Annotated in this window: 58 protein-coding genes and 1 riboswitch (2 of these 59 only partly in view); of the genes, 49 read left to right on the top strand and 9 right to left on the bottom strand. The window is 47.7% G+C overall.

The genetic code is table 11. The features are described 5' to 3' along the window. The 9 genes from HP567_RS28415 to HP567_RS28375 form a co-directional block, all read left to right on the top strand. Window positions 1-1,208 carry the 3' portion of an HTH domain-containing protein gene (locus HP567_RS28415; protein ID WP_173611140.1) on the top strand. Its footprint begins 106 nt before the window's first position, so the window shows 1,208 of its 1,314 coding nt (coding positions 107-1,314); its start codon lies beyond the left edge, outside the window; its stop codon occupies window positions 1,206-1,208. Window positions 1,209-1,362: 154 nt separating this feature from the next. Then, complete coding sequence (locus HP567_RS28410) at window positions 1,363-3,003, top strand: ABC transporter substrate-binding protein (protein WP_173611141.1); 1,641 nt, start codon at window positions 1,363-1,365, stop codon at window positions 3,001-3,003. An 8-nt stretch (window positions 3,004-3,011) separates the two neighbouring features. Further along, window positions 3,012-4,511, top strand: coding sequence for a serine hydrolase domain-containing protein (locus tag HP567_RS28405; protein ID WP_229088172.1), 1,500 nt, complete (start codon window positions 3,012-3,014; stop codon window positions 4,509-4,511). Then, window positions 4,508-5,638, top strand: a complete 1,131-nt coding sequence (locus HP567_RS28400; RefSeq protein ID WP_173611142.1) for a mandelate racemase/muconate lactonizing enzyme family protein — start codon at window positions 4,508-4,510, stop codon at window positions 5,636-5,638. Before HP567_RS28405 ends, HP567_RS28400 begins: the two co-directional genes overlap by 4 nt. Before the next feature lie 12 nt (window positions 5,639-5,650). Continuing rightward, window positions 5,651-6,115 carry a GNAT family N-acetyltransferase gene (locus HP567_RS28395; protein WP_173611143.1) on the top strand — a complete coding sequence of 155 codons (465 nt, stop codon included), beginning with the start codon at window positions 5,651-5,653 and terminating at the stop codon, window positions 6,113-6,115. 229 nt (window positions 6,116-6,344) lie between these two features. Beyond that, window positions 6,345-6,704 (top strand): GIY-YIG nuclease family protein, encoded by a 360-nt coding sequence (locus tag HP567_RS28390; protein ID WP_173611144.1) that lies wholly within the window; start codon window positions 6,345-6,347, stop codon window positions 6,702-6,704. Between the two features lie 23 nt (window positions 6,705-6,727). After that, window positions 6,728-7,207, top strand: a complete 480-nt coding sequence (locus HP567_RS28385; protein WP_173611145.1) for a DUF6530 family protein — start codon at window positions 6,728-6,730, stop codon at window positions 7,205-7,207. A gap of 1 nt (window position 7,208) precedes the next feature. Further along, a complete protein-coding gene (locus HP567_RS28380; RefSeq protein ID WP_173611146.1) occupies window positions 7,209-8,417 on the top strand; it encodes an MFS transporter in 1,209 nt (402 codons plus the stop codon). 13 nt (window positions 8,418-8,430) lie between these two features. Further along, a complete protein-coding gene (locus HP567_RS28375; RefSeq protein WP_173611147.1) occupies window positions 8,431-10,644 on the top strand; it encodes an AAA family ATPase in 2,214 nt (737 codons plus the stop codon). A gap of 55 nt (window positions 10,645-10,699) precedes the next feature. On the opposite strand, the gene HP567_RS28370 is transcribed toward HP567_RS28375, so the two are convergent. Further along, the gene (locus tag HP567_RS28370) at window positions 10,700-12,331 is read right to left on the bottom strand and encodes a peptide ABC transporter substrate-binding protein (protein ID WP_173611148.1); all 1,632 of its coding nucleotides are present in this window, start codon (window positions 12,329-12,331) and stop codon (window positions 10,700-10,702) included. Window positions 12,332-12,564: 233 nt separating this feature from the next. Continuing rightward, window positions 12,565-13,134, bottom strand: coding sequence for a DoxX family protein (locus tag HP567_RS28365; protein ID WP_173611149.1), 570 nt, complete (start codon window positions 13,132-13,134; stop codon window positions 12,565-12,567). 754 nt (window positions 13,135-13,888) lie between these two features. Here HP567_RS28365 and HP567_RS28360 point away from each other — a divergent pair. From HP567_RS28360 to HP567_RS28325, 8 genes are all read left to right on the top strand, one after another. Next, window positions 13,889-15,211, top strand: coding sequence for a glycoside hydrolase family 68 protein (locus HP567_RS28360; protein ID WP_173611150.1), 1,323 nt, complete (start codon window positions 13,889-13,891; stop codon window positions 15,209-15,211). Between the two features lie 33 nt (window positions 15,212-15,244). Further along, complete coding sequence (locus tag HP567_RS28355) at window positions 15,245-16,585, top strand: glycoside hydrolase family 68 protein (RefSeq protein WP_173611151.1); 1,341 nt, start codon at window positions 15,245-15,247, stop codon at window positions 16,583-16,585. Window positions 16,586-16,665: 80 nt separating this feature from the next. After that, entirely contained in the window at window positions 16,666-17,967 is a 1,302-nt protein-coding gene (locus HP567_RS28350) for a glycoside hydrolase family 68 protein (RefSeq protein WP_173611152.1), read from the top strand. A 169-nt stretch (window positions 17,968-18,136) separates the two neighbouring features. Continuing rightward, a complete protein-coding gene (locus HP567_RS28345) occupies window positions 18,137-19,516 on the top strand; it encodes a sucrose-specific PTS transporter subunit IIBC (RefSeq protein WP_173611213.1) in 1,380 nt (459 codons plus the stop codon). Window positions 19,517-19,687: 171 nt separating this feature from the next. Continuing rightward, entirely contained in the window at window positions 19,688-20,530 is an 843-nt protein-coding gene (locus tag HP567_RS28340) for a PRD domain-containing protein (RefSeq protein ID WP_173611153.1), read from the top strand. A gap of 763 nt (window positions 20,531-21,293) precedes the next feature. Then, the gene (locus tag HP567_RS28335) at window positions 21,294-21,440 is read left to right on the top strand and encodes a hypothetical protein (protein ID WP_173611009.1); all 147 of its coding nucleotides are present in this window, start codon (window positions 21,294-21,296) and stop codon (window positions 21,438-21,440) included. Between the two features lie 101 nt (window positions 21,441-21,541). Next, on the top strand, window positions 21,542-22,114 hold the full coding sequence (locus HP567_RS28330; RefSeq protein WP_173611154.1) for a histidine phosphatase family protein: 573 nt from the start codon (window positions 21,542-21,544) through the stop codon (window positions 22,112-22,114). A 30-nt stretch (window positions 22,115-22,144) separates the two neighbouring features. After that, window positions 22,145-22,711: an SMI1/KNR4 family protein gene (locus HP567_RS28325; RefSeq protein WP_173611155.1), complete on the top strand. Its 567-nt coding sequence runs from the start codon at window positions 22,145-22,147 to the stop codon at window positions 22,709-22,711. A gap of 65 nt (window positions 22,712-22,776) precedes the next feature. Here the strand turns inward: HP567_RS28325 and HP567_RS28320 are convergent, their stop codons facing one another. Next, a complete protein-coding gene (locus tag HP567_RS28320) occupies window positions 22,777-23,643 on the bottom strand; it encodes an RNA polymerase sigma-70 factor (protein ID WP_173611214.1) in 867 nt (288 codons plus the stop codon). A gap of 46 nt (window positions 23,644-23,689) precedes the next feature. After that, on the bottom strand, window positions 23,690-24,862 hold the full coding sequence (locus tag HP567_RS28315) for an NAD(P)/FAD-dependent oxidoreductase (RefSeq protein WP_173611156.1): 1,173 nt from the start codon (window positions 24,860-24,862) through the stop codon (window positions 23,690-23,692). A gap of 143 nt (window positions 24,863-25,005) precedes the next feature. Between HP567_RS28315 and HP567_RS28310 the strand changes: the two genes are divergently transcribed. The 3 genes from HP567_RS28310 (at window position 25,006) to HP567_RS28300 (ending at window position 27,800) form a co-directional block, all read left to right on the top strand. Beyond that, window positions 25,006-25,746 carry a GNAT family N-acetyltransferase gene (locus tag HP567_RS28310; protein ID WP_173611157.1) on the top strand — a complete coding sequence of 247 codons (741 nt, stop codon included), beginning with the start codon at window positions 25,006-25,008 and terminating at the stop codon, window positions 25,744-25,746. Window positions 25,747-25,857: 111 nt separating this feature from the next. Further along, window positions 25,858-26,424, top strand: coding sequence for a sigma-70 family RNA polymerase sigma factor (locus HP567_RS28305; protein ID WP_370646716.1), 567 nt, complete (start codon window positions 25,858-25,860; stop codon window positions 26,422-26,424). Then, window positions 26,421-27,800, top strand: coding sequence for a hypothetical protein (locus tag HP567_RS28300; protein ID WP_173611159.1), 1,380 nt, complete (start codon window positions 26,421-26,423; stop codon window positions 27,798-27,800). Before HP567_RS28305 ends, HP567_RS28300 begins: the two co-directional genes overlap by 4 nt. 84 nt (window positions 27,801-27,884) lie before the next feature. Here HP567_RS28300 and HP567_RS28295 read toward each other — a convergent pair whose 3' ends face one another. From HP567_RS28295 to HP567_RS28280, 4 genes are all read right to left on the bottom strand, one after another. Next, window positions 27,885-29,291, bottom strand: a complete 1,407-nt coding sequence (locus HP567_RS28295) for a ferrous iron transporter B (RefSeq protein WP_173611160.1) — start codon at window positions 29,289-29,291, stop codon at window positions 27,885-27,887. Further along, on the bottom strand, window positions 29,269-30,000 hold the full coding sequence (locus tag HP567_RS28290) for a FeoB small GTPase domain-containing protein (protein WP_173611161.1): 732 nt from the start codon (window positions 29,998-30,000) through the stop codon (window positions 29,269-29,271). Before HP567_RS28290 ends, HP567_RS28295 begins: the two co-directional genes overlap by 23 nt. Then, a complete protein-coding gene (locus HP567_RS28285) occupies window positions 29,997-30,251 on the bottom strand; it encodes a FeoA family protein (protein WP_173611162.1) in 255 nt (84 codons plus the stop codon). The genes HP567_RS28290 and HP567_RS28285 overlap by 4 nt, the downstream gene beginning before the upstream one ends. A 223-nt stretch (window positions 30,252-30,474) precedes the next feature. Continuing rightward, on the bottom strand, window positions 30,475-31,350 hold the full coding sequence (locus tag HP567_RS28280) for a dimethylarginine dimethylaminohydrolase family protein (protein WP_173611163.1): 876 nt from the start codon (window positions 31,348-31,350) through the stop codon (window positions 30,475-30,477). A 187-nt stretch (window positions 31,351-31,537) separates the two neighbouring features. Between HP567_RS28280 and HP567_RS28275 the strand changes: the two genes are divergently transcribed. The 4 genes from HP567_RS28275 (at window position 31,538) to HP567_RS28260 (ending at window position 36,170) form a co-directional block, all read left to right on the top strand. Then, window positions 31,538-32,281, top strand: coding sequence for an IclR family transcriptional regulator (locus HP567_RS28275; protein ID WP_173611164.1), 744 nt, complete (start codon window positions 31,538-31,540; stop codon window positions 32,279-32,281). 99 nt (window positions 32,282-32,380) lie between these two features. Next, complete coding sequence (locus HP567_RS28270) at window positions 32,381-33,910, top strand: hypothetical protein (RefSeq protein WP_173611165.1); 1,530 nt, start codon at window positions 32,381-32,383, stop codon at window positions 33,908-33,910. A gap of 21 nt (window positions 33,911-33,931) precedes the next feature. Beyond that, window positions 33,932-34,477: an RNA polymerase sigma factor gene (locus HP567_RS28265; RefSeq protein ID WP_069851796.1), complete on the top strand. Its 546-nt coding sequence runs from the start codon at window positions 33,932-33,934 to the stop codon at window positions 34,475-34,477. Then, the gene (locus HP567_RS28260; protein WP_173611166.1) at window positions 34,461-36,170 is read left to right on the top strand and encodes a hypothetical protein; all 1,710 of its coding nucleotides are present in this window, start codon (window positions 34,461-34,463) and stop codon (window positions 36,168-36,170) included. Before HP567_RS28265 ends, HP567_RS28260 begins: the two co-directional genes overlap by 17 nt. 158 nt (window positions 36,171-36,328) lie before the next feature. Here HP567_RS28260 and HP567_RS28255 read toward each other — a convergent pair whose 3' ends face one another. Further along, window positions 36,329-37,582: an ATP-binding protein gene (locus HP567_RS28255; RefSeq protein ID WP_173611167.1), complete on the bottom strand. Its 1,254-nt coding sequence runs from the start codon at window positions 37,580-37,582 to the stop codon at window positions 36,329-36,331. 201 nt (window positions 37,583-37,783) lie between these two features. Beyond that, window positions 37,784-37,903, top strand: a riboswitch (SAM riboswitch). 370 nt (window positions 37,904-38,273) lie between these two features. On the opposite strand from HP567_RS28255, the gene HP567_RS28250 reads away from it, so the two are divergent. The 25 genes from HP567_RS28250 to HP567_RS28130 form a co-directional block, all read left to right on the top strand. After that, the gene (locus HP567_RS28250; protein WP_173611168.1) at window positions 38,274-39,296 is read left to right on the top strand and encodes a sugar ABC transporter substrate-binding protein; all 1,023 of its coding nucleotides are present in this window, start codon (window positions 38,274-38,276) and stop codon (window positions 39,294-39,296) included. Between the two features lie 93 nt (window positions 39,297-39,389). Continuing rightward, complete coding sequence (locus tag HP567_RS28245; RefSeq protein ID WP_173611169.1) at window positions 39,390-40,880, top strand: sugar ABC transporter ATP-binding protein; 1,491 nt, start codon at window positions 39,390-39,392, stop codon at window positions 40,878-40,880. Between the two features lies 1 nt (window position 40,881). Then, window positions 40,882-41,880, top strand: a complete 999-nt coding sequence (locus tag HP567_RS28240) for an ABC transporter permease (RefSeq protein ID WP_173611170.1) — start codon at window positions 40,882-40,884, stop codon at window positions 41,878-41,880. 144 nt (window positions 41,881-42,024) lie between these two features. After that, window positions 42,025-43,209: a glycerate kinase family protein gene (locus tag HP567_RS28235; RefSeq protein ID WP_173611171.1), complete on the top strand. Its 1,185-nt coding sequence runs from the start codon at window positions 42,025-42,027 to the stop codon at window positions 43,207-43,209. 56 nt (window positions 43,210-43,265) lie between these two features. Next, window positions 43,266-44,606 carry an SLC13 family permease gene (locus tag HP567_RS28230; protein ID WP_217367241.1) on the top strand — a complete coding sequence of 447 codons (1,341 nt, stop codon included), beginning with the start codon at window positions 43,266-43,268 and terminating at the stop codon, window positions 44,604-44,606. A gap of 96 nt (window positions 44,607-44,702) precedes the next feature. Next, a complete protein-coding gene (locus tag HP567_RS28225; protein ID WP_173611173.1) occupies window positions 44,703-45,389 on the top strand; it encodes a response regulator transcription factor in 687 nt (228 codons plus the stop codon). A 3-nt stretch (window positions 45,390-45,392) separates the two neighbouring features. After that, window positions 45,393-46,757: a HAMP domain-containing sensor histidine kinase gene (locus HP567_RS28220; RefSeq protein WP_173611215.1), complete on the top strand. Its 1,365-nt coding sequence runs from the start codon at window positions 45,393-45,395 to the stop codon at window positions 46,755-46,757. A gap of 12 nt (window positions 46,758-46,769) precedes the next feature. Continuing rightward, window positions 46,770-47,603 carry a PepSY domain-containing protein gene (locus tag HP567_RS28215; protein ID WP_173611174.1) on the top strand — a complete coding sequence of 278 codons (834 nt, stop codon included), beginning with the start codon at window positions 46,770-46,772 and terminating at the stop codon, window positions 47,601-47,603. A gap of 294 nt (window positions 47,604-47,897) precedes the next feature. Then, on the top strand, window positions 47,898-48,113 hold the full coding sequence (locus HP567_RS28210; protein ID WP_217367232.1) for a hypothetical protein: 216 nt from the start codon (window positions 47,898-47,900) through the stop codon (window positions 48,111-48,113). A 5-nt stretch (window positions 48,114-48,118) separates the two neighbouring features. Then, window positions 48,119-48,448 carry a DUF2085 domain-containing protein gene (locus HP567_RS28205; protein WP_173611175.1) on the top strand — a complete coding sequence of 110 codons (330 nt, stop codon included), beginning with the start codon at window positions 48,119-48,121 and terminating at the stop codon, window positions 48,446-48,448. 94 nt (window positions 48,449-48,542) lie between these two features. Further along, the gene (locus tag HP567_RS28200) at window positions 48,543-49,358 is read left to right on the top strand and encodes an alpha/beta fold hydrolase (protein WP_173611176.1); all 816 of its coding nucleotides are present in this window, start codon (window positions 48,543-48,545) and stop codon (window positions 49,356-49,358) included. Between the two features lie 136 nt (window positions 49,359-49,494). Then, entirely contained in the window at window positions 49,495-50,238 is a 744-nt protein-coding gene (gene map, locus HP567_RS28195; protein WP_173611177.1) for a type I methionyl aminopeptidase, read from the top strand. Window positions 50,239-50,361: 123 nt separating this feature from the next. Further along, on the top strand, window positions 50,362-50,919 hold the full coding sequence (locus tag HP567_RS28190) for a DNA-3-methyladenine glycosylase I (RefSeq protein WP_015893337.1): 558 nt from the start codon (window positions 50,362-50,364) through the stop codon (window positions 50,917-50,919). A gap of 28 nt (window positions 50,920-50,947) precedes the next feature. Then, a complete protein-coding gene (locus HP567_RS28185) occupies window positions 50,948-51,424 on the top strand; it encodes a DinB family protein (protein WP_173611178.1) in 477 nt (158 codons plus the stop codon). A gap of 375 nt (window positions 51,425-51,799) precedes the next feature. Continuing rightward, window positions 51,800-52,138 (top strand): RNA polymerase sigma factor, encoded by a 339-nt coding sequence (locus HP567_RS28180; RefSeq protein WP_173611179.1) that lies wholly within the window; start codon window positions 51,800-51,802, stop codon window positions 52,136-52,138. Next, entirely contained in the window at window positions 52,084-52,311 is a 228-nt protein-coding gene (locus HP567_RS28175; RefSeq protein WP_017251813.1) for a hypothetical protein, read from the top strand. The genes HP567_RS28180 and HP567_RS28175 overlap by 55 nt, the downstream gene beginning before the upstream one ends. Beyond that, window positions 52,308-52,505 carry a hypothetical protein gene (locus HP567_RS28170; RefSeq protein ID WP_173611180.1) on the top strand — a complete coding sequence of 66 codons (198 nt, stop codon included), beginning with the start codon at window positions 52,308-52,310 and terminating at the stop codon, window positions 52,503-52,505. The genes HP567_RS28175 and HP567_RS28170 overlap by 4 nt, the downstream gene beginning before the upstream one ends. 250 nt (window positions 52,506-52,755) lie before the next feature. Next, window positions 52,756-53,409: a hypothetical protein gene (locus HP567_RS28165; protein WP_173611181.1), complete on the top strand. Its 654-nt coding sequence runs from the start codon at window positions 52,756-52,758 to the stop codon at window positions 53,407-53,409. Between the two features lie 200 nt (window positions 53,410-53,609). Next, window positions 53,610-53,747 (top strand): hypothetical protein, encoded by a 138-nt coding sequence (locus tag HP567_RS28160; protein ID WP_173611182.1) that lies wholly within the window; start codon window positions 53,610-53,612, stop codon window positions 53,745-53,747. 21 nt (window positions 53,748-53,768) lie between these two features. After that, entirely contained in the window at window positions 53,769-54,266 is a 498-nt protein-coding gene (locus HP567_RS28155; protein ID WP_229088171.1) for a hypothetical protein, read from the top strand. Beyond that, complete coding sequence (locus tag HP567_RS28150; RefSeq protein ID WP_173611183.1) at window positions 54,266-54,457, top strand: hypothetical protein; 192 nt, start codon at window positions 54,266-54,268, stop codon at window positions 54,455-54,457. Before HP567_RS28155 ends, HP567_RS28150 begins: the two co-directional genes overlap by 1 nt. 2 nt (window positions 54,458-54,459) lie before the next feature. Next, window positions 54,460-55,797, top strand: coding sequence for a phage tail sheath subtilisin-like domain-containing protein (locus tag HP567_RS28145; RefSeq protein ID WP_173611184.1), 1,338 nt, complete (start codon window positions 54,460-54,462; stop codon window positions 55,795-55,797). Beyond that, window positions 55,798-56,250: a hypothetical protein gene (locus tag HP567_RS28140; protein WP_007723453.1), complete on the top strand. Its 453-nt coding sequence runs from the start codon at window positions 55,798-55,800 to the stop codon at window positions 56,248-56,250. A 15-nt stretch (window positions 56,251-56,265) separates the two neighbouring features. Next, entirely contained in the window at window positions 56,266-56,652 is a 387-nt protein-coding gene (locus HP567_RS28135) for a phage tail assembly chaperone (RefSeq protein WP_047069578.1), read from the top strand. Window positions 56,653-56,879: 227 nt separating this feature from the next. After that, on the top strand, window positions 56,880-57,671 hold the beginning of the coding sequence (locus HP567_RS28130) for a hypothetical protein (RefSeq protein ID WP_173611185.1). 1,581 nt of this gene lie beyond the right edge of the window; the window shows 792 of its 2,373 coding nt (coding positions 1-792); it begins with the start codon at window positions 56,880-56,882; its stop codon lies off the right edge, out of view.

Genomic DNA, 57,671 nt, shown 5'->3' with positions numbered 1-57,671 from the left:
ATCCAAAAGAGAGCGTTGCGTTGCTTGATCAAATCCATGACTGCGACGTGCTGCTTTTTGCTGGCCCACTTCCTTATTTTTTTGCCAAGGAAAAGGTAGAGCAAAAGAAGCTGCCTGCTGTGTACATCCCGATCGATGAATATACCATTTCCCTCTCTTTGTTTCATACCTTGCTGAACGTACCAGGAGGACTGGACCGCATCTCGATAGATTTGCCAAAAGCGGAGTATATTGAGAAGGTCGCTGATGAATTGGGCATTATTTTTACGCCTTGGTATGTAAAAGACTACAGTGAGATTATCGAAGAAGGCGGGACGAAATTTGACGTAGAGGAGATTATTCAGTTCCACAAGGAGCTTTGGGAACAGAAACAGAGTCATTTTGCTTTAACTGGCGTTGATTACGTATATCGTCAATTGCGTGAGATGAACATTCCTTCCGCATCGCTCGTCAGTCCCGATAAAAATATTCGCGATGCCGTCAATCAAGCCATTGCTTATGGTCAATTGAAAATTAGCAAAAACTCGCAAATCGCCGTGGGAATTGCAGCGATCCAGCAAAATGATGGCCCGCCAGTAGAAACACAATGGCAGGATGCGACGATTATTTTGCTGCAAGAGCTGCTGGAGCTAGTCAAAGAGACGGACGCTTCCATTCAAAAATTGGGACTGGATCAATTCATCATCTATGGTACGAGAGGCAGCATCGAGCAAATGATTGAATTCGGGAAGATCATGCAAGTAGTGGGCAATGTCGACCTGCTTGCCAAAGTGACGGTTGCTATCGGGTTTGGTTTTGGCCTAACCGCGAAAGAGGCTGAGGCCAACGCGCGCATTGCGATTTATCATGCCCAGAAAACAAAGGAAAGCAGTGCGTATCTGGTGACGGATGAAAAAGAAGTGATTGGGCCGTTGAACACCGAATCGAAGAGCTTCCAATTAAAAAGCGAGAACAAGGAAGTGCTGGAGATCGCGGAGAAGACTGGCGCAAGTGTCGCTACTATCACGAAAATCATGCAGTATGTCAAGCTTCGCCGCGATAACCGCTTCACCGCTTCCGATTTAGCCGAGTACCTCCAGATCAGTCGCCGCAGCTCAGAAAGAACCTTGAAAAAGCTGATCGAGCATCAGGTCGTAGAGATCGTCGGAGAAGAACAGCCGTATCAGCAAGGACGCCCGCGGGCTGTGTATCGCCTTAATCATCCATGATTCTCCTCATGTAACATCAACCTGTCCCGGATTTCCGTTTGCGAAGGCAATCCGGGCCCCCCCTCATGTAAGAAGCAATCCGACCTAATTAGCGACTATATACCGACGTAAGTAGGCTTCGAATGGAAAAGACTCGAAAAATGGAGGTCGCGACATGCTATCAGAACAGTTAAAGAGCCAAATTCGCATCGTTTTACTCATGGGAGTACTCGTCTTTTCCATCGTTGGCTGTAGCTCTGCTCCCACTCCGGCTACAGATGAGAAGCAAGCAAATCAACCAGCAAAAGTCTCCCAGCCCAAAAAGGGTGGGACGATCACCATGGGCTACCAGATGGAGCCAGATACGCTGGACCCACAAAAGACGTCGTTGCCAGCGGGAAATTTTGTTGGGGGCATGTTGGGGGGAGCTTTGCTGATCCTCGATCCTTTTACGCTGGAGTTGAAGCCGCATCTGGCTGAATCGTATACAATCTCGGACGACGGCAAGACCGTGACGTTCAAGTTGCGTCCTGGCGTGAAGTTCCATGATGGAACACCGCTCACTGCGGAAGTTTTTAAGCAAAGCTATGAACGTGCTCTCGATCCGAAAACAGCCTCGCCGGTTACGGGACCGGATGTATCTTCGATCAAATCTATTTCAGCTCCTGATGACTCCACATTGATCTTTCATTTAGATAAGCCCTCTGCTTCATTACTTTCTAACTTGTCATATGGCGGCTACCAGCAACCCATTTCCATAGAGGCACGGAATAAATACGGAAATGAGCTGGGGCGCAATCCTGTCGGGGTAGGTCCGTGGAAATTCGAGAGCTGGAAAACAGGCGAATCAATCACACTGGTACGAAACGACGAGTATAAGTGGGCAGCTCCTTTTGCTCTGAATCAAGGACCTGTGAGACCCGACAAGTTCGTTCTGAAATTTATTCAAGACGACCAGACCATGATGGCTGCTCTCGACAGTGGGACGATTGATATTGCCACTGTACCCCCGAAAAATGCGAAGAAATACAAGGATCACAAAGATTTTACGGTGTTGGAAGGAATGCAGCCTACAGAGTACTTTATTGGGATGAATTTGGAAAATAAAGCGTTGCAAGATGTCCGCGTGAGAAAGGCACTGAACCTGGCGATCAACAAAGACGCATTGATCATAGCGGATTTGCAAGGAGAGGGGGTGCCTGTCTACGGACCGATCCCGCCAACGATGATCGGATACGATGCGGCAGTAGAGCAGTACGGCTACAAGTACAATGCTGATCAAGCCAGACAACTGCTGGAAGAGGCAGGATGGAAGCCAAACGCGCAAGGGATAAGGGAAAAGAATGGGGAAACGCTCAGCCTGACGATGCTCATCGAAGATTCAAATCCTGGGCATCAGCTGGTGCAAAGCATGTTCAAAGACATTGGCGTCGAATTGCATATCCAAAAGTATGAATCTGCGACAGCTCTTGAACAGGCACTGAAGGGCGAGTTCGATTTGTTCTCAACGAGTCATGGCAGCGTCGATCCAGATATTTTGCACTTGCTACTGCATTCGAGTCAGATCGGGGGCTTAAATTTCTTTCGCCTCAGTGATCAACAGCTCGATAGCCTGCTAAATAAAGGACGAACGACAACAGATCAAGTACTGCGACAGCAGGTTTTTGCGGACATTCAAAAAAGAATCGTGGAACAGGCCTATTGGATTCCGCTCTATTCTGCAAAAACATTCGTGGTCGTCAGTAACCGGATTCAAGGCGTCAAGCCAAATCCATTAGCATCTTTGATTATTCAGGACATGTGGGTGAACGAGTAGGGCATGGCATGACAAGACAACATTCGAAAGAGGTGGAAGAAATGAGACAGCCAGGCTGGTTAGCAGAGTGGGGAGAACTGGTTGAAAAAGAAATGAAGGAAGGCAGAGTTCCGGGCTTCGTCATGGGTGTGAATTTGAATGGACAGAGCCTGTTTCGCAAGAGCTTTGGCTATCGTGATCGTGAAAAGGAACTCGAAATCACTCCTGATACCGTGATGGGTTTGGCCTCCGTTACGAAGTCCTTTACATGCATGGCGATCATGCAGCTACAGGAAGCGAAGAAGCTCTCTGTTCATGATCCGGTGATCAAATACCTACCCGAATTTCGTACCCCGGATCGTCAAAAAACGGAGCAGATGACGATCCACCATTTTATGACGCACACGACGGGCATACCGCCTCTGCCGATTGATAATCTGGCAATTCGCAACTCCATGCTCGATGACATGCCTGACGAGGATAACCCGATTCACCGGTACTTGAAAAAGGAGTACCAGAAACCGATCTACACATTCGAAGAGCTAATGGAAGCTCTTGCCCTGGCGGAATATGAGCTGGTAGGCTCTCCAGGGGAATTGTTCAGCTATTCGAATGATTGCTACTCTCTCTTGGGAGCGGTCATAGCCAGAGTGAGTGGGAAGTCGTATGACGAGTATGTCAAAGAGCATATTTTGGAACCAGCAACCATGAAGAGCAGCACCTTTCTTCTGAGCGATCTGCCACACCTGCCGGATGTAACGACCATCTATCATTTCAAAGAGAACAATGGCGTGTCTGAGATTTACCCTGATCCCAATTGGGAGGATGGGCTACTCGTAGCGGCATCGGGGCATTTGAATTCAACCGTGCATGACATGTTGAACTACGCTGAAATTTTCCGTACAGGCGGATGTGTGGGCAAGGAACGGATTTTATCGGAGGAGAGCGTCAAACAAATGATTTATCCGCATGTCCAGAACAGCTACAGCAGGTACTACGGGTATGGCTTATCCATTCAACCCGACTACTATGGGGGTACCTTGATCAAGCACGGCGGAGCAATCAAAGGTGTCGCCGCCCATCTAGCGATTGTTCCGGAGCGGGGTATTACATCCATGGCTTTGGCCAATTTGGTCGGAAGCCCCGTCGAAAAAGCCACTCTGACTGCACTGCATGCCTTAGAAGGGCGTCCATTGAATACGCCGCAGTACCAATTCGAGACATACAGCGTCCCTCTTGCCCAGTTAGGAGAGTATGTCGGTCGATACGTCAGTGGGGAAGGAATGGATATCATCGTATATGTGGTAGAGGGTGTCCTGATGATGATAGATAAGACATCGGATGCGTTTGGTGGAAAACAACTGAACTATCCATTGCGACCAATTGGAGAGCATCAATTTATTACCGATAGAGAGGGAAGCGAGCTGACAGTTGGCTTTGTAAAAGGCGAAGACGGCTCTGTAAAAGCCATGTCCCTTTATTATCGAATTATTCCACGAGTAGCAGCTACGGAGGGTAGTCGAATATGAAAATAACATCTGTAAGCGTTCATGCCATCAGGTTGCCGCTAAAACGCCCATTTATTATCGCGTACGCCTCATATGAGGATATGCCGTCCATTATTGTAAAAGTGGAGACAGACAATGGTTTGGTCGGATTAGGCGAGGCGGTACCGGATCAAAATGTCACCGGAGAGACGTGGGAGTCTACCTATACGATGCTCGTTCAAAACCTGGCGACTGTTGTGATCGGTGAGAATCCATTTGATATCGAGAGAATCCACGAGAAGATGAACCAGGCTGTCTGGGGAGCCCCAGCAGCAAAAGCCGCCATCGATATCGCTTGCTACGATCTGATGGGCAAGGCTGCTGGTCAACCTGTTTATCATTTCTTGGGCGGAAAATATCACACGACTCTTTCCTTCCCCTATGTGTTAAGCATATTAGAGCCAGAGGTCATGGCAGCTGAAGCTAGGCAAGCAGTGGCAGATGGGTATGACACGATCAAAATAAAGGTGGGAGCTGATCTTCGGACAGATATCCAGCGAATCCGGGCTGTTCGGCAGGCAGTTGGCCCTGATGTAGGACTGCGGGTGGACGCCAACCAAGGTTGGGAGAACCGTGCGAACACCTTGCTTGTTATGAAACAGATTGAGGATTGTCACATTGATTGGATGGAGCAGCCTGTCTTGGCAGATGATCTCGATGCGCTGGCGGATATTCGCAGGCAAACGACCATTCCCATTATGGTAGACGAAGGATTGCACGGGACGAAGGAAATGCGGGAAGTCATCGCGAAGAAAGCTGCAGATAAAGTAAACATCAAACTGATGAAAAGTGGAGGGATTTATCCTGCTCTCAAATTGGTGAATCAGGCGGAAATGGCCGGGATGGAGTGTCAAATCGGTTCGATGCTGGAGTCCTCGATTGGCAGTGCAGCTGGTGCACATTTGTCACTGGCGAAAAAAAACATCATTTCCAACGAGTTGGCAGGACCTACGATCATTTCGCGGGATGTAGCTCAGCTTGCGATTCACGGAAGTCAAATAGTCGTGACAGATCAGCCGGGCTTAGGATTAGTGCTAGACGAAGCGGTGCTTGCCGGTATAACGGATAAGTCAGAGCAGGTCATCGGAGCGAAGCGGCAACCCGTATAGGGAGAGGACTGAATGCAAAATACGCGCATAGAAATTGTCGAGTCATTGACAGATAGCCAGCTTCAGATGATCAAGGCAATGGAGCAGGAGGCCTTTGGCCCATATGGAGCGATTGATGAATGGGTGCTCGTACCACTGGCGAGACATGGCTGCGTTGCACTTTTCATGGAAGCAGAGGAGGCACGTCCTGTTGGGGTGTGCCAGCTCTTGAGGGATTTTCGTCAGCCGGACAAGTGCTACATGTATGGGTATTACATCCGAGCAGATCGGAAAGGAATGGGTTATGGGTTCTCTTTCTTGAACCGATTGCTGGAGAAATTGCGTGAGGATGGGTTTCGTCAGATTTGCCTGACGGTAAGCCCAGATAATACTGGAGCAGTCGGACTCTATCAAAAAGCAGGCTTTGCGGTTATCGAGACACGGATAGCGGAATATGGAAGTGGAAACGATCGCTATTATATGGTGAAAACGCTATAGAAGGGGAGTCGCTACAAACATAAGCGTAGACATTTTTCTCTTTTGTTTGTAGGAGATTTATTGGCCCTGTACTCGTTGTAACCCAACAGAAATTAGGCACCGGACATGTTCCGGTGTTTTTTTGTGTGCTTGACAATTACAAAACAATGATTCATTATGTTTATTAAATAATAAACAAAAACGGATTTTGTCTATTTAATATCAGTTATTGAAAAGTGAGGGGAACACAATGAATCGCGAAGAACTGAAACAACAGTATAAAGAGTCGGAAACGCAGGCAGGGGTGTATCAGATCAAAAACACCCAAAACCAAAAAGTATGGATCAGCGCCACCCGCAACCTCAAGACGATGAACGGAAAGCTGTTCACTCTCAAAATGGGTTCGCACATAAACAAACAGCTTCAACAGGAATGGAATGAATACGGAGAAGAGGCATTCGTCTTTGAAGTGTTGGAGGTTTTGAAAAAGAAGGAAGACGGATTCTTTGATGAAAAGGATGCCCTGAAGAAACTGGAACAAAAATGGCTCGACCAGCTCCAGCCATACGGAGAGCGCGGATACCACCAGGAAAAAAAGAAAGAACAATAATCAAACGAAAAGAGGGAAAGAAAATGAAAATACCTACTACCTTGAACCATAAGCCTGTTGTGGTGTCGGATAACTATGAGCGCGTGGATGGCAGATTAGCCAGGAATACAGATGCGAAAGCACTTTCTCTGGGAGTGGCAGAGGGCAACTCCAGAAGGAAGGTCGATCTATTGGCCAAAGTATGGAGACACACGGGAGAAGAATGGTCAAAACAATCGGAGGAACTGCCTCTCCATCGCGTTCTGGACATGTCCATATTGATTTGTCGGTCTTTGGCCCATTTTCGCGACGCATACAGATATGAGCATTATTATGATCCGCAGGAGCCCGTCATTGACCGGGTTGCCCTGCAAGGGGATGCAATGAACGTAGCGATATGTACGGACAATGAGAGTCTTCATGAAGACATTAAGCTGTTCAGCCAAGCGCTGAGCAACGACGGTGAGATGATCGGCGAACGTCTGCGCACATTATCAAGACTATTAAAGGATATGGGGTATTGAAATGTTTTCCAATGTTTATGTTCGAACGATTGTCCTCTCCCGCGTGCTGCTGCATTTGGGGATTTGGATCCGGAATTATGCCGTTCTTCTTTTCGTTAGCGAAATGACGAATAATAATCCGGTTTATGTATCACTGATTTCGGTCGCGGAATTCGCACCCATTTTTTTATTCGGCCTGATTGGCGGAACTTTTGCTGACCGATGGCGACCGAAGCGGACAATGGTTTGGAGCGATCTGCTGTCTGCCGTGTCCGTCGGGGCTGTGCTGCTTGCACTTATGAATGGAGGATGGATAGCACTGCTCATCGGAACCTTTATTTCCGCCAGCTTGTCTCAATTTTCTCAGCCCTCGGCCATGAAACTGTACAAGCGTCATGTGCCAGCTGAACAACTGCAGGGCGCGATGGCCATGTCCCAAACGCTTGTTGCTGTCTTTACGGTTTTAGGTCCGGTCATCGGCACGTTTATTTTCATCCAGTTTGGAATTACAGTCTCTCTGATTTTGACAGCCGTTTTGTTCCTGGGTTCTTCCCTGATATTAGCGACGCTTCCCCGTGACGCGGAGGAACCGAAGTCTGAGGATGCTGGCGGCTTCATCAAGGAATTGAAGGCCGGACTGCGCTACATCGGGTCCAATCAATCCTTGCGAATTCTCTGTTTGACTTTCTTCGTTGTCGGATTGGCGTCAGGTCTGACACAGCCGCTTCAAATCTTCCTTGTCATCGAGAATTTGGGACAGGACAAACAATTTTTGCAGTGGTTGGTTATGACCAACGGGTTAGCCATGTTGGCAGGAGGAGCAATCATTATCGGGATAGCCAAAAAGGTAAGGCCACAGATGCTGCTCATGGTAGGCTTGCTTGTCTCTGCGGTTTGCACGATGGTAGTAGGGGCTACCACAACGATTTGGTTGATGATTGTTCTATTAGTGATCAGTGGTTTCTTTTTCCCTTGTATTCAAAGCGGAATCCAGACGCTGATTGTACGGAACACAGAAGGGGCATTTATGGGCCGGGTATCTGGTGCGATCACCCCTGTTTTTATGGGGATGATGGTGATTGGCATGTTTATCTCCGGCTATTTAAAGGAGACGTTCTCGCTGGTTGCGGTATATGTGGTGAGCGGGGTTTTGATTATGATCGGTGCGGCTTTGCTGTTGCCTCTTCTTGTTGAGAAAAGGAGCAAAGATGTGAAGGAATCCGCACTATGAGGGGAGGAGAAATATGATGACCGAAAATGAAAACGATCATTTGTCACCCGAAAGACAGCTGACAGATGCAGAAAAAAAGCTCGTTTGGAAAAAGCCAATCACGCATAGGGTCAGTGAAGAAGAACGGCGCATTAGTAAAGAAATCAAACGCAACTGGAATCGCGGGGAAATGAAGATCGCCAATATATTGTTAGAAGGTGACGCCGGTTCTGGGAAAACACAACTAGCCAAAGCATTATCGGCTAATTTCGGGCTGCCGTATACGAAAGTGACTTGTTTTGCTGATATGGATAAATCGGATATTATTGGCGCTATATTGCCTGTCATTTCTTCTGAACGTCTCGAGAAAATGGAGCCTGCCGAGCAAGCGGTATGGAAAGCTTTATATGAAAGCGATGGGCTCCAAAGCATATCTGAAATTTTAATGGATGCACTGGGGATTACACAGGAACGGGCTGCCTTAAAGATGAAGCAATTACTGAAGCGTGCAGCAGCGGAAAACACCGATGGTGAAGCGATTGAGTACCGATTTTACCCTTCGGAGATCGTCAGAGCCTATCAAAAGGGTTACCTGCTGGAAATCCAGGAACCAAACGTTATTCGCGATGCTGCGGTGTTAATGGCATTAAACTCTGCCTTGGAGCTGGATGGCAGCATCAATCTTCCTACTGAGATCATACGCAGGCACCCAGACTTCATCGCGGTTATCACAACAAACCGCAGTTATGCGGGAACCAGACCGTTAAACGAAGCGCTGCGCGACAGGGTTCAGCATACGGAAAAGATGGACCTGCCGACTAAAGAAATCATGATCGAACGTGTAATGGCCAAAACCGGTTTTCAAGATGGCAAGATGTTGGGTATTTTAGCGGATGTGATTATGGTTTTAGACAGAACAGCGCGGGCCAATGCGATCAAGGGCGTGGCTGGAATGCGTTCCTTTTTCTACTGGGCAGATGCAATTGCCGCAGGAGCCTCCGCCAAAGAATCTCTTTATCATAAGGTCATCTACAAGATCACAACCGATTCGGAAGAAATAAAACTTCTGGAAGAAGCACTAAAAAATCATGGTTTGCTTGCCAGCCTGGAAGAAGCCGAGACTGAACTAAAAAAAAAACGAAAATTTGACGACGCCGTAGAGATCAGGACATGGGGAGATATAGACGATACGGATTTTGACAAGGACAACCGTCGAGAGGAAAAAGGAATCGCGTTGAAAAAATCTGCTGATAGCAGATCTTCCCGTGTTTCTGATGACTCTACCCATATGGAACGTTCAGGTTTGGGTGAAAATGGCGATCCCAACTATCATCAGGCAAATCCTGAATCCATGTCAGAGGAAGCGAAGCAAAAGGAACGAGATTTCCGTAAAAAGCTGAATCGAGATGCAAGAGGGGTCATTTCCGATTCGATTCATAAAAAAGTGAAGCTCATTGTTCACCGTCCAGACTACGATGAGGAAAACCAACAGGAATATGTTCGTCTTTGTCAGGGACTCATGCCGATTGTGCAAGAGATTGCGAGAAAGACACTTCCGTATCTGGAACATGAGATATCATCCGACTTTGCGAGAAATCGTTACTATGGCAGCAAATTTCAGGCAGACAGCGTTGCTTACAGGGATTACAAGTATTTTGCCAAGAAACGTCCTCCAACGGAATCCCCTTCTCTTGTGGTTGGTCTTAGGGTTGATGAATCCGCATCTATGTCAGCTTACGGGAGATTAGAAGCAGCAAAACGAGCAGTGATCGCGGTATATGAATATTGTCAGCTTTGTCATATCCCCATTTTGATCTACGGCGATACAGCGGATGTTTCCCGATTGGAGCAAATGTCGATCTTTGCCTATGCCGACTTTGATAAAGCGGATGCCAATGATCGCTTCAGATTAATGAGAATTCATGCCAGAAGCAATAATCGCGATGGCATGGCTCTTCGAATAATGGCGGAACGGTTAGCCGCTTCACCCCAAAAGACAAAACTGTTGATTAGCATAAGTGACGGCCAACCGAAAGCAATGGATGACTACACCGGAAGTTACGCTGTTACAGATATGAAACAGACCATCCAGGAATATGAACGAAAAGGAGTCACATTTCTTGCAGCCGCAATCGGTCAAGACAAGGATGTGATTAGCGAAATCTATGGGAATGAAAGATTTTTGGATATTACCAATTTACATGAGTTCCCTGCAAAATTAGTTCGGATAATCGCTCGGTATTTATGATGGAAGCGGGCATCTCTCTCTATCTGTTTCGCAAAGAGAGGATGCCCGCGCTCTGTTATTTTTCAATATACGCGTATTTAAAGTAGGAACCGCCGAGAGGGAAGATCACAAAGTCCTTCACCTTGTCGTTTTTTACATAAGCATTGCCGCGGAAGTGCAGCGGTGCTAGTGGCATTTCTTCCATGAGAATTTTTTCGGCGTCAAACATCAACTGCTTGCGCTTTTGCTCGTCGGTCTCATAGTAGCTCTTATTGAGTAGATCGCGGTATTCCTTGTTGTCGAAGCGAACGACGTTGTTGCCACCCAAGTCCTTGTACATTTCGAGGAAATTGATCGGGTCGTTGAAATCGGCCCCCCATAGCCAGATGCCGAAGTCGTATTTGCCATTTTGGACATCCTCGTTAAACACTTTCCATTCCGAGGTGCGAATGTCAATGTCGACTCCCAATGTTTTCTTCCACTCGTCCTGGAGTGCTTGAGCCAATTTCTTGTCCGTTTCTCCAGTGTCGTAGTAATACGTGACCTTAGGGAATTGAGTCAGCCCGAGCTCTTTCATGCCTTCTGCCAAAAGCTGCTTCGCCTTCGTTACATCCTCTTTAAAGTAGCCGTCCGGGTTCAACCCCATGGAAACGGGAACCCAGCCATACGCGGGTGGGACGCCGGTCTGCAGGATGTTATCCACCAATTGCTGTCGGTCGATCGAATACGAAAACGCCTGACGAATTTTTTTGTTGGTAAAAGGGGGCTTTTCTGTATTGAAAATGACAGCTTTGGTGCCGGGATTATCTGCGACGAGCAGCTTGCCCTCTTCCTTGATCTGACCGACTGCATCCGGAGACAAGCCAAAGGAAGGGTAGCCTCCCCAATCCAGGTCACCATTTTCAAACATGGACAGGGCGGTGTTGTTATCCTCGATGATGACAATATGGATCTGGTCCAGCTTGACGTTGGCGCTGTCCCAATAAGTAGGGCTTTTGCTGAAAGAGAGCTTGGATTTGTGCTCCCACGTATCCATGATAAACGGTCCATTGCCGACAATTGTTTTCGCTTCTGTTGCCCACTGGGGATTGCTCTCGATGGTTTTTTTATGAAGCGGATAGTAGGTAGTGAATGAGGTCAATTCGCGGAAAAACGGTGTTGGTGAGCGCAAGGTGAAATCGAGTGTGTAGTCGTCCTTTGCCTTTACCCCGACGTCTTCTGGTTTGCCTTTTCCAGAGTAAAAATCCTCGCCTCCTTTGATATAGAAGAGCTGATACGCGTAGCCGGAAGCAGTTTTGGGGTCGAGATTGCGCTTGATGGCGTACTCAAAATCGTGAGCGGTAACAGGGTCGCCATTGCTCCATTTGGCGTCCTTTCGAATGATAAAAGTAAAATGAGTGAAGTCAGGAGTATGCGTGTAGCTCTCCGCGATGGCGTTGATCATCTGGCCTTGACGGTCGACGGTGGTCAGTCCTTCGAAGGTGAGATTGATCATGTCCATTGAGGTCGAATCTGTTGCAATGCCGGCATCCATCGTAGACGGCTCCCCGGTGATGCTCCATTGCAAGACCATTGGCTCTGATGTAGTAGGCTTTGCTGTCGCTTCCGTTGGAGGGGATGGGAGGTTGTCGGCGGGCTTCGAGCTACAGCCGACCGAGAGACTAAACAACAAAACAGCAGTAGAAATGCCTAGTAGCCACTTGTTCATACTGTCCTCCTGTTAAATTATTAGAAAAATGAGAAAATTTATAGTTCCTCAAAAGAATAATGCACAGCAATCAGACAGTCATTCAACATCATGTATAAATATTCATTGGAAATCACGGGTACATGTTGGAATAAATTCATACAATTTGTCCGTTACTTTATTAATTATCTAGCTGAAGGGACAACAAAAGCCACCCGAAATAGGTGGCTTTGTCATTCGAGAGGAAAAACATATTACTTGTTCATCGGCAAAACACCATCGCGCGTTTTTCTCGTCCAAGGTGTTCCGAGATAAGAAAGCGCCCAGCGGTCAAGACCATACCAGCCCGCAACCTTCCAAGCCAGAACGAGCCAAGTAGCAAAAACAAAAAGAAGTGGGTTGGTGCTGACCGTTCCTGCGAACAGAAAGCTGACGTTCATCAAGCCGCCGAAAAACGCTGCGATCCCTGTCAGGCAGCCGAGAATCAAGCCGAGTCCGACGAGTACCTCACCATAAGCAACGAGGAAGCCGAACACCTTGGCATTTGGCAATACCATATTTTCCAGGAACCAGGCGTACCACCCGGTTACGTCCTTTCCTTCGGCTGCTTTTGCCAAGGAGCCTTTTACGAACCCTTGAATCGCTCCGCCAGCCGCATCTCCCGTCCAGCTATCTGACTGGACTTTTTTCCATCCAGCAGTAATCCATGAATAGCCGACATACAATCTGATAATCAACCAGATCGCAGCGGATTTTGTGCTGGTGAACAGAAAGTGTGAAACAGGATTTTCAGGAATAATAATTTCGTTTTGACGGTTTTGCATGTGGGTGTCCTCCTACATACGTTTTGCACATCTTTGTTCGAGCCGATTTTAACATAACAAATGGCGGTACAGTGCGGTTTTGGGCATAAGTTCATACGGTGTTCATTGACACTATAAGCACGGTGTTAATGGTAAATCCTAGTGTATATATTGCCAAAGTACAGTAAACTCATGAAAGGATTGACAAGTTAAGATGTGGTAAATTATGAACGAGTGGTGATGTTACTGTTGGTTATTGTTATTTCTCTGTTTTTACTCTTTATTAATCATCATGTTTATTAGCTCCGTTATCGTACATTTGGATCGTCTGCTGGAGGCGAGAATGCAGGAGAGAGGTCACGCTGAACCGTTAAGAATTAAGGAAGAGATGTAGATCAAGAGTAATAGCAAAAGAAAAAATATCCGATCCAAGCGGACGATTAACTAAGGTTCCAATTAGAAAGGTGCTATTTACAGTCCGGGAATATTCTCCTTTGTTTCGATCTGTAGGAAAGGGTATTTTTGACTATTGAAATCGTAATTCGCAGACAATAGAATGAGGATGCGAACAAAATACCGCAGGATTGTTACTGCTAAGCAGGCAAGACCTGAGACGTGAGATGGGTGAAGTATGGCTATCGCTATACAGTCCCTTACGCGTTTTGGGTCTTTTTTGTGTCCTGTCAATGGAGAAGAGCAGAGTTTTCAATCTCTCAATATTCCCATAATAGGTAACTTTGCTGCAATTCATGATGTAAAGGGAGGATTTAAGAAAATGAGAAAATCCAGCAAACCTAAGTTTAGGAATCTAGCTTTATCCACAGCGATAGCTGCCAATTTGCTTGCAGCCATCCCAGCATTAGCCGCCGATGTCAGTGATGATCACACTTCGATTTGGTCGCGCCAGCAAGCGGAAAAAGTTGCTCTCACGAAAGAGACAACCGCTCCACCGGTCGATTTGGATTTCAAGCTCGTCGCACCGGACCAATGGGTTTGGGACACATGGCCCCTGCAGAACAGAGACGGTTCCCTTGCAACTGTCAAAGGTTACAGAGTCGCTTTCGCCTTGGTCGCTCCGCGCTCTCTGGGTTGGGGTGAACGTCATACGCAAGCAAGCATCGGAATGTTCTACTCGAAAAACGGCAAAGACTGGACATACGCCGGCATTCCCTATAACAAAGACAAAGCGTTAGGTCATATGCAATGGGCCGGAACAGCCATGCTGGATGAGAAAGGCAAAGTCCACCTCTTCTATACGGCAACCGGGGATAAAAACAATTGGGACGAATCCAGATGGGCTCAAACGGCTGAGCAGCGCATCGCCAAAACTACGTTCGATATCGGCGCCGACAAAGATGGCGTGCATCTCACGAACGAAGGTGAACACAAGATCATTCTTGAAGCAGACGGCAAGTACTACGAAACGATTGATCAGTTCAAAGGCAATATCATCACGGCGTTCCGTGATCCGTTCTTCTTCCAAGACCCGAACACCGGCAAAGAGTACATTATTTTCGAAGGCCAGGCCGGCGGTGGCTATTCTTTGAAGCCGGAAAACATCGGTGACGAAGAATACCGTAAAACCCATTCGGTTCCGGCAGGCGCGGAATTGTACAACGGAAATATCGGCATCGCGGAAGTACTTGACCACGACATCACCAAATTGAAACTGCTGCCTCCGCTGCTCGAATCAGTTGGGGCCAACCATCAGATGGAACGTCCGCACGTCGTGGTGAATGGCGATGATTATTACCTATTCACGATCAGCCATACCTTCACCTACGCACCTGGCTTGACCGGCCCAGACGGCGTATACGGTTTTGTCGGGAAGGGTCTGCGAAGTGATTACAAACCGATGAACGGCAGCGGCTTGGTTATCGGGAATCCAGCGGAAAACGGTTACCAAGCGTATTCCTGGATGGTGCTTCCGAACCAACAGGTGATCAGCTTCATTAACGAACCAAAAGATGAGAACGGGGAAGTGAAATTCGGCGGTACCTTCTCTTCAACGTTGAAGGTAAATCTGGAAGGCGACAAATCGGTCATTACCAAAGAGGGAAAACAAGGTGAAATCAAACCGTTCGGCCCGAATCGCTAAGCATGCATAGCCATAAAGGAAAGGGGCGGTAACATGATCCGCAAAAACAAGAAAGCATTGACCGCGCTGGCTTTGGCAACAAGCGTTGTCGCTTCCGGCCTCACTGCGCTCTCGGCGTATGCCGAGGGCGGTGAGCAAACGGTCAACTGGACCCGCGAGCAGGCATCGAAAATCGAGCTGAATCAAGACAATACCTTGCCGTACACTGACATCAGCAAACTGGAGAAATTGGCGCCGGGCTATCACATGTGGGATACGTGGGCACTGACAGACCGTGACGGGAATGTAGCCTCGATCAAAGGCTGGAAAGTGATATTCGCGCTTACCGCACCGAGTGATGTGCTGCCGGGCAAAGTGCACGACATTGCCACGATCCGTTACTTTTATTCGAAAAACGGAAAAGATTGGACGCTGGGTGGCGAGCTGTTCCCGAGCGGATCCGCGCTCGGTTCCCGCCAGTGGGCTGGATCGGCTATGATGGATAACGGCAAAATCCATGCGTTCTACACCGCAACCGGACACAAAGGCGAAGAGCGTTTGACCTATGAACAACGTTTGGCCATGGCTACCGGCGATATCGTCGCGGACAACAGCGGAGTCCGATTCGAAAATTGGGGCAATCACCACATCATTTTGGAGCCGGACGGAAAATACTATCAGACCAAAGAACAAGCGCAGCAGGGTGAAGGCGGGGGGTACGCTTTCCGCGATCCGATGTGGTTCAAAGACCCGCAGACGAAAAAAGAATACCTGCTGTTTGAAGGGAATTCTGGAGGCTCTGCTGCCGACCGCAAGTTGAAACCGGAATATGTCGGCAGTCCTGAATTTGCCGGGCAGCAAAACGTGCCTTCAGGTGCCGTACACGCTAACGGCAACATCGGCATCGCTGAGGTGGAGGGCGGCGATTTTTCCAAAATCAAAATGCTTCCTCCGCTCGTAGAAGCCAACTACGTAAATGAAGAACTGGAGCGCCCGCATATTGTGGTGAAGGATAAAAAGTATTATCTGTTTACCGACAGCCACATCAATAAATATGCGGATGGACTCACCGGACCGGACGGACTGTACGGATTCGTTTCAGACAAGCTGATCGGCGGATATAAGCCGCTGAACGGAAGCGGTTTGGTCTTGGCCAATCCGGCTGATAATCCATACCAAGCATATTCCTGGTTGGTGCTTCCGAACTTGAACGTGGTCGGTTTCGCCCATTTTGGCGATCTGGGCAACATGTCCATCGGCGATGTCGGCAATCAGACTCCGGAATTCCAATTTAGCCACTTTGGCGGAACATTGGCTCCGACGGTGAAGCTGTCGATCAAAGACGATCGCACAAAATTGGAACAAGAGTACGAGCCAGGTTGGATCAAGCAATAAATTAGAATGGTCAACCGAAAGTTGTCGGTTGACCTTCTATTCTTTTCTAAAAACAAGTGACGGTAGGAGGCTGCATACACATGTTTTGGAACACAAAAAATGCCGGGAAAATGCTTTCAGCAGCAGTTATCGGTTTTTCGGCTATTCTAGCCCCGGTTATCAGTTCAAGCGTCTTCGCCCAAGAAACCGCAGCTACATTCGATTGGACGCGCGAAGATGTCAGCAAAATAAAGATGAATGAAGAGAATACAGCACCTGTCATCAACAAGGAGGAGCTTGAGGAACTTTCAGAGGACTTTCTGGTATGGGATACATGGCCGCTGCAAGACCGAAATGGCCATCCAGCAGTTGTCAATGGCTATAAGGTTATTTTTGCTCTGACGGTGCCAAGTGACGTGATTCCTGGCAAACGCCACGATACGGCGGAAATCCGCTATTTCTACGCAAAGGACGGAAAGAGCTGGCAGTTGGGCGGACGTTTGTTTGATGACGGAAAAGCATTGGGTTCAAGGCAATGGGCAGGCTCTGCCATGATTGACAAAGATGGAAAAGTCCATATCTTTTATACAGCGACCGGACGTAAAAATGAAAAAAAACTTACATACGAACAGCGTTTGGCTACGGCTACCGCTGATATCATAACAACCAATGCCTCTGTGGCGTTTAAAAATTGGTCTGAACACAAAATTATCCTGGAACCGGATGGTGAATACTATCAAACAGAAAGTCAGTCCAACCAAGGTGAATCTTCTTACGCCTTCCGTGATCCTTACTTCTTCCAAGACCCAAAGAACGGACAAGAATATATTTTATTTGAGGCCAACTCCGCAGGAACCTTGTCAGAGCGGGCTTGTCAGCCTGACAGTTCAAAACCTTATAATGCGAGTATCGGCATCGCCAAAGCGTCTTCTGACAGTCTGACGGAATTTGAGGCTCTTCCCCCTTTACTGGAAGCCAACTGTGTAAATGACGAGCTGGAGCGTCCAAGCATTATTGTAAAAGGCAATCAATACTATCTTTTTGCAAAAACCCACCATGAAAAGTTCGCGCCAGGTCTCGATGCGCCGGAAGGATTATACGGTTTTGTGTCCGGGTCCTTATTTGGCGGGTATAAACCCCTGAATGGAAGCGGACTAGTGATTTCCAATCCAAAAGACAATCCGTATCAAGCATACTCTTGGATGGTCATGCCAAACGGTACGGTTATTAGCTTTGTCAACTATGTCCATGTAGAGGGAAAAGACATCCAGCAAATTGGCGAACAAACACCAGACTATCAAAAGGAGCATTTCGGTGGAATGCTGGCACCATCTCTAAAAATCTCCATGGCGGATGACAAGACTAGGATTCTTCATGAGAAAAAGCAAGGCGTGTTCCGTTAAAAAACAAGAGAGGTTGGCAATAGAAAGTTTTTGGCGTTCAGTAGTTGCTGAGCGTCTTTATTCTTGTGGACATCCATTCATGATTCTTTCGTTTTCATGGAATGATAAGCGGGACGTAGTCGATTCCCTTATTTATACAAAAGAGGAGGAACAGACGATGGCAAAGCTGATGCAATCAAAAGAGTTTGTTCAAGAGTTGTTGCCTCTGGTAGGGGGTGAGGAAAATATTGCTGACGCTACCCACTGTGCTTCTCGATTACGCTTGCTTCTTCGAAATGAAGAAAAGGCGGATATATCAGCCATCGAAAAAATGGATGGCGTAGAAGGGGTATTTTCCAGGCGCGGACAATTCCAAATTATCTTTGGGACCGGCAGAGTAAACAGAGTGTACAAGGCACTTGTCGAGGCGATCGAGATCGCACAGACAAATCCATCCAAAGAGCGGATGGAGAAGGCGCCAAAGATGAATCCATTCACTCATTTTGTAAAGACACTATCCAACATCTTTTTACCGATTATTCCCGCTATCGTAGTGAGCGGTTTGCTCATGGGGCTTCTTGGTATGGTGAAGGCTTTTGGTTGGATCACGATGGATAGCGCATGGATGAAGATGCTCACCATGTTTTCCAGCTCATCGTTCATTATTCTTCCGATATTAATTGGCTTTAGCGCAGCCAAGGAATTTGGCAGCAATCCCATTTTAGGTGCAGTGATTGGGGGAATATTAACCCACCCGTCATTATTAAACCCTGCAGAGCTGGGGAACAGCACCCCGGAATATATGGATTTGTTTGGGCTTGAAATCGCGTTGATCGGGTATCAGGGTACGGTGATTCCTATCTTGTTGTCGGTATACGTAATGAGCAGGTTTGAAAAACTCCTGCGAAAATTCATACCCCAGTCATTAGATTTATTGCTCATCCCCTTTATCACCATTACGTTTACTGGGATTGTCTCCCTCGTAGCGATTGGCCCTTTGGGCATGATGATCGGGGAGATGATTTCTGGTAGCTTGGAATATGTCTACCAGTATGCTGGACTGGTGGCAGGGTTCCTGTTTGGCGGATTTTATGCGCTATTCGTCGTTACTGGTTTGCATCATAGTTTGCACGCCATTGAGGTAGGGTTGCTAGCCGATCCGAAGGTTGGTGTCAATTTTTTGCTGCCGATCTGGTCCATGGCTAACGTGGCCCAAGGTGGAGCTGCTTTAGCCGTTTTTTTCAAATCGAAAAATGACAAACTGAAGAAGATTGCGATACCTGCTGCTCTTTCGTCCTTTTTTGGCATTATTGAACCCGTGATGTTTGGCATCAATTTGAGGTTAGTCACCCCTTTTATAGGAGCGGCCATTGGAGGGGGGGTGGGCGGGGCATATGTCGTAGGTGCTCACGTGGTTGCCAACGCATATGGCTTAACCGGAATCCCCATGCTTGCGCTCGTGACTCCATTAGGAATATCAAACGCAGTCCATTATCTTATTGGTCTAGCTATTGCGGTTACTACCGCTTTCACCTCGACATGGATACTTAGATTTACCGAAGAGGAATAAATCATTCTGATGACCCGGGAGAAGGTTTTCCTGGTCCAAATTGGATGCGTTATATGGGTGATGGTTACGGTAAAATGAAAGGTAATGGAGCTCCTCGCAGATGTAATTTTTCTCATCATGGTTCACCTAGTAAATGGGGAAGGTGACGGGAGGATAGACAGGAGGGATACCATGAAAATTAAAAAAATCTTAAATAACAACGCGGTCGTTGTCCAGGATCAGGGAGAAGAAAAGATCGTTATGGGCTTAGGGATCGCTTTCCAGAAAAAAAAGAATGATCTGGTAGACATTTCAAAGATAGAAAAAGTATTTGTCATGAATGAATGGCAAGAGTACGGAAAGTTCGAAGAGATATTAATAACACTTCCTGAAGAACATATCCAAGTGGCTGAGGAAATTATCTCCCATACGGAAAAAGAACTAGGGATAACCTTGCATGACCATATTCATATCGCTTTGACCGACCACTTGTCCTTCGCCCTAGAAAGATTAATGAAGGGAATGGTCATTAAAAATACCTTGCTGAACGAAATCAAAATTTTGTATGCAAAAGAATTTCAGATCGGTTGCTGGGCGAAAGCATTGATAAAAGAAAAGCTAGGGATAGAAATTCCCGAAGATGAGGTCGGTTATATTGCATTGCATATCCACACTGCCAGGATAAACGCGGGAGATATGGCAAAAACAATGGATATGACCACTATGATACGGGATATGATCGATCTGATCGAAAGCAGTTTGAAAATCAAGATTGAGGAGAAAACGGTTTCCTATGAGCGATTAGTCACACATTTGCGCTTTGCAGTACAACGGGCGGAGTTTGGCGAATCGTTTCATGATATAGAACCGGAAATGTCCCAGATCATAAAAGAACAGTACGAGGAATCTTATTTATGCGCACAAAAAGTAGGTGAATTTGCGCAAAAAGAATATGATTTTGAGTTCCCCGAGATGGAATTGGTCTACATCACGATGCAGATTCAAAGGATTTATAGTAGAGTGTTGAGTGGTTAACCCATACGAATGCGACTCGCTTGCCCTAAGGAAGCGAGTTTTTTTCAAGTACCCATGAACATTATCCATGCAAGGAGGAGACCAGAAAGAGGTCCCGGGAAATTCTAAATATAGTGGAGCCCGAATTGTTTGATAAGCTCGACAAACATGATGAGAAGATCACAGTAAGAAACAGCACAGGGAAAAAGACTGCGCACGACTACACATCCGTTAACAATAAAAGAAAGGCTTCATCTCAGAAGGGATTGTCTTTTTCTACACCAACGCGTCAAGGGTTTGCTTTACGCCCTTAACTCTGTTTGCTCCGAAAAAGATATCCTAATTAGCGGGATGAAACCTTTTCATATATCGGTTGATTGAGTTACGATTACCCACGCGTAATTATTCTCTTCCGGAAGGTAGCATTTGTATTTCATACCCGAGATGGTCACCGATTCATGCTTATCCCCTTTAGTCACATCGATTGTTTCGTCATGATTGTCAATCCACAAGTTCTCCAATTTTTCGAACAAACCCGGTGTGTTTTTCTCAACAACAAGGAAAAATGTTCACCGCCAAGCCCGTTGTTGTCCCTGGAAATTTTTTTGTACCGGAATACCCAAACTAGATCCTGATTCTGCTTGTGCTCCTGAGCACTCTTTAATTGATATCCTTCGGGAACCTGCAGCAGTTGCAACGCTGCTTGTAACGCTTTGCTGTAATCCTGCTATTTCACTTTTGGAACCAATAAACGGAAATTGCGATCACTGACTCGAAGGAATCGATGGAAAAAATCAACCTGTTGGCAGAGGCGATCACTGAGCAATCCCGCATTATTGCGGATAACAACCAACAGGTCGCGGCTATTTCCGAGCGAAATGTCGGCTTGACGGAGACGATGGAAGAGATCGTGCATCGGTTCAAAATCTAAGAGTGCCCCCTTTCTGGTCAAAACGGAAAGGGGTTTTTGTTGTAATATATTTGCAGGAAGGATGATGGGCGGAAAATAAAAAATTTCCACGGAGGGTATGTATGAAAACCTTTATTTACATGGTCAGGCACGGAGAATCACCAAAAAACGAAGGGGACGAAAGAACACGAGGACTGACTGAGAAAGGAAAGTCAGATGCCCGTATCATTACGCAATTGTTGAAAGATGAGGCGATAGATACGTTCATTTCAAGTCCGTATAAAAGAGCAATGGCAACCATAGAAGAATTAGCCCAATCCGTAGGGAAAGAGATCGTGGTTTTTGAAGAGCTGAGAGAACTCGTTTTTATCGGAAACAATCAGACCATGGCCGATAACGAGTTGTATCCATTAGTAAAGAAGATGTTTACTGAGCCAGACTTTTCTTTACCTGGAGGAGAGTCCATCACAATTTGCCGGAATCGTGTGGTAAGAACGTTCCGAAACATTTTAGAGCAATACAGAGAGCAGAAAGTTGTAATCGGAACACATGGTGCTGTTATGACATTAATGATGGGGTACTTTGACAGTCAGTACGACTTGGATTTTTTATGGACGACGTCCAAGCCTGATATTTACAAGATGGAGTTTCAGGATGAAGTACTCGTGGAAACGAAGCGATTATGGAAGAACTGACTTCCTATTAGGAAAAAGGAGGCTTACCATATGGAAATAAGAGAGTATATCAAGAATGGTTTTGAAGCTTACTACGCTCGATATAACCAAGTGACAGAAGAAGGTTTTTGCAGATGGATGCGGCCAGACGTCCCTGATGTCATGAAGGTAGCTGATGTCGATGAAGAATGGTCCAGATGGAAGCTGGTTCCTTCTAGCGTAAGTCAGGAGGATGTGGCTGCACTCGAAGGAGAATTTGGGTTGACATTTCCGGAGTGGTATAAAGCCTTCATTTCTACTTATCATCATTTTTTCGACGTCATTCCTGAACAAGGGATTGATGAACCATTCGATCGTATTCAGGATATGTACAATCCATTGCTTTGCAAGTTAGGCTACCTTCCTTTTTCATGGGATACAGAGTACGGAAAAATACGATGTATCGATTTGCAAGAAAGTCTGGATGAAGAGAAGTGTGGAATCTATGAAATTGACCATGAAATTTTGTTTGAAATGGATGAAGAAAATACGGATCGGAGCAAGCTGAAAGAGTCACTAGTCTTTTTGTACCCGAATTTCAAAACTTATTTTGACCACACTTTTTTGGAACGTTCATGACGCGAAATCAAACCCTCTTTCACGAAAATAGGAAAGAGGGTTTTGTGTTCTACGCTAAGAGCCGACTACGGCTCTATGAATCGTAACTTATCAGGATTTCTGACAAAGTAGAGGTTACGAATAACTCCGTGTTCAATATGCAAAAACACCACGGTGTCGATTCTGCCGTCCAGTCTGATTACAAATCCGGTCTGATCGTTTAAAGGTGCGAACTCTACAGCGAAATCTGGACGCTTCGATAAGCCCCGCATCAAGCCGAGTAAGAAGGATGCCACGCGTTTGCCAGATAAGATCGGATGCAGGGCTGCGGTGACCTTGCCGCCGCCGTCGGAGAGCAATACCGCATCTGTGGCAAGCAGAGTGAGCAATCTCTCGACATTTCCGTGCTCCAGCGCAGACAGAAAACGGCTGATCCATTCTTCGCCGAGCTCTTTGTCTGCGGTGAGATGAGATTCCTCTGGGTCAATCCCCATTTTCTTTTTAGCCCGACTCACGATCTTGCGGCAATTCGCTTCAGTTTTTCCAATCAGCTCAGCAATCTCGTCGTATTGGAAGTCAAAGGCTTCTCGCAAGACGAACACTGCTCGTTCCGGGGGAGACAGTCGCTCTAACAGGACGAGCATGGCGTAAGATAGCAAGTCTTTGGTAATGACAGAATCATAGCTGTCTGCATCAGGGGTAGAGATAGGCTCTGGCAGCCATGGCCCAGTATACAGCTCCCGTTTTTTGCGGGCTGATTTTAACAAATCGAGGCAGCGGTTTGTGGTCATTTTGCACAGGTAAGCCTTCGGTTCAAGCATCTGTTCCAGCGAGACATCATGGGCCTTCACGAATACGTCCTGCACGATATCCTCCGCATCTGTGGCCGAGCCAAGCATCTGATAGGCGAGGCGGAACATGAGCCCCTTATATTGTTTGTACAGAGCCTCCATGGTCTGTGTCACTTCCTCTTGTGTCTTCGTACTTCCCTCTTTTTTCCTATTTTATCATGCTGGCAATATTCCAGGTGAACTGGCGAAGCTTCCACGCCAATTTCCCTGTCAAAATGATATCCAGTCCCCATTTTCTCGTCCAAACCATTCCGCGTTCAGGGCCGAGTCCGACGCAGTACATGTCCATGTAGCTTTTGTGTGTGGGGGCAGGGGTTCCATCCAAGTCGGCCAGCACAATTTTGCCCAAACGTATTGCCTGACCGGAGGCTTCCTTACATGTCATCGTGTCTGCTTGCCCGCTGGTTGGATCTACGATGCGTGCACAATCGCCAATACTGTACACCCCAGGCGTTCCCGCTACACGATAGGATTCATCGACGACCACCTGTCCGTGCGTGGTCAGTGGCAGGCCCATGCTGCGCAAAGCTGGATTAGGCTGGAGTCCGAGCGACCAGACGCACAGCCCGACAGCAAGCGTGTGACCACTGTCTAGCGTCAGCACCCCGTCCCGCTCATGAAGGGCCTTTTGACCATGCAGAATGGTAACGCCGCCATCCGTGAGTGCACTCTCCAGCTTACGCCCCATTTTGGCAGGACCTTCCGTAAACAAACGACTTTGTGCGTTGACGAGATAGACCTTGACTTCATCAGGATGAATGCCCAAGTTCTTCGCTTCCTCGCGCATGGCAAAAGCCAGCTCCGCAGCGGTCTCCATCCCGCTGATGCCAGCTCCCGCAACGGCGAGCGTCAACAATCGCTCACGTTCGGATGGCTGCTTCACTTGGACAGCTTGGCGCATATTGGCAAGCCACTTATCCCGAGCTGCCTCGGCCGCCTCTACGCCCGTCAAAGCGATGCCGCCTTGTTCTGGCTCCGGTTGGCGAATGACGCTTCCTACTGCCAAGATGAGCATGTCGTAGGGTAACGCCTGTTCTTGGCTGTTTTTGTTCCGGAATAAGAGGGTTTTCTCCTTCCCTTTTATCGACGTGACTGCACCTTGCACAAATTCGACGCCCTCTGGAAACAGGTTTTTTAGCGGAATGGAAATATCCGTTTTGGCAGCAGCTGGTTTGAACAACAGGACTTTTCGAAGGTGATGAGGTTCTTTATCGATTAAGATGAAGCGGATCGGGTGTCCTTTGCATGTATCCCGAACGGCTTTTAGTGCGTGGATACCTGCGTACCCGCCTCCGACAATCACACATGTTTGCTCTTTCATACCAATCAGCTCCTCGCTTGGTTTGACCATATAACGAGAGAGGGGGTGATTGTGTGACACATCCCAAGAGGAAAATGTCGAAGAAAATCGAATAGGGAATAGATGGGAAGCTAGACATCTGCGTTTGTAGGAGGATTCCAAGCATGTCATACAACATCTACACTTTCGCGCAAAGATCAGATCTAAACGATCAAGCTGATGCACTAATTGAAGCAAGCTGGTCTGCCTTCATGCTGAATGACGAAGTGGCTAATGAATATTACAGTCATCTGTATGACTGGTTCTCTCCTTATCAATTTATGCTGACAGACGAGGCTGACAAAGTGATGGCTGTAGGAAATGCGATTCCATTTTATTGGGATGGCACTGCGGAAGGGCTGCCAAAAGGCTGGGATGATGTCTTTCTGCAAGGGATTGAAGACTACCGCCAAGAAATACAGCCTAACGCGTTATCGGCCCTCTCCATCTCCATCGATCCCCGCTATCGCGGACTCGGTCTGAGCAAGCAGATGGTTACGGCGATGAAGGATATCGCCAAGGAAAATAGCTTGGTGCACTTGGTGGCACCTGTACGTCCATCGCTCAAGCACAAGTACCCGCTCACGCCCATGGACAAGTATGTTCAGTGGAAAACAACCGATGACGCTCCGTTTGATCCGTGGGTGCGCACGCATTGGAAACTGGGAGCGACGATCATGCAGGTAGCGCCGGAATCCATGCTGATCAGAGGAAGTCTGACGGATTGGGAAAGCTGGACTGGGATGAAATTTCCCGAGTCTGGATCGTACATCATTCCTGACGCATTAGTTCCGGTGCAGGTCGACGTGGAAAAGGACGAAGTGGTATATATCGAGCCGAATATTTGGATGCAGCATTTTTTGTAGAGCGATAGCGAAGTAGCCGTTGTGGAAGCCACAGCGGTTTCTTTTTGTATTTTCTGTCACCTTTTTGCTGTGAGATGGATCATACCTAATAGCAAGCATTTAACGGATGAGGTGAACGGGTTGAACGAAGCAGAAACAATGCCAGCGAGTCTGGAGGTTACACGGGAAGCCAGACTGAAATGGCTGATGCAGCAATACGGGGAGAAGATTTTTCATCTGGTGAGTCTCACCGTAAAGAATCATGCCTTGGCGGACGATATTACCCAAAACGTGTTTATCCAAGCATATCGACATCTCGATCAGTTTCGCGGGGACGGAGAGATCAAGCATTGGCTCTACAAGATCGCGATGAATGAGAGCAAAAAGCATTTTCGGTCGTGGTCGTTCCGCAACATTTTTCCGACGATGGATGATCATTTGGGCGACCTGATGGATCGGCAGGCAAACAATCAGGTAGAGGAAGAGATTTTGAACCGGGTGAAGCGGGAAGAGATCGTCACATACATTCAATCCCTCGCACCGAAATACAGACAGGTTATCCTCCTGCATTATTACGAAGACCTGTCGATTGCGGAAGTGGCGGATATTCTCTCGGTTTCGCAGGAGGTCGTCCGTACACGGTTGCATCGAGCCAGGAAGCAATTGAAGGAAACCATGTCGAAGGAGGTAAAAGGATGAGCGACGATCGCATGTGGAGGGAATGGAGTCAATCAGCAAAGCAATCCGTTCGTGAAAAATATCCGTTTCATTTGGAAAAATTCGAGCAGGAAGTACTCACAAAAATTCAGCGTGAGAAGCGTCGCCGTCGTTGGCAGGTAACCTCCTGGGCAGCAGGAGTGGCAGTTGCTGCGACGTTGTTCTTCCAGATTGCACAGCCCTTTGATAGAAGCTTGTGGGGACTGACGGGGGCAGAGGAAGGTCAGGAAGCTTTTGAATGGATCACACCCGATGAAGGTTTCATGCATGCTTTGAAAAATGGCTATCCGATTTTGTCTGAGGTGAAATTGGAAAAGGACGGTTTTGTTTATCAAATCAGGGATGCTATGGTCGATCATAGACGGATTACGTTTACGCTGTTAATCTCCGGTGAAAAAATGGAGGAGATCGCGCGAATTCCGGACGAATCGACAAGAAGCGATATGCTTTATGGGAGTCTTCGTGTAGAGTTGGGGAAGCTGTCAGAAAGAGGTCATGGATCAAGGGATTTTCAAATGATCGATGGTGTGCATTATCTCATAATCAAGTCGGATTATCGAATTGACGAAAAAGAAATGCAGGCGCTGATGGGTCAGAGCAAGCCTGTCCTGCCAGTGCAAATCGTTGATATGCGAAAATCAGGAGATGATGTAGTGGTCGCTGAGCTGTTGCTGCCCCTGCCACAGTCTGTCACTGCAGCCGAAAAAGTAATCCAACCGGATTCAGATGTAAATGCGGTGCTTAAAACAGATGGTTTGGTGACGAGCTTACAAGTGAACCGAATGATAGCTTCGCCTACTGTGACAGAGATAGAGCTTGAGGCTAAGTTTGAGGATGGGTTTGTTCTACATCGATTAGAAAATATGAAATTGGTGGATAGAAGCGGGAAAGAGTATCAGGCGATAGACGACAAGGTGAATAAAAACGTGGAGCATGTGCAGGGGACAGATACCTATAGGGCGCAATTTATTCCGTCGCTGTTCTATGGGGCTCTCCCGGAAAAACTGGAGCTGCGATTTGATGAAGTGACGATGAAGCGATCCCTAAAGGATAACTTCGTGCTTGATATGAATGCCAAATATCCGCAAACGATTCCGTTTGGAAAAAAGAAACAGCTGGACATTGAAAAGGTAAATTACGACAAAGGCAAGCTGTCCATTGTCGTTCCAAACAAGGGACCAGAAGAAATTAACTTACGTGTAGAGGGTCAGGCTTACAAGGATATGATTGTGGCAGAGAATTTGGAAACTGTTTCCATTGTTTTCAGGGTACCGAAACAGGATACGTATACGGTAGAGATGGGCGGGCTAGAGTTTGAGAGAGTCAGATTGGATGGCGTGATACCTATTACAAAATAAAGTACGATTCCACTGGGAAAGTCACGAAAAAGCCTTTGCACGAACCAGGAGGTCTGGTTTTGTGCAAAGGCTTTTTGCTGTTTTTTACACCCAACCGAGTGCCCTTGCCACCTGGGCAGTCAAGAACGTTACTCCGATAGCAATGGCGAGCGGAATGAGTGCGGATAGTACTGTCCATTTCACACTTTTCGTTTCCTTGTAAATATTGAACAAGGTTGTGCCGCAAGGGTAATGAAGCAGAGAGAACAGCATCATGTTGAGTGCAGTCAACCAAGTCCACCCGTGCTGCAAGAAGACATCCTTGATATTGTCGATCCCTTCCACATCAACCATGGCACCGGAGGACATGTACCCCATCAGAAGGATCGGCAGCACGATTTCATTCGCAGGCAAACCGAGAATGAAAGCCATGAGAATATAGCCATCGAGCCCAATGATTTGCGCAAACGGATCAAAAAAGGCAGCCATATGGGCGAGGATACTGTCTCCACCGACATAGATATTACCCAATACCCAAGTGATGATACCGGCAGGGGCGGCCACAATGACAGCTCTTTTCAGCACGCTCCACGATTTATCCTTGCTTGCGATCAGGATCGTTTTCCATATCTGCGGACGGCGATAGGGGGGCAGCTCCAATGTATAGTGTGTCGGTACTCCGCGCAGAGCTGTTTTGGATAGTGTCCAGGAAACCGTAAGAGTGATAGCGATTCCAAAAATAACCATACCCATTACAATGAGAGCAGTAGTCAAAGATTGCCATCCACTTGTCGCGCTGGTCGCCATAAATAGCGAAGACAATAAAATCAATGTGGGCCAGCGACCATTGCACGGAACGAAATTGTTGGTCAGAATCGCCAGCATTCGCTCCCGAGGAGATTCGATGATTCGGGTTGATAGGATGGCAGCTGCGTTACAGCCAAACCCCATCGACATGGTCAATGCTTGTTTTCCGTGTCCGCCGGCATTTTTAAACAGACGATCCATGTTGAACGCAACACGCGGCAGATATCCGAAGTTTTCGAGCAGGGCAAAGACTGGGAAAAAGATAGCCATCGGAGGCAGCATGACGCTGACAACCCATGAGGTACCGCGAAAGAATCCGAGAACCAGAATGCCGTGCAGCCAATCTGGTGCGTGCACAGCTTGAAAGCCAGCAGTCAGATAACCCTCGACAACGCCGAACATGTCGGCAAGCATTCCAGATGGAACGTTGGCACCTGCGATTGTGATCCAAAATACCGCGCCTAAAATCGCCAGCATGATCGGGTAGCCCCATATTTTGGACGTCACAATTTTATCGAGCTTGTATGCGCTAGACAGCTTTTGCTTGTTTTCGTAGGTCACAGCTTCCTTGCAAATACTGCGACTGGTGCGGTAAATGTCACTTACAATCGTGTCCCGAATCTCACTTCCTTCTGCTGAGGCGCGGGCCACGGAAAGAAGCGCATCCAGTGGATCGGACGGATTAGTGGCAAATGGTTTGGCCATGGGTCAAGCGCTCCTCTCCGAAAGACTCAGCTGGCTCTTGCATTCGCTCCCGCAAGGTATTCAACAAACTCTCATCGCCATCCAGCAGCCTCAGAGCGATCCATCTTGTCGGAAAACGGCTACCCAAGGTTTTCTCAATGAGAGGCTCCAACTGTGCCAGCTTGGTTTCAATTTGTTCACTGTAAGTTATCTGTACAGGATTGGACACGATGGTTCCGTTTGCGACCTTCTCCACCTGATCGAGTAAATTCTCGATCCCGATTTGATTTCTGGCGGAAATGGCGATACAGGGAACGCCTAATCTTTGCGAGATTTTTTCCAGATCAATACGAATGCCAAGCCTTTTCGCTTCATCGATCAAATTGACGCATACGACAACGTGCGGAGTCATTTCCAACACCTGCAAGGCCAAATTGAGATTCCGTTCCAATGAAGTGGCATCCAGGACCACGATGGTGACGTCAGGCTGCTCGAAGATAATGTAATCTCTCGCCACTTCTTCATCCGCCGAGTTGGAATACAAGGAGTACGTACCTGGCAAATCGATGATCCGAAAAGTCGTATTTCCCCGAGTGAATTCTCCCTCAGCCATTACGACTGTCTTTCCTGCCCAGTTTCCTGTATGTTGGCGCAGTCCCGTCAATGTGTTGAATAATGTACTCTTACCGGTATTCGGATTTCCTGCCAACGCAATTGTGTATGAACTCATTTTTCGTCACTTCCTACGTACTCGCCGAATATGAGGGAGCTTTCTTCTTTGCGCAGGGCGATGATCGTGTTATTTACCCGAAAGGCAATGGGATCGCCTAGCGGACTTTTTTGCATGACTTCCACGATGTTGCCGGGGACGAATCCGAGATCCAGCAATCGCCTGCGCAGTATACCCTGAACGTCAATACGATCCAGACAGATGTGGCTTCCAATCAAGGCATTAGACAAAGGAATGCTGATAGATGGCATGATGTTCACTCTCCTTTTTCGTTAAGGACAAACTGTTGGCTTAGGGCAAAAATGAAGGTAAAAAAAAGTACGCGTAGTCGATATCTTCATGATTTTAGTTTAAGGTAAGATTCTTTCCTAGGCAACAAAGTTTTTGCTTAAGGAAACTTTTTGGTCATAGAAAACTGCACCGCCAATCGTTAATGGTATCTAACAATGGAGGTACAGTTCAGCTTGTTAACAGCTATATTCGTTCCACCGGGCTTGTCAGGCAAGTAGGTCCACCTGTTCCCTTATAAGAAATCTCCTCGCCCTCATACTCGTACACAGTCGCTCCTGCGTCGAGAAGGCGTTGCCTGGTAATCGGGTTGCCTGCCACGACCATGCACACACGCGGCGTAAGGGCGAGAACATTGCTGCCGAGATTATCGTACTCATGATCGGGTACCTCGATTAGCTGAATGCCTCTATCAATGAGCAGTTGACGGAAAAATACAGGCATCAGCTTGGAGTAGACCACTGCCAAATCATGATCGACCATGCTGATAATCGACATCAGATGCAAACATTCCGCAGGGCCGCGATCATACGGAAGCTGTACCACGATGATTTCGTCCGTGAAATCCTTGACCATTTCCGTAATTTGAGCGATAGCCGCTTTGTTCGTCCGGAAGCCAAGGCCAATCGCGAGTGTTTTTTCATCCAGCCAGACGAGATCGCCGCCATCTGACAAGGCATCGCCTGTGAGCTGTCCCAGGATCGGAATATTGTTTTCGTCTAAAAAAGCTTTGTATACTTCTGCTTCTCCCTGACGGAGCTCTTTACCAGATTTGAGGATGATTGCCCCTTTGGAAGTAAATTTCACCGGATCATGGGCGTAAATGGAATCCAGTCCGGTTTTATCGGATTGTGGCAAGTGCAGGACATTTTCCACATGCTCGCGCAAAATCGATTCGAATTTGGCGTATTCATGCAGAGCGCGGTCCCAGTCAGGGCGGTCTGTATAGTTGAAGGTTTTCCACGATTGATCGAGATGTTCTTGACTGATAAATGCTTGATGGGGATGCTTGATGATGACTGTTTTCATCTTTTTGACCATGGATTGGCTGCCTTGGAACATAGTTGCCTCCCTTTTTCCACATTGCAGAATATTATTCATATTTCGAAATGTTCATTATTAGTTTACACATTCTGATTTCTGACTGTCAATCTGTGATTCCTTGGAGTTTTTTTGCGATTCACAAAATTAGAGCAAATGGTTTAACATAGTTTCATATGAGAAGATAGATAGAAAAGGGGGGATGACCGTGATTCAATCGTTTGATCGAGCAATGGCGATTGCAACGGCACTTTCGTCGGATGAACATAGAAAATGGTGGACGATCAATGATTTAGCGAAGGAATGCCAGCTCCCGGTCAGCACCATTTATCGACTGTTGTACACGTTGATGAACCATGGACTGGTAGAGCAGGATGCTGCGACCAAGCAATATACGTTGGGGATAAAATGGATGGAGTTCGGCTTGCGCGTGCTTGATCGGATCGATTATCGGAAGGTGATCAAGCCGATGATCGAGGAGCTCGCCAGAGAAGTGAACGAAAGTGTTTATTTCAGTCAGCCTAGCGGACTCGAATCCATTGTCGTTGATCGCGTAGACAGTCAGCACAATATCCGCATCTACGACCAGTTGGGCTTGCGGATTCCGATGCATATCGGTGCGGCCAATAAAGTCGTGCTGGCCCACATGCCTGTGGAGGAAGCACGACAAACCGTAGTGCAGCTAGTGGGTGAAGAGCAGGTGCCTGCTTTTATGGAGAAGCTTCAGGAGATCAGGGCAGCTGGTCATGCGGTCAGCTTTGCGGAGCGGACGGAAAATACGGCGTCTGTCGCAGCACCGGTGATTGATTACACCCAAAAGGTAATCGGGGCGTTAAGCATTGGAATTGTTACGTATGATTTGAAGGAGGAACGACTCCAGTATTTGATTGAACGGGTAAAGGATGTCGCTCTCAAAACCTCGCAACGGCTAGGCGGCCTGTCAAAGGCTTGACTGGCCTTTTTTTATTTTGATTTCCTTGTAACATTTCCCTTTTGCTTCCGACTATTGGGCTAAGAACGTAAAAAAGAGGAAGCCAGGAGGAAATTCAAAATGAAACCATACGCAACCAAAAAGCTGATGATCACAGTAGGAGCTGCTGCTTTGCTCTTCTCAAGCCCATTGTGGATTACGCAACCACAAGTATCTGTACAAGCCGCGGCAGTCAAATCGACACAACCCCAATTGAGCAAAGCAGCCCAAAAAACCGTAGACAGGCTGAACAAACACTACCCGGAATTAAAAAATGCGGAAAAAACCATTTCGCGTAACAATCAGGAGCGAGATGTTTTCCACATCCAATTCCGCATCTTCAGCAACAAGGAGCGGACGGAAGTATCCCTGTATGCGGATGCCAAAATCGATGCAAACAACGGTATGCTGTTATTCTTCTCTGCACACGACATTCCCAAAAAGAAACCGACTGCACGTCCTACGGAAGCGATGGGAAAAGAAAAAGCGCCGAGTATTCTGAAGGATTTCATCGGTGACGCCATCAAGCAATACCAAATAGACGAGGTAACAGTTGATGGTGAGGGTGCAGAGGCCGTGGCAAATGTGCGTTTCGTTCGGGTTGTGAATCAGATTCCGGTAAAAGACGATCTTTACATAGTAGGGATCAATGGAGTAGGCGAGCTAGACTATATAAACGCAGGAAACACAACAGGATTGCAGATGGACGCAAGTAAATTCGCCGCTCCGTCAGGGGTTAGGAATCCAGACGAATTCGGCAAACAATTAGAAGACATGCTCCACCTTCGCTATGAGCAAAAAGCAAGAGACATAAGCGCTGGCTTCCGCCCAGTCTACAGCCTGAATTTTTCCGGATATCTGGATGCACGATCAGGAGCCGAGGTAGAGTCCGGATGGACCAAGAAAAATAAGTACGGGAAACCAATCCCGATAACGCCTGGCAACCAGCGGGTCTTCGCCAAAACAAATGAGGAGATAGCCACCGCACTCTCCACTTTTATTCCATTGCCTGAAGGAATTGAGTTTAAAATAACCAAAGGTGTGCCAGTTCTCGAAGGGGAAAAGGAGTATGATGCCGTGGTTGGAAACAAAAAGTTCTCAGTGAGGACAGTGAATGACCAGATTGCGTACTTCCATGTAGTTGAAAACCCACCAAAGCAGAAAGTGATTACAGAGGCAGCTGCCGAGGAAAAAGCAGTGGTGTTTCTGCAACCGTTTGTAGACGCAGAGGTAACGGAGCTAGTACCACAAATGGAGCTGGTACCACAAATGAATAACAGAGAAGCAGGCAAGCAAACGTTTCTATTTTCCCCTGTACACCAAGGGATTATGGTTGAGGGACAGGGCTATTCAGTAAAAGTTGACATGCATACGGGAGACATTGTATCCGCCAGTTTACCAATAACTACTGGTAAATTATCCTATGATGATGCCTCAAATGTCGTAGGGCCCGAGCAAGCCGTACAAGCATTGTTGAAAGCTAATCCGCTTACACTGCGCTACGTGTTTCCTTCCCTTAACGGACGGTACCAGGGAACACCTGTCCTTGTTTATGAGCCGAAAGAAAGAAACGGAAAGGTTGACGCGGTTACAGGTCAATTTATCAAGTAGGGAGCAGGGAGAGGAAATCCAGTGCAGGACACAGTCGATTACGAAGCGCGGATTAAAGCGATCTATCGCGAGCATTACCGTGATGTCTATCAATATCTCTACTACTTTACGGGGAAGCGTGAGCATGCGGAGGATTTGACACAGGAAGTGTTTATCCGGGTCTTGGACGCTTTGGCCAGATATGAAGAGCGTTCCAGTGTGAAGACATGGATTTTGCATATTGCCAAGCATGTCGCCATCGATGATTACCGGAAGAGGCGGGTGCAAACGCTTTTTGGCATGGATTTGTTAAAAGGGCTGCCTTCTCTTCTGGGAAGGCCGGAAGCGGAGCTGGCTTCCAAGGAAGAACAGCTGGAAATTGAGCAGGCGATGCAGAAAATGAAGACGCATCATCGGAATGTACTGATTTTGCGTGGCATCAAGGCCTACAGTATTCGGGAAACGGCAGAAATCCTCGGGACAAGCGAAGCCAAGGTCCGCGTAGATTTTCATCGGGCAACAAAAGAACTCAAAAAAGTTTTGCATGTCGATTGGATAGGAGGGTTGGCCAATGAATACTCCAAATGACGAGCAATTCTTCGCGGCTCTTCCTCGGTCAAAGGATGCGGAACCAAGGAGCGAATTCGTCGAAGCGCTGGAAGCAAAGCTGGTGCAACGGGCACGCACCAAAACGAATCGTCCGAAAAGAATCGTCCTCAAGCTGGCAACATGGACAGTTTCCGCTGCGACGGTGGCAGCAGCAGTATGGATGATGGGGGTAACCCCGGAGATATTCAAGCAATCTCGGTTTGAATCACAAGCGCATCTGGTACCCCGCTCCTTCTCATCGACAGAAATAACAGAAAGCGAGCTAAGCCAAGCGGCGATTAGAACGTTGGAAAAGCTGTACGAGAAATATCCTCCTTTTCGGGAAGCGGAAAAGAGGGTCTACGTAACCAAAGCTCCTCGCGAGGTGTACAACATAGATTTTCGCACGTTCAGCAACAAAGATCGAACAGAAGTGTCGCTATATGCCAGAGCGAAATTGGACGCCAAAAGCGGACTCTTGCTCGGGTTCGACCTGGAAAAGATTCCAGGGCAAGAGAAAGTCGAAGGAGTGCCTTCCAAGGAGAGAATAGAGCGACAGGCGAAGGCATTTATGGAACCGTTTCTGGGCAAAAATCTGGAACAGTATCGGATCGAACAAGTAGATGGGCAAGAGGGAGCAGATACCGTTTCGCATGAAGCCGTCCGATTGCAACGCTACGTGAATGACGTGCAGGTAGAGGGAGATAACTATGGGATCGGCATGAGTGATGCCGGGCATATTCGCTATGTCAATTCAGGGGATTCAACGGGAATGAATTTGGACACCGGGCAGTTTCCTTCAATTGCTGAGCGGCCTTCTCCGAAGAAAACGGAGAGCGGACTTGCAGAAGTCATGCAACTGACGTATCAGAGAGGCGGGAAGAAGGACGTGGACTACGTTCTTCGTTATACGGAAAACTTCTCCGGGTATCTCGACGCTCGTACTGGCAAGGAAGTGAAAACGACCTTGTGGCGCGGGGAGTCGTTTCGCGACAGTATTGCCGTCAATCCCGGAGGCAAGAAGACAATGGTTGCATCGGCAAAAGAGGCTGCGGCCGCCATGGAGTTCTTCGGTCAGAAGGTGGAGGGCTTCACATTTACCGGGAGTAATGTGCCCGATTATATGATGGGAGACAACGAACGGGAATACCAGGCCAAAAAAGGAGAGCGATTCATGCAGCTGACTACTGTCAACAATCGGGCAGCAGCGTTCAAGATATCTTATCCGGAGCTGCGAGAAGGTGATCCGACACTTGCCGTCGCAGAATTGCAGGAGCGAGCGATCTTGTTTTTGGAGCCGTATCTGGATTCACGGGTGAAGACTGTTCGGATGCAGGAGCAAATTTATGTGATGGGCAGACAGGTTGAATTGAAATTTGTCCGAGAAGTAAACGGCGTAATGGTGCCGGATCAGTATTATAAGGTCACGATCGACGGGCAGACAGGAGAAATTATCGGGGTGAATTTAACATTCCCGCATGAGCAGGAGACCTTCCCAGATGCGTCCAAGGTGATTTCAGCAGAAGAGGCGGCGCGGGTTTATCTCCAACATAAATCACTCAGTCCCCGTTATCTATTCCCGCTTGAAAACAATAGGATTCAAGAGCAACCGATCTTGGTCTATTCGGCGGAGATACTGAAAAGCAACGGGGATGTGGATGCCATTACGGGAGAATGGCTACCATTCCAATAAAGAGAGACACCAGGGGGAAACTCCTGGTGTTTTGTTTTGCGTAATGTCTTCCCGGAAATTGCATAGTAAAGCGTGAGGGGAAGGGCAACCGACCGTCATTTGCATCATTATCGATCGAATGGAAAAAGGCACAGTCCCTCTGCAAAAGCTGCATGAAGTCACTGTGCCTTATACGGGAGCATAATGGTGAATTTGGTTCCTACTCGCGGTTTGCTTGATACATTGACCGTTCCGCCAATTGCATGGATGACATGATAGGAGTACGTCAATCCAAGACCGGTCCCGGTTGTTTTCGTAGAAAAGTAAATCGTTCCGAGGCGGCTGATCTGTCCTGCATCCATGCCGACACCGTTATCCTTGATGACCAATAGGGCTTTGTTTCGCTCGATGAGCAAGTCCAGGGAGACTTTTCCGTCCGAAATATCTGAGCATGCCTCAATGGCATTTTTGATGAAATTCACCAACACTTGCTTGAACTCATCTGGATTGGCCTTGATCGTCACAGGTCTCTCAAAGTCTTGCAGCGTAAGCTCCACGTTATGCATATTGGCAAAGGGGAGCATCACTTCGCGGATGGCATGCAGATGCTCACTGACATTAATGATTTCATGCCGTTCCTTGAGCGGCTTGGAAATCGCAAGGTACTCGGTCAAAATGGCTTCTGTCCGTTGGATTTCATCGAGACTGATCCGAATGTATTGATCGACTTTTACCAAATTTTCCGGACATTCCTGTATTAATTTCAAGAAGCCTTTGACTGCTGTCAGCGGATTGCGAACCTCATGTGCAAGCGATGCAGCAACATGACTCATCGTCTGGATTTTTTCGTTTTGCGCGTGGCGGATAAACAGCTCCTTATCCGAAACGCATTTGCTGAAAAGCGACATTAATAACCAGAGGCCGAAAAAGTTTTGAATAGGAATCACTATGGTGTAGTAAACGAGGTGTTGAGTTACATAGGTGGGAAAAAAGTAATAGGTAGTCCCTAAAGCAACCGTAGAAAAAATCGCACTCGTCATAAAAAGATACAGTGTTTTCCGATAACTGGCTTTGTAGTGTCGATACAAAAAGAGTGATATGACAAAATTGACTGTAAGGATCAGCAGGGCAACCCATGTTCCTTCGCCACCGAGGTAGTACCGATAAACCAAGGCTTCAATCAGAAGGAGCAAGGCAATCTCGACTCCGCCATAAACCAGTCCGAAAAGAATGATGACATGTCGGATATCAAAAAACATGCCATTCGTGACACTCGGGGCGAAGGTCATCGCGAGAAACATGCAGGCTGAGCTGGTGATGACAATAAAGGAACGGCTGTAGTTCCTCATTTTGTCACGGTAATAAATGTTGAAAAACACAAACGGGATAATGGCGAAACACCATTGAAGAATGACTTCTTTTAATAGACTCATGTAGCATCCCCATCGCAAATATTTGCTAGGCTTGTATCAATCTACGATAATTCGACAAGACACAACAAAATCCCTCTTGATGTTACAGAAGAAACTGGAATATTTATCAAGAAAATTGTTTCGTAAACCTAGTTGACAGATAGGTAATTGCCAGATTATATTCTGTATATACTTATACAAACGTTTTGAAAATAGAAACAACTCTTATCAAGAGAAGGCTGAGGGAATGGCCCTATGAAGCCCGGCAACCTAGCACGAGAGAATGCGTTCTTTCGAGCCAAGGTGCTAACTCCAACAGGTAGAATACCTGACAGATAAGAGGCGAGAATCTTGTCGATTTTTGTCCTCTTTCTCTGTGAAAGAGGATTTTTTGCGTAGCTGTCGTGGGGAAGAAGCGCATTTCCAGTCTACGCTTCGGCCTCCGCCCCGCTGTGAGTGAAGACTGTCCGCTTCGGAAGAAATAGCGGGAGCGCTTCAAACGCAGAAGGTTCAGGAAGGATTTCATAAGTGAAGCCGCTATTTCTTCCTACGCTGAGATGGGCCCCAGAGGCGCTTGGACTGGAAATGCGCTTCTTCTACGAAGTTTTTTTCCTTTTTGAAAGTGAAATCAAAAGAAGCTTCGATCGAATGAGGGGAAACAAAATTTTTAATTTTGTTATGTGTTTTAAAAAGAAAAAGGGGGAACATCTCAATGAAAAAGAAACTCGGTCTGATCACATCACTTGTTTTGGCAGCATCTGTTCTTGTGACGGCATGCGGCAGCGGGGCAACAACGGGAACCGGCAGCACAAACGGCGGTGCTTCGGGAGAGAAGGCGAAGAGAATCGCATTGATCATGCGTCAGAACGTAGGAACGTTTTCTGCACAATACATCAATGGCGTGAAGACAGAGGTGGAGAAAAACGGCGGCGAGTTGACCGTTTTCAATGCAGATACCGATCTGGCAAAAATGGCGTCCAATCTCGATGCGGCTGTGAACCAAAAGTTCGACGGCATTCTGATTGATCATGGTACGGCGGAAGCGTTGCAGCAGGGCACGCAAAAGGCCGTGGATAAAAAAATTCCGGTCGTTCTATTTGATACAGACATCAACATTCCGGGTGTGCCAGTTGTGGCGCAGGATGACAATAAGTTGGCAGAGCTGAGCCTGGAGAAGCTGGCGGCAGATACAAACGGCAAAGGGAATATTGTGAAGATTTGGGTAGCTGGCTTTGCGCCTATGGAAAAGCGCCAAGTGACCTATGAAGCTTTCCAGAAGAAATATCCGGATTTGAAAGAGATTGCGGCATTCGGTTCTGCTACCAACAATACGGCTCTCGATACACAAACGCAGATGGAAGCAATCTTGAAAAAGTATCCGAACAAAGGCGACATCACAGCGGTATGGGCGGCATGGGATGAATTTGCCAAAGGGGCGACACGCGCCATCCAGCAAGCAGGCCGTACGGAAATCAAAGTATACTCCATCGATTTGAGCGATGAGGATCTGCAAATGATCCAGGCGGAAAACTCTCCGTGGGCAGCGACGGCAGCAGTAGACCCATCCAATATCGGACGCATCCATGCCCAAACCGTGTTCCAAAAAATCAAAGGCGAGCAGGTGCCAGACAACGTGAAGCTAACCCCAGTGCTGGTGAAACAAGAGGACCTGCCGAAGGATAAAAAAGTAACGATGGGCGACCTGTCCCAATACGTAAAAGAGTGGGGCAAGTAAGAACCAAATTGGCTTTTCCCGTTGAGCTGTAACCGTCAACGGGATTTTTCCTTATAGAGGTGGGAACACGCAGGTAAACAGGAGGTGTGAAACATGTCCACATTGCAGATGAAAGGGATGGCGAAGCAATTTTCTGGGGTTCCTGCCCTGCGATCCGTCAATTTTGAGGTGCGTGCAGGAGAGGTTCACGCACTGCTCGGAGCCAATGGCGCGGGAAAGAGTACCCTGATGAAAATCCTCACGGGAGCGTATCAGGCAGATGGCGGTACGATCACCATCGATGGACAGGCTGTGACGATCAATTCGCCGCAGGATGCCAAAGCACAGGGCATCCAATGTGTATATCAGGAAGTGGACACCGCCTTGATCCCGTATTTGAGCGTCGCCGAAAACATATTGGCGGACCAGCTCGTCCAGGCGAAAACCAAAGGACTGATCAACTGGCAGAGCTTGTACAACGAAACGGAGCAGATTTTAAAAAACTTCGGCTTTTCCATTCCGGTGAGGATGCTCGTCGAGGAATGTACGCTGTCGGAAAAGCAATTGATTTTGATTGCACGGGCGACCGTCCAAAAGGCGAAGTACGTTATTTTCGATGAACCGACAGCGCCGTTGAGCACGAAGGAGAGCGAGCGGCTGTTTCAAATCATTGCGCAGTTGAAAAAAGCTGGAGTCGGGATCATTTATATCTCCCACCGCCTGCCGGAAATCTTTGAAATCTGTGATCGGATCACGATCATGCGCGATGGACAGCACGTCATGACCACAGACACGGTGAATACCAACATGGACGAAGTGATTGCGAACATGCTGGGCAAAAGCTTTGACGAGGAGTTCCCGAAGCTCGAAGTGCCGATTGGCGAAACGATTTTTGAGGCGTCAGGTGTAGCTGGCGGCAAAGTACACGGAGTCGACCTGCAGGTGCGCGAGGGAGAGATCGTGGGTGTCGTCGGTCTAGTCGGGGCAGGGAAGACTGAGCTCGCCCGATTGCTCTTCGGTGCAGATGAAGCAAAGGCTGGAGCCATTCGATTGCATGGAAGACGTATCCAACTGCGCTCGCCAAAAGACGCCGTCGATGCCGGAATCGTACTCGTCCCGGAGGAAAGGCGCAAAGAGGGTATTTTTGTAGAGGAGTCCGTACAGAACAACCTGTCAGTTGCCTCGTTGAAAAAGAAATCCTGGCTGGGTTTTATCAAAAGAGGGGCGGAAGCGGCTAACGCAAAAGAGCTGGTGCAGCGCCTTGGTGTAAAAGCAGCCGATATCAAGCAGTTGGTCGGTTTTCTCAGCGGCGGAAACCAGCAAAAAGTCGCGATCGGAAAATGGCTGGATACAAACGCTCACCTCTTTATGTTTGACGAGCCGACAAAAGGAGTGGATATCGGAGCGAAAAGCGATATTTACCGCCTGATTGGAAATCTTGCCGAGCAGAAAAAGGGCGTCCTGTATTTCTCCTGTGAGTTTCAGGAAGTCATCGGGATCGCAGATCGGATTCTCGTCATGTTCGAGGGCAAGATCGTGAAGGAATTGAGTCGCGAGGAAGCAACACAAGAGCTGATTATGTACTACGCAAGCGGAGGTGAGTAACGTGGCAGATAAAAAGTTTAGCTTATTTGATTTTGTTTACAAATACGGAACGGTTGCAGTCATCGTTATTGTCATGTTGTTATTCAGCTTGACTAACCCGTATTTCTTCACGTACGACAACTTGACGGACATTCTTCGCTCCATCTCGATTGTGACATTTGTCGCGATTGGCGTTACGTTTTCGCTGATTGTCGGAGGCTTTGATTTGTCTGTAGGATCGACGGTTTCATTGACCACGGTCGTTTCTGCTTCGATGATGGTTTGGTACGAACAGGGAGTCTTCCCGACACTGGTTGTTCCGATTGTACTCAGCTTGCTCGTCGGGCTGATCAACGCGTTCTTGGTCGTGAAAATTCGCATTCCTGATTTGCTGGCTACTCTGGCGATGCTCTACATCGTCAACGGTATTCATATGACGTATTCCCAAGGCTACTCGATCTACGCAAACATGCCGATGCAGGACGGCTCGCAAGCTCCGGGAAAATTTCAGGAATGGTTCCTGTGGCTGGGCCAAGGAGAAATTCTCTCCGTTCCTGTTCCGGTTATCCTGACCTTTCTACTTGTCGCGATCACGCATGTGTACTTGACCTATACGAGACAGGGACGGATGCTGTACATGACAGGCGGCAATTTGGAAGCAGCCCGTCTGTCGGGGATTCCTGTGAATCGCTATCGTACCTTGGCATATGTGCTTTCTGCTCTTTTTGCAGGCTTGGGCGGGATGCTTTTGGCAGCACGGATCGGCACCGGGCAGGTGAGCAGTGGCGGCTCCATGCTGATGGATGCAGTAGCGGCTGCTTTCGTAGGCTTCTCCGTTTTCGGTGCAGGAAAGCCAAACGTATTCGGTACATTTGTGGGAGCCATTCTGATCGGAGTACTACTCAACGGCATGACGATGCTCAATCTGCCGTATTATGCTTACGATATTATTAAGGGGACGGTTTTGGCGCTTGCCCTGGCTGTGACCTATTATCAACTGCGCAGAAAACGAAACGCTTAGAATCGTAACGTTCTTCTTGCTTTTCTCTCATCAACTTCTCATCTTCCTATTATTCCCTTCTCTTTTTTGAAGCTTAGTATTGGTCTTACTCAAGTGAGACCAATGTGAAAGCAAATTCAAATAAAGAGAAGGGATGTTGTTTTTATGCGTATACTCGTTGTGCCTTCGGGCTTTAAGGAAAGCTTAGATGCTGAGCAAGCCGCTGAGTGCATGAAAGAAGGAATTCTGCGCGTGCTCCCGCTCTCCCAAGTACAGACACTGCCGATGGTAGACGGAGGAGAAGGCTTTACAAAAGCGATTGTGAAAATTTCGAATGGCTCGATAATCGATAAGGAAGTAACAGGCCCTGTAGGGGAAAAGATTCCTTCCCATTTCGGAATATTCGGATCAAAGACGACAGGTCAAACGGCTGTGATTGAGATGGCGGCAGCAGCGGGACTGCGACTGGTTCCAAGGAGCTTGCGTGACCCGCGCAAAACGACGACACATGGCGTCGGTGAATTGATCAAAGCGGCGCTGGACATGGGGGCAGAGCGTATTTTGCTAGGCTGCGGCGATTCTGGTACTTCCGATGGCGGGGGAGGCATGGCGCAAGCACTTGGCGCGAGATTTTTGGATGCAAGCGGTCAAGAAATCGATATTGAAGGCGGTATCTCGCTGGCAAAAGTAACGAAAATCGATGTTTCCGGGATGGACAAACGACTCAAGCAGGTGCAAATCGATGTGGCTTGCAACTGGTTTAACAAACTGTGTGGGGATAATGGAGTCGCCCGTGTGTTTGGACCGCAAAAGGGAGCGACGCCTGAGCAAGTGGTTGAGCTGGAAGAAGCACTCGAACAATTCGCGTCTATCATTAAGCGGGATTTCGGGATCGACGTCAGAGAAATGCCGGGCAGTGGTGCATCGGGTGGCTTGGGTGCCGGACTGCATGCTCTCACGGGTGCGAATCTTTATCCACGCTACGATATCATCATGAAATACATTGATTTGGATCGGATGCTTCAAGAGACAGACCTTGTGTTTACGGCGGAAGGAAGCATTGATTTTCAAACACCGCGAGGAAAAATTCCGGTGGAAGTGGCGAAGCGGGCGAAGAAGCATGCCCTGCCGGTAGTGGCTTTGGTGGGGACTGTTGGCAAAGGTGCCCGACTTAATTATGAGCACGGAATTGACGCGTACACGAGTATTTTGCCGATGCCGTCTACGTTGGAAGAAGCGTTTATTCATGCACAGAAATGGTTGACCGATTGCTCGGAAAGCTCCATGCGAACCATCATGGTGGGCTTGCAGCTCGCAAATCGTTTAATGGCGAAGGAGCAAGTATCGTGATTGCACAGACCGTCGCAAAGGAAAGACCTGCCTGGGTTCTTCCGATTGTCCTGATAATGTTCGTTGAATTACTGCTTATGCTGCCGTCTTCCCTGACATTGGAAGCCAAATGGAGCTTGTTCTGCTTCTGTGTCGCCGTGATCCTGTGGACGACCACCTCGCTGAACTCCGCCTATGTAGCGATTGGCTCCGTATTACTCCTCGTCGTGACAGGAACGGCTGACCAGGAAATTTTGTTCGACTCGCTCGCCTCCGATGTCATTTGGTTAATGATTGGCTCGTTCATTCTCGGCGGTGCGCTTCAAGTGACCGGCTTGGCAGGGAAACTAACAGATCTGGTTGTGAGTCGCGCAAAGAATGTCAAAAGCTTGTTTTGGCTCTTGACGGTCGTCGTTCAATTTCTCGCTTTCTTTATCCCGTCTACTTCTGGACGCGCAGCGGTGCTACTGCCTGTTTTTCACTCGCTGACCTCCGAAATCGGGAACAAGCAAATCACGAAAGCCATGGCGATCCTGATTCCGACGATTATTTTAGTATCGACGAGCTCCACTATGATCGGAGCAGGCTCCCATTTTATCGCGCTCGATATGCTGAAGGAGTTCAATGGGGAAGGGATTAGCTTCGCGGAATGGCTGTTGTGGGGACTGCCGTTTGGAGTAGTGGCCAGCATCGTGACTTGCCGGATTGTTCTGGCTCTGTTTCTCACCAAAGACGAGATGCAGCGCCCACTCGCGAGCAAAAAGCTCTCCCTTACCTTGTCCCGCAACGAAAAATATACGGTTGCCGTGATCGGGGCGATGGTCATTTTCTGGCTGACAGAGCGTTTTCACGGAATCGAGATTGCAACTACGACAGTCGTTGGCGCCTTTCTTTTGACATTGCCGAATGTGGGTGTCATGAAATGGAAGGATGGCGTACAGTCTGTCTCGTGGAATCTGATTCTGTTTGTAGGGGCAGCGATTGCACTCGGAAAGTCGTTGTTGGAGAGCGGCGCGGCAGAGTGGATCATGAAAAAGCTGTTCACGATCACAGAGCATCTGGAAGGGGAATCATCCCTTCTGATCATTGTGGTTATTACCTTGCTGACACTGACCTCCCATCTGTACATTACATCGCATACAACGAGAGCCGTCATTCTTGTACCACCGCTTCTCTACTTTGCGAGCAGCCTTGATTTGAATGAAGTGACCATTTTGTTCTTAGGAATCGTCGGCATGAACTACTGCCTGACCTTCCATGTCAGCTCCAAAGCATTGCTCATGTTCCAGGAAAGCGGCAAGGAGACCTTTTTGCCTAAGGATTTGCTGCGGTTGAGCTTGTATGCAGGGGCAGCCCACGCAATTCTGATGATCGTCTTTTATTACGCGTACTGGCAGTGGGTGGGGTTATCGATATAAGTAAAAAATGATATCTTTCGTACGGATTACTCTTTGATCCACAGCCAATATTTGCTAAACTCATCTGGATAATGGAGCAAGGCTTAGGAGGATTACATGTCGGAGCGAATATTAATTGTGGAAGATGAAGAGAAAATTGCTCGTGTGATTCAATTAGAACTGGAATACGAAGGTTACGAAAGTGAGATCGCAAAAACAGGGCTCGAGGCGCTGGAACAATACAACCAAGGCGGATGGAACTTGGTTTTGCTCGATGTACTGCTGCCAGGTTTGTCAGGCATAGAAGTGCTTCGTCGGATTCGGGTAAAGGACTCCGCGACGCCAGTCATTTTGTTGACGGCCAGGAATGCTGTCGTAGACAAAGTAAATGGACTCGATCAAGGAGCGAACGACTACATCACGAAACCTTTTGAAATCGAAGAACTGCTGGCTCGCATCCGTTCCTGCCTCCGCTTGTCCCAGATGACAAGAAAAGTGGAAGCCAGCTCCAAGGTAGAAGTAGCGGATTTAAGCCTGGATGAAAAATCGCGGGAAGTGACGAGAGGGTCCAGCCAGATCGAGCTGACGCCGCGTGAATTCGATTTGTTGCTTTATTTGATGCAGAATAAAAACCAAGTTCTGAATCGTGAACAGATTCTTACACATGTATGGGGATTTGATTATTTCGGAGACACAAATGTCGTTGACGTGTATATCCGTTACTTGCGTAAAAAGGTGGACCAAGGGTATGAAACCCCGCTTTTGCATACAGTACGAGGCGTTGGTTATATGCTGAAGGGGTAGATGATGAAAATCAAAAATAAAATTCATTTGTTCTCCACGGTCGCACTCTTGCTTCTGTTGCTCATGGTCAACAGCTTCATTTACTTCATGTTCTACAAAGTGACAACAGACGGAGAACTGGATCGTCTGCAACGAGAAGTTCTGCACATTCAGAGTGGACTCAATCAGATTGGTGTAGAAAGTTTCGACCCTGCTACGCTCTTGCAGCCGTATTTGCCACCGAACGGGATGATCCGGATTATCGATCAACAATCGCGAGCGATCGTCACGCAGGAAGTAGACAGCACGCAGCCAATCCCGGCACCGAAGCCCATTTTTGATAGAAAAACGAGTGACGGTGTCTTCGATGTCAACGGAGCGAAATACGCATACGTCAAGGTCCCGATCATTTGGACGAATGGAAAAATTGTCACGTTAGAAGTCATTGAAAGTATTGCCGGTTTGCAAGAAAATTTGAGCCTGCTGCAAAATGTTCTGCTATTTGCTTCGTTGTTCGTGCTGATTCCTGCTTTTTTTGCAGGGCGTATGTTGAGCAACCTGATTTTGCGACCAGTCAACTCGATGATTCAAACGATGGAAGACATTCAAGCGCGCAGTATTTTTAAGAAAATACCGCTTGAGCACACATCCAGGGATGAATTGCATGCGTTAGGAAGTACCTTTAACAAGATGATGGATTTATTGCAGCAAAACTTCGAGAAGCAGCAGCAGTTCGTCTCTGATGCTTCCCATGAATTGAAAACGCCGCTGACCGTAGTAGAAAGCTATGCAAAGCTATTGAAGCGTTGGGGGACGAAAAAGCCGGAGGTTCTGGCAGAGTCGGTGGAAGCGATCTATTCCGAAGCCGTGCGCATGAAGGATATGACCAATCAAATGCTCCTTCTTGCAAACAATAGTGCCGAATGGAATCTGGATGTCAAAGAAATCGACTTGATCCCGATGTGCCAAACGACCATTGCACAATTGACCAATGCGTATGGCAGAGCCTTTCAACTGGGCGCAAGCCACGAATCGGTTCCGGTGATGGCCGATGAACAAAAACTAAAACAAGTGCTCGTCGTTTTACTCGACAATGCGATGAAATACAGCTCCAATGAAATTGAGGTTGAGGTGGGGATTCAAGGGGAGCGTCCATTTTTCTCAGTGAAGGACTACGGAATGGGGATTCCCAAGGAAGATTTGCAGCATGTTTTTGATCGTTTCTTCCGTGTAGACAAAGCCCGCAGCCGTGAAACAGGGGGCGTAGGACTCGGTCTTTCCATTGCCAAACAGATCGTCGATGCCCATCAAGGCGATATTGCCCTGGATAGCGAAGAAGGGAAATGGACGCTCGTGACCGTTTTTCTGCCAGGGCAGGCTAAGAAATAGCAGGAGGTACGTATGAATAAAAAGTGGAAAATAGGGCTGCTGGCAAGTTTTCTGTTGGTCACTACAGCATTTGGCATGCAACGGATCTTCGCGAGCATGGATTTGCGGTCATTGTCAGCGGAGGAAGTCAAACAGATCGTGACGGCCCGCTACCCGGGGAAGATTGAATCAATCTCCATGACAGATGTAGGAGAAAACAGCATTTACAATCTCCAGCTTCTCAATGAGCGTGGAACATATAGTGTGATGGTGAATGCACATACGGGCGAAATTATTGATTTGAAGGAGCTATCCTTGGTCGCAGCCACTGCGCAGCCGAAGGCAAACGAAACGGCGACGAATCCAATACAGCCGGGTTCAATTCCGACAGCCAGCACAGCACAGCAACCTAATAACGCTGGGAAAGATGCTTCTGGCAACGCGACCAAGCCAGCTACAACCCCAACACAGCAGCAGCCGAAGCCAAATCAAGGCTCGAATCCACCAGCGCAGTCACAGACCAAAATTACGGAACAGCAAGCGAAACAGATTGCGACAGAAAGAACAAGTGGCGGCAAGATCGATGATGTTGATTTGATCGAGACAAAGAGTGGAGCCGTCTATCGGGTGATCACGGAAAAAGACTCGAAAACGGTAGACGTACGCATACATGCTATTACCGGAAAAGTGCTCTCGACTACGACTATCGACAATAGCTCTACCGATGATGACGACGATGATGATCAGACACCAGCGGATAAAAACGGCAGTGCTCCGGCGGATACTCCGGCGGATACTCCAACAAGTGGGGACACGAACTCCGTCGACATCGACGACGATGATTTGGATGATGGTGATGACGATTAGGATTTAGATTTTTCATATGGAGGGAGCCGTCAGTGTCTGCATTGACGGTTTTTTCGATGTGCAAATTGAGGACAGAGATACAAATAGAAGAGAAAAAGCATCTGTTCCGATCCCCGTCTATCGGCTTACATACGCACGTACAGAGCGGTATAAATATGTCGACGCCATAACCAATCAGCCGGGTCGATGACTTCACTCTCTTTCGTAACGCACAGTGAAACTGCAGGTACGCTTTCTCGTAGAAAGAGAAGAAGGGAGAGGGTGTATCTGTTTTTTCTTGGATTAACGCTTTGCATGATCGCATGGATAGCGGGAGGCGTATTTCTGTATCAAGGGGATTATGTTACAGGAGGAGTCTTGATCATACTTGGTTTGCTTGTTTTGATTAGCATGATCCTCTATTATTCGACAAACCGGAAAAAGCGTAAAAATTGCTCGCCAGATTGCAGCCATCTTCCCGTTGATTGTCCGAATTGTGATGCAACCGATTGCGATTGCAAGCCAGATTGAGGGGGATGAAAATGAATACGCAGTGGATTCCCTGTCATCGACGAGCAGATCGTTCCTTTTCTATCGGTGGCAAGAAAATGCCGCTATGTGCCAGGTGTGTTTCGATCCTAGCTGGATACTTGCTGGCGCCTGTTTTTGCAGGAATGCATATCGTGACCTCTTACTATTTCATTGGACTGCTTTTATTGCCCATGCTGATTGATGGCTTTACCCAACATTGGAAGTGGCGAACAAGCAATAACAAACTGCGCTTTTTCACAGGGTTCAGTTTTGGAATCGGACAGTCTTTGCTCATTTCCAATGTCGTTTGGTTTTTGGTAGAGAGACTGGGGTGAAGCGATATGCCTCTATGTACACAAAAATTTCAATATTATGCTAATCCTTTCACCGGGGACATCCCTCCTATATAATACTGGTGGGGGGATATAAGTGATCCATTATAAGACATACATACGTGGTGAGGATTGCGAATGGGTGACTTTTGTCCATGGGGCAGGGGGCAGCTCGTCGATTTGGTATAAACAACTTAAGGCATACAAAGAGAATTTCAATGTTCTTCTAGTAGATATGCGTGGTCACGGAAAATCTAAAAACATCCCGGGCAAGCTGTTTAAAACATACACCTTTGATGATGTCAGCAGAGATATCATTGAGGTTTTGGATCATTTAAAAATCGTTTCCACCCATTTTGTGGGGATTTCTTTGGGGACGATTATTGTGCAGATTATTTCGGAGCAGGCCCCGGACAGAATGCGTTCTATGGTTTTGGCAGGGGCTGTGACGCACATGAACGTTCGATCGCAGGTATTAATCACGCTGGGGAATATGGTCAAACATTTCATCCCGTACATGTGGTTGTATCGACTGTTCGCATGGGTGATCATGCCGAACAAGCGTCATAAAGAATCGCGTTCCTTGTTTATCCGCGAAGCCAAAAAGCTTTGTCAAAAGGAATTCAAGAGATGGTTCAAGCTGACTAAAGGCATTAATCGTTTCCTGGGAACCCTCTTTGATAAAGAGCCTCCCATCCCTACCTTGTTCATTATGGGGGACGAAGACCATATGTTTTTGCCATTCGTCCAGATGCGTGTGAAAAAAAGGCAATATGCACAGTTGAGTCTAGTCGCTGACTGCGGTCATGTCGTCAATGTCGATCAGCCGGAAGAATTTAACCGAATCTCCATCGGGTTTATTCAAAAGCAGTCGACAATAGCACACAGAATGTATGCACTGAATCCAGCCTAGCTTCGTAAGATAAGAGCCGCAGAGGGTGCTTCTGGGGTTCTTTGTTTTTTCTGCGGGTTGCGATTGGTGATGAAAAATGTTCCAATGTAGGAGTAGAAAAGGGGAATAATTACATTCGTAGACAGGAGGGAATCACATGTCAATTCAAAATGAACATGATTTGATCTGTTTGAAGCGGATCGGTAGTATTGTCGCTGAAGCAAGAGAGGCGATGATAAAAGCAGTGCGGGCAGGCGTGACAACAAAAGAACTCGACCGGATTGGCGGAGAGATCTTGGCAAAATACGGCGCGCGTTCTGCACCGAATATCACGTATGATTTTCCAGGGAATACGTGCATCAGTGTCAATCACATTGTTGCCCACGGCATTCCTGATGATACAGTCTTGAAAAATGGCGATATCATCAATATTGATGTCTCGGCGGAGCTGGATGGATATTTTGCCGATACAGGTGCTTCCATCGTGGTAGGGGAAGGTGAGCCCGAGAAACAATCCTTATGCGAATGCGCCGAGGAGTCGCTGTACAAGGCATTGGATGCGGCAAAGGCGGGATCGAAGCTTAGCCAGATTGGTCGCATTGTTCATCAGGAGGCCAGGAAAAAAGGCTTTACAGTGGTCAAAAACCTTACGGGTCATGGCATCGGCAAAAGCTTGCATGAAGAGCCTGCTTACATTTTGAATTACTATGACAAAAAGGACAGACGCTTGCTCACAGAAGGTCTCGTATTGGCCATTGAAACATTCATTTCAACGGGGACGGAATATGTGGACGATGGCAGGGATGGTTGGGCGCTCATTACGCCTGATAAGAGTTACGTAGCTCAATACGAGCACACCATCGTTGTGACGAAAGGGAAGCCAATTATTTTAACGGCTTGATTGCAGGGAGACCTCAGATGGATGAGGTCTTTTTTTGTAAAGAAAAACTTGCAGAATACCCAATGATTGTATATTCTTTATATAGGAATATATGTTCGCATTTCGTAGAGGAGGCTTCTTTCCATGAATCGGTGCGGCTGGGTGAATCAGGACCCTATTTATATGGATTATCACGATCACGAGTGGGGAGTTCCTGTCTATGAGGATCGGTTGCTCTTTGAATATTTGAATTTGGAAGGCGCACAGGCCGGACTGAGCTGGTACACGATCCTGAAGAAGCGGGAAAATTATCGAAGAGCGTTTGATAACTTTGAAGCGGAGAAAATCGTTCAATACGATGAAGCCAAAATTGAGCAATTGCTGACAGACGAAGGCATCGTTCGAAACAGGCTGAAGATTCGCGGCGTCGTGAAGAACGCCCACGCGTATTTGCGGGTTGTGGAGGAGTTTGGGTCCTTTAGCAGCTATCTTTGGTCGTTTGTAGGCGGAAAGCCGATCCATAATCATTTTCAGGAAATGAAGGATGTGCCTGCTTCTACCGAAATCAGCGACAAGATGAGCAAGGACCTGAAAAAGCGAGGTTTTACGTTTGTCGGTTCAACCATTTGCTACGCCTTTATGCAAGCAGTCGGCATGGTCAATGATCACGTAGCGACATGTGATCTCTATCAAAAAAACTAGGACGAGCTTACGGGGAGGGGAGAATGGCATGAACGAAAATGATCTCTTAATCTTAAACTTTGAGGAAGTAAGACGTAGAAGCATCAAGGTGTGGAAGGCAATCCCTACAGAAATGCTGAACTGGAAGCCTGACGATAAAGCGTTCACGTGCGGAGAAATGATTCGCCATGTCATCGAGGGTGAGTTTTTGTATCACCAGATTTTGATCCAACGGGGAAGCGCCGCCTTGTCTGACATCCCCAATCCGTATGAAACCAAAGAGTTTTCGAGCGTAGAAGAAGACTTGGCCTTTGCGAAACCGTATCGAGAAGAGTTTCTCCGCTTCGTCAGAGGGCTGTCCAAGAGTGACTTGGAGAGTGTCCGCATCGATCGATCCGATGTAGGCTATGTCCGCACACTTGGAGACATGCTGCTGCGAATCGCTTATCATGAGTCGGTACATACCGGTCAACTGCTTGATTATATGAGAACGATGGGTGTTGAACGTCCGAATATTTGGGATTAAGAGAGTGCGAAAGATAGAAAAGCAAGCAAGTTCTTCTGCTATGGATGCGAGAGGGGCTTGCTTTTTTATTTTTATAAGATATTTCAAGCGTGATGGGCAGATAAAACCAAAAAAGTATGAGAATTATGTACTTTTATAGAGTAGGAACATCAGTTATATAAGGATAATTTCATACTTCTACACAAGCACGATCTCCACTCGGGAACGTGCTTTTTTGATGTCTTCTTCTGAAAATTATGCAGTGGATCAACCTGGAAAATCATCTCCAAAAATCTGGTAGAAAGAACTTGAACTTATTACATCAGTATGAGATACTTGTACTACAAGAGAACGAATGTTCCTATTTCCGGATGAAAAAGACAGAAGGTGAAGCAAGTGACAGATGAGCAGTTGAAAGAGCATTGCAGAAAAGTGCTCAAGAGGATTGCTTGGCGATTGCAGTACGCCGCCAAGAAGCGTTTGTACAGGGAGACGGTGATCAAAGAGGAGATGCGGGGAACGGAAGCGATCGAGGACAATCTGTCGGATCTGTATGTTCAGGAGGTGTTGATGCAACTCCCAGAAAAAGCCCGGATTATTATCAAGCAGGTCGTCCTACAAGGAATGACAGAAGAACAGGTAGCCAAAAAACTGAATATGACCAGACAAGGAGTGAGTAAATGCAAAAACAAATATTTGCGCCAATTGGCCGAGAAGCTGACTCGTTCAGCCTGACCCTCCAAAAAGCACAGTCAGGAGATAATCGGGCTGTACTGACGATCCTCGACTTTCTGCTTCCTGACATGGAGTACCTCGCTTCCTTTATCAAACTACCTCGCGAAGAGAGCATGCAAGAAATGAAAACCGCGATGCTCGAAGCGATCCGCAGTGGAGAAGTGATGCTATGATGACGATTGATTACGTTCAGGTTCTCGCGGTTGTCGTGTGCTTCCTTGCTTTAATCGTCACGTTTAAGCAGGTGGATTTGCAGATTCGGATTAATAATCTGTTCAATCTGCAATTAAAGGCAAACAAAGAGAAAAAGAAAGAGCAACTGGAACAAAAAAAGGAGACTCCGACTGACGATCGGAATCCCCGTTGAATGCTTGGGGCAAAGAATACAACTGGTGAGTATCCTCTTTGCCCCCTTTCATTATACAAGAAAATGACGATGCAAAGGAGATACGTACGAAATGATAGAAGCAGCATTAATCGGAGCAGCTGTTTTATTGGTCGGAGTCATTATCGGACAGATTGGTTTGTCTCAAAGATTAAGAAAAGACGCAAGAGTCAACGAAAACCGATAAGCAATCATACGGACTTCATATATATGACCGAGGGGGAATAGTGCCTTGATCAGCAAAGATATTTTCATGGAAGCAGTATGCGAGGTGTGTCCGGCAACGTGCTGGGGAAAGAAATCACATTGCCAGGTTCATGATAAGCACGTAGGAAAAATCGATTCTTGCCCGGAGTGGGACAAGTACATGCGGGATCAAGAGGCAAAAGGGCAGCAAAAGACAGTATCCGCTAGAAAAGAAGGCTTCGTCCGGCTGAGTGAGCAAGCACCCATTGTAGATTTTCTACAGAAAGCCGAGGAAGAAATCCGCGACTATAATTACATGCAAATCGAGATCGTTCGTATCCAGCGTTTTTTGCGCGAGGCGGGGGAAGGAATGGTCTCTCAGTATGGATTGGATGCAGGCATGCCAAAAGGAAAGGGCACCACGGGAGATAAGACGCACGCGGAGGTTGTACGCCGGGAGCGAAAGTGGAAAAGGCTGCAAAATTTGCAGGATAAAATTGAGCGGATCAATAAAGCGGTAGAGACGATTCCGGGGGAGCAGGAACGCTTGGTGGTCGAGGCTTTGCTGGATGGCGACAAGAACAATCTGATTGCCAAAGAAATCGGTGTGTCCCGTCAGCGGTATTATGAAATCAAGCGCAGTGCGGTGATGAAGATGGCATGGGCGATGTATGGTGATCAGGCTCAGCAGACCGGATGATGATTTAATAGATGAGAAGCTGTCTGGAAGATGACAGCTTCTTTTCATTTTCACAAGTATGATTGAGGTTGACAAAGGTTGACACTTCCTGACACATCGGGTCATTTTCCCGGTTTTTCCTCCGAATCAGTTATACTTGAGTCAAGCGAAACAAGTAAGAGAGATACGAGCCATCCGAAGAAGCTATCGGGTGGCTTTTTATGTACGCCGACGGCTCAAATGCCCGGCGAGCGGGGAAAATGGCGATGGCGCCACACGATGTTGCGAGTTCAAAGCTACAGGCTACTCGCTCCCTGCTCGGCGGGTATTTGCCGTGGATGCCTTGCCAAATGAAGTGAAATAGTGGGGGGAAGAGTCATGTGACGAAGACAGAAGAGAATACCACAAGTATGGGAGGTGGAAGCTGGATGGATCGTGAGCTAGCCGTTCTCATTGAACTGGTGAAGGAAGCGTATCCAGAGCTGGCTACTGTTGTAAATGTGGACGACTGGATGGCGCAGCGATTTCAGCCGCCTATCGCGTTTCTTTTGACGCAAGGGGTCCGTGAAGAAGGAAGAAGCCTCACTTCCTATCAGGTTGTCTCAGAAGCAGCCATCGTCCTCCACTATCCAAGGGTAGCAGGCGTCTACCAGCCGCTTTCGGCTGAGCCGCTGCGTGAGCTTCTTCGCCAAAATCAATTTAGCTATCAAGGCAAATCGTCTGGATTGTCCATCGAGATCGACAGCTCCACCTTGCGTATTTGGCGGGATAAAAAGGACCGGACGGAGATCGCGTTCCAGTTCACCTACAACGTGGCGGTGCAGAGAGCAGCCACAGAAAAAATCAATGAATTTGATGTAGAGGGGGTCCGATCATAGTGGCACGAAAAGAACAACAAGCACAGGCCCCAGAGCTTGTGCAAACCAAACAAGCGTGGATCAAGAGCGCCGCTTATCTTGGAGCCGAACGGTTCGAGGTAGCAGGTGCTCTTTTTTCTGAAGCAGATGATCAACTACTGGCAGAAGGACAAGTGAAGAGCCGACTGACCAAATACAAAGGCGGGGTGTAAACATGACCATTCAACGTGAACGTCCGGGTGTAACGGTCGAACTGATCGCAAAAGCAAAAGAACGTGTAGTACCGAAGAGCGGTGTCGTACTGGTTCCGTATCAAGCAGAGTGGGGCGCGTCAGATGAGCTCGTCAAGCTGGGGAGCTTTGAGGAGCGACTTGCCCACACATTTGGCAAGGTCGATACCGTGGAGCTGGCAGCAGAAGGCGGCGCGACGATTCTCGCGTACCGCATGACGAATGGCACAGCCACAAAAGCAGCGTATGAGCAAGCGGATGCAATCAGAGTCGAGGCTCTGTATCCGGGTTTGGTAGGTAACGAGCTGAAGGTTATGATTACTGCCTCGACGTCCGAGCCAGGCAAGAAGGAACTCCAGGTAACAGGTCCGCTGCAAACAGAGAAGTTTTCGTTTGTGGATGCGAATGAGTTGGCAGCGAAAACGAGCCAATCCAACTATGTGCGTGTGAAAAAACTGGGCGAGACTGCCGTTACAATCGTGCCAGAAACAGCCCTGACAGGAGCGAAAAGTGGCACAGTAGCGCTTACCGCAGCTGACTCAACTAAGCTGTTCATGGCTGTGTCCGGTGCTGATTTTGACACGATGTATCTGCCTTTTGACGATGCGGCTGTACAAGCGGCAGCGAAGCAATTCATGAGCGATCGTCGTACACAAAACAAGAAGCTCAGTACACTGGTAATCGGCGGAAAAGCGACGGACGACGAGAACATGGCGAAGCACATCGAGCGGTCTGTGGCGCAAAATGCCCGTTTTGTTGTGAACAGTGCTATCGCTGGTCAACACAATAACGGGAAAGTATACGGCAGTCTGGAGTGGGCCGCATGGGTAGCGGGTATGATCGCAGCGACACCTGCGCATGCATCGCTGACGGCCGTCGTCGTTCCGTTGAAAAAAGCGCTCAAGGATTGGGGCCACACCGATATTTTGAGTGCGCTCGGCTCCGGTACGCTGATCGCAACCCGCGACGGGGATGTGTACATCATCGAGAGCGCCGTCAATACGCTGGCGGTCCTTGGTACGCATGAGCGCGAGGACTACGGCAAAATCCGTGTCAGCATGACGCTGGATCAGATCGTCAACGACATCAGCCAAGTCGGCAAGAAATACAAAGGCAAGCTCGGCAACAACGATTTGGGAGGCGCGGTGTTTGTCTCTGCCGTCAACGCGTACATGACCGTTCGCGAGCAGCAGGGCGCGATTGATACGGGCTGGACATTTACGGATAAGAAGAACGGCATCGGGGATCGCCGTGGCTTCCTCTTGTCTGCGAAGCCGCTTGATGCCATCGAATACTTTGACATTGACTGGGAGGTGCTGTAATTGGCTATTGCACGCGATATTAAACTGAAGAACTGCCAAATTTACGATGAAAACGGGGACCCGATCTTCGGTACCCTGGAAGGAAAAATGGTGCTCAAGGTAGAGTACGGCGACACGAATCGCCTGCAAAAAGGAAAAATCCAGACCGTCAACGACTGGCATGTAGAAGTGACATTGAAAATTACCGCAACCAACGCTGCGTTGAAATACTACTGCGTCGATCAATTGACGCAAGGCAAAACCCCAGTCCTCCCATTCCTGATCGGCGAGACGCTGGACAAGGAAGCGGGCAACTCCGAACGTGTCCGCATTTCCAACATTGTGCTGAACCCAGACGAAATTACGCTGTGGGAAGCCAAAGCAGACGGCAACGATCACGCGACCTACGACCTGAAAGGGATGTCCATCGAAAAGCCGGACTACCTCGATGAATTGCCAACCTACACGGAATAGGAGAGTTTAATCCACATGAACAAAAACAAACTCGAGAAATTTTTGGCCAAGGCTAATGAACAAGCTCCGCGAAAAGAAATTACCGTAACCATCGACGGTGACGAGTGGAAGGTTCGCCAACTGAATTTGTCCGAGCTGCGCGATTGCGAACGCATGGCTGACAAAGGCGAGAAAACCGACTGGTTCCTGTACAACGATGCACGTCTGGTGAAAGCCACCGAGCACGATTTCCCTTGGAATCAGGAAGAGCTCAAGAAAGCGTATAAGGTCGGCACCAAGTACGAGCTCGTCGAGAAAATTTTCCGCGACAATCCAGAAGGCTACACCAAGCTGCTCAATGCGGTCCGTGAAGTGAATGCAACCCAGACGGAAGAAGAAGCCATTGAAGAAGCAAAAAACTAATCCGATCTGACGGTGAGGCTTGGCATATTTGCCGCGCTTTTCTAAAAGGCCGAGGCCGCCCGTCGGATCTACTCGAGTACGAAGTCGATTTGTACAAGCAGAAGCTGTTTATTTTTGCTTGTCAGATGATTGAGGCGGAGGATGAGGAAAGAGCTGGGGGGTAGGTCTCCCGGCTTTTTTCGGGTTCTGCTGGGCGTAGACATCTGAGAGGACAAGGAGGTGAAAGAATGGCAGGAACAATGATGGAAACGTTTGATGCTTATAGCGGAATAGTAGGTAAATATGACGAATTCGAAAAAGGACTTCTGGGCTCACTAACTCCGATGATCGAAAAGGCTCTTGGAACAACGCTGAGTTCGGTTGCCCAAGAAGCTCAGGCGACAGAAAGAGAAAAGACACTTTTTGAAGCTGGTGGCAAAGGTAATGAGCAACTCCTGAAGATAGAAGAGACTTCCATAAAAATACGTGAACTCAACCCGGATATAAAGAAAGATCAAGCATACAGCCTCATGGCCAAAGCTGAACTTGTGCATCCAACCAATGGTTTAAAGTATGCAGAAAAAGCAGGCATGCTGAAATACACGACGCGGTTTACGGAAGATGACATCATGAAAATGATGAGCTCCATTGAGATTTCTACTGGTGATGAAAGTACCGTTAGGCAGTCAAATGCCGTTCAGTATTTAAGCAACAAGGGAGGGGGAGCCGCGACTGGAAAATTTGTGGAGTCCATGGCTCACTTCAACCTTCAGAATGGCAAATTGCTGAATACACCTGAAAAAATGGCCGCTACCTATGTTTCAATAGGGAACCTTTTGAATGATTTTAAAACGTATGGTGCGTTGTATGAGAATGCAATGAAGATGTCGGATAATGGTGATCTCGCCGCAATTCTTGAGAAGCATTACAAGGCTCAAAATAAGAAGGATGCAAAGGCCAAGGCCGCCCAAGATATAGCAACGCTGAATCGAAGTCTCGCAACAGGGGAGAAAGAAACAATAAATATCGCCCTTGGAAAA

Source organism: Brevibacillus sp. M2.1A (assembly GCF_013284355.2).
Lineage (GTDB): Bacteria > Bacillota > Bacilli > Brevibacillales > Brevibacillaceae > Brevibacillus.
This window is presented reverse-complemented; position numbering and strand designations above follow the sequence as displayed.

Bases quoted from the DNA above. Each gene is read 5' to 3' on its own strand.
- HP567_RS28410 (WP_173611141.1), top strand. From the start codon at position 1,363: ATGCTATCAGAACAGTTAAAGAGCCAAATTCGCATCGTTTTACTCATG.
- HP567_RS28405 (WP_229088172.1), top strand. From the start codon at position 3,012: ATGACAAGACAACATTCGAAAGAGGTGGAAGAAATGAGACAGCCAGGC.
- HP567_RS28400 (WP_173611142.1), top strand. From the start codon at position 4,508: ATGAAAATAACATCTGTAAGCGTTCATGCCATCAGGTTGCCGCTAAAA.
- HP567_RS28395 (WP_173611143.1), top strand. From the start codon at position 5,651: ATGCAAAATACGCGCATAGAAATTGTCGAGTCATTGACAGATAGCCAG.
- HP567_RS28390 (WP_173611144.1), top strand. From the start codon at position 6,345: ATGAATCGCGAAGAACTGAAACAACAGTATAAAGAGTCGGAAACGCAG.
- HP567_RS28385 (WP_173611145.1), top strand. From the start codon at position 6,728: ATGAAAATACCTACTACCTTGAACCATAAGCCTGTTGTGGTGTCGGAT.
- HP567_RS28380 (WP_173611146.1), top strand. From the start codon at position 7,209: ATGTTTTCCAATGTTTATGTTCGAACGATTGTCCTCTCCCGCGTGCTG.
- HP567_RS28375 (WP_173611147.1), top strand. From the start codon at position 8,431: ATGATGACCGAAAATGAAAACGATCATTTGTCACCCGAAAGACAGCTG.
- HP567_RS28370 (WP_173611148.1), bottom strand. From the start codon at position 12,331: ATGAACAAGTGGCTACTAGGCATTTCTACTGCTGTTTTGTTGTTTAGT.
- HP567_RS28365 (WP_173611149.1), bottom strand. From the start codon at position 13,134: ATGCAAAACCGTCAAAACGAAATTATTATTCCTGAAAATCCTGTTTCA.
- HP567_RS28360 (WP_173611150.1), top strand. From the start codon at position 13,889: ATGAGAAAATCCAGCAAACCTAAGTTTAGGAATCTAGCTTTATCCACA.
- HP567_RS28355 (WP_173611151.1), top strand. From the start codon at position 15,245: ATGATCCGCAAAAACAAGAAAGCATTGACCGCGCTGGCTTTGGCAACA.
- HP567_RS28350 (WP_173611152.1), top strand. From the start codon at position 16,666: ATGTTTTGGAACACAAAAAATGCCGGGAAAATGCTTTCAGCAGCAGTT.
- HP567_RS28345 (WP_173611213.1), top strand. From the start codon at position 18,137: ATGCAATCAAAAGAGTTTGTTCAAGAGTTGTTGCCTCTGGTAGGGGGT.
- HP567_RS28340 (WP_173611153.1), top strand. From the start codon at position 19,688: ATGAAAATTAAAAAAATCTTAAATAACAACGCGGTCGTTGTCCAGGAT.
- HP567_RS28335 (WP_173611009.1), top strand. From the start codon at position 21,294: ATGGAAAAAATCAACCTGTTGGCAGAGGCGATCACTGAGCAATCCCGC.
- HP567_RS28330 (WP_173611154.1), top strand. From the start codon at position 21,542: ATGAAAACCTTTATTTACATGGTCAGGCACGGAGAATCACCAAAAAAC.
- HP567_RS28325 (WP_173611155.1), top strand. From the start codon at position 22,145: ATGGAAATAAGAGAGTATATCAAGAATGGTTTTGAAGCTTACTACGCT.
- HP567_RS28320 (WP_173611214.1), bottom strand. From the start codon at position 23,643: ATGGAGGCTCTGTACAAACAATATAAGGGGCTCATGTTCCGCCTCGCC.
- HP567_RS28315 (WP_173611156.1), bottom strand. From the start codon at position 24,862: ATGAAAGAGCAAACATGTGTGATTGTCGGAGGCGGGTACGCAGGTATC.
- HP567_RS28310 (WP_173611157.1), top strand. From the start codon at position 25,006: ATGTCATACAACATCTACACTTTCGCGCAAAGATCAGATCTAAACGAT.
- HP567_RS28300 (WP_173611159.1), top strand. From the start codon at position 26,421: ATGAGCGACGATCGCATGTGGAGGGAATGGAGTCAATCAGCAAAGCAA.
- HP567_RS28295 (WP_173611160.1), bottom strand. From the start codon at position 29,291: ATGGCCAAACCATTTGCCACTAATCCGTCCGATCCACTGGATGCGCTT.
- HP567_RS28290 (WP_173611161.1), bottom strand. From the start codon at position 30,000: ATGAGTTCATACACAATTGCGTTGGCAGGAAATCCGAATACCGGTAAG.
- HP567_RS28285 (WP_173611162.1), bottom strand. From the start codon at position 30,251: ATGCCATCTATCAGCATTCCTTTGTCTAATGCCTTGATTGGAAGCCAC.
- HP567_RS28280 (WP_173611163.1), bottom strand. From the start codon at position 31,350: ATGTTCCAAGGCAGCCAATCCATGGTCAAAAAGATGAAAACAGTCATC.
- HP567_RS28270 (WP_173611165.1), top strand. From the start codon at position 32,381: ATGAAACCATACGCAACCAAAAAGCTGATGATCACAGTAGGAGCTGCT.
- HP567_RS28260 (WP_173611166.1), top strand. From the start codon at position 34,461: ATGAATACTCCAAATGACGAGCAATTCTTCGCGGCTCTTCCTCGGTCA.
- HP567_RS28255 (WP_173611167.1), bottom strand. From the start codon at position 37,582: ATGAGTCTATTAAAAGAAGTCATTCTTCAATGGTGTTTCGCCATTATC.
- HP567_RS28250 (WP_173611168.1), top strand. From the start codon at position 38,274: ATGAAAAAGAAACTCGGTCTGATCACATCACTTGTTTTGGCAGCATCT.
- HP567_RS28245 (WP_173611169.1), top strand. From the start codon at position 39,390: ATGTCCACATTGCAGATGAAAGGGATGGCGAAGCAATTTTCTGGGGTT.
- HP567_RS28235 (WP_173611171.1), top strand. From the start codon at position 42,025: ATGCGTATACTCGTTGTGCCTTCGGGCTTTAAGGAAAGCTTAGATGCT.
- HP567_RS28230 (WP_217367241.1), top strand. From the start codon at position 43,266: ATGTTCGTTGAATTACTGCTTATGCTGCCGTCTTCCCTGACATTGGAA.
- HP567_RS28225 (WP_173611173.1), top strand. From the start codon at position 44,703: ATGTCGGAGCGAATATTAATTGTGGAAGATGAAGAGAAAATTGCTCGT.
- HP567_RS28220 (WP_173611215.1), top strand. From the start codon at position 45,393: ATGAAAATCAAAAATAAAATTCATTTGTTCTCCACGGTCGCACTCTTG.
- HP567_RS28215 (WP_173611174.1), top strand. From the start codon at position 46,770: ATGAATAAAAAGTGGAAAATAGGGCTGCTGGCAAGTTTTCTGTTGGTC.
- HP567_RS28210 (WP_217367232.1), top strand. From the start codon at position 47,898: ATGATCGCATGGATAGCGGGAGGCGTATTTCTGTATCAAGGGGATTAT.
- HP567_RS28205 (WP_173611175.1), top strand. From the start codon at position 48,119: ATGAAAATGAATACGCAGTGGATTCCCTGTCATCGACGAGCAGATCGT.
- map (WP_173611177.1), top strand. From the start codon at position 49,495: ATGTCAATTCAAAATGAACATGATTTGATCTGTTTGAAGCGGATCGGT.
- HP567_RS28190 (WP_015893337.1), top strand. From the start codon at position 50,362: ATGAATCGGTGCGGCTGGGTGAATCAGGACCCTATTTATATGGATTAT.
- HP567_RS28185 (WP_173611178.1), top strand. From the start codon at position 50,948: ATGAACGAAAATGATCTCTTAATCTTAAACTTTGAGGAAGTAAGACGT.
- HP567_RS28175 (WP_017251813.1), top strand. From the start codon at position 52,084: ATGCAAAAACAAATATTTGCGCCAATTGGCCGAGAAGCTGACTCGTTC.
- HP567_RS28170 (WP_173611180.1), top strand. From the start codon at position 52,308: ATGATGACGATTGATTACGTTCAGGTTCTCGCGGTTGTCGTGTGCTTC.
- HP567_RS28160 (WP_173611182.1), top strand. From the start codon at position 53,610: ATGTACGCCGACGGCTCAAATGCCCGGCGAGCGGGGAAAATGGCGATG.
- HP567_RS28145 (WP_173611184.1), top strand. From the start codon at position 54,460: ATGACCATTCAACGTGAACGTCCGGGTGTAACGGTCGAACTGATCGCA.
- HP567_RS28135 (WP_047069578.1), top strand. From the start codon at position 56,266: ATGAACAAAAACAAACTCGAGAAATTTTTGGCCAAGGCTAATGAACAA.